Source organism: Flavobacterium sp. FlaQc-48 (assembly GCF_044007335.1).
Taxonomy (GTDB): Bacteria; Bacteroidota; Bacteroidia; order Flavobacteriales; family Flavobacteriaceae; genus Flavobacterium.
Genome location: NZ_JBIPCR010000016.1, coordinates 57,672 through 115,342, shown reverse-complemented (window position 1 = coordinate 115,342; position 57,671 = coordinate 57,672). Strand labels below are relative to the sequence as shown.

37 protein-coding genes and 1 pseudogene (1 of these 38 only partly in view) are annotated in these 57,671 nt (G+C 36.9%); 16 read left to right on the top strand and 22 right to left on the bottom strand.

Features of this window, described 5'->3' with window-relative positions:
* The first annotated feature begins 309 nt into the window (after positions 1–309).
* The 7 genes from ACHRWY_RS21455 (at position 310) to nagB (ending at position 14,013) form a co-directional block, all read left to right on the top strand.
* Positions 310–1,689, top strand: a complete 1,380-nt coding sequence (locus ACHRWY_RS21455) for a sulfatase (RefSeq protein ID WP_395357417.1) — start codon at positions 310–312, stop codon at positions 1,687–1,689.
* Positions 1,690–1,719: 30 nt separating this feature from the next.
* Complete coding sequence (locus ACHRWY_RS21450; RefSeq protein WP_395357415.1) at positions 1,720–2,475, top strand: DUF6250 domain-containing protein; 756 nt, start codon at positions 1,720–1,722, stop codon at positions 2,473–2,475.
* Positions 2,476–2,562: 87 nt separating this feature from the next.
* Positions 2,563–5,241 (top strand): DUF4962 domain-containing protein, encoded by a 2,679-nt coding sequence (locus ACHRWY_RS21445; protein ID WP_395357413.1) that lies wholly within the window; start codon positions 2,563–2,565, stop codon positions 5,239–5,241.
* A 271-nt stretch (positions 5,242–5,512) separates the two neighbouring features.
* A complete protein-coding gene (locus tag ACHRWY_RS21440; protein WP_395357411.1) occupies positions 5,513–9,556 on the top strand; it encodes a two-component regulator propeller domain-containing protein in 4,044 nt (1,347 codons plus the stop codon).
* 228 nt (positions 9,557–9,784) lie between these two features.
* On the top strand, positions 9,785–10,915 hold the full coding sequence (locus ACHRWY_RS21435; RefSeq protein WP_395357410.1) for a DUF4861 family protein: 1,131 nt from the start codon (positions 9,785–9,787) through the stop codon (positions 10,913–10,915).
* Between the two features lie 149 nt (positions 10,916–11,064).
* Complete coding sequence (locus ACHRWY_RS21430; protein ID WP_395357409.1) at positions 11,065–11,859, top strand: gluconate 5-dehydrogenase; 795 nt, start codon at positions 11,065–11,067, stop codon at positions 11,857–11,859.
* Between the two features lie 225 nt (positions 11,860–12,084).
* Positions 12,085–14,013: a glucosamine-6-phosphate deaminase gene (nagB, locus tag ACHRWY_RS21425; protein ID WP_395357407.1), complete on the top strand. Its 1,929-nt coding sequence runs from the start codon at positions 12,085–12,087 to the stop codon at positions 14,011–14,013.
* Positions 14,014–14,162: 149 nt separating this feature from the next.
* Here nagB and ACHRWY_RS21420 read toward each other — a convergent pair whose 3' ends face one another.
* The 13 genes and pseudogenes from ACHRWY_RS21420 to ACHRWY_RS21360 form a co-directional block, all read right to left on the bottom strand.
* Entirely contained in the window at positions 14,163–14,855 is a 693-nt protein-coding gene (locus ACHRWY_RS21420) for a lysostaphin resistance A-like protein (RefSeq protein ID WP_395357406.1), read from the bottom strand.
* A 79-nt stretch (positions 14,856–14,934) separates the two neighbouring features.
* Positions 14,935–15,525, bottom strand: coding sequence for a Crp/Fnr family transcriptional regulator (locus tag ACHRWY_RS21415; protein ID WP_395357404.1), 591 nt, complete (start codon positions 15,523–15,525; stop codon positions 14,935–14,937).
* Positions 15,526–15,695: 170 nt separating this feature from the next.
* Entirely contained in the window at positions 15,696–16,286 is a 591-nt protein-coding gene (locus tag ACHRWY_RS21410; protein ID WP_395357402.1) for a nucleosidase, read from the bottom strand.
* Positions 16,287–16,449: 163 nt separating this feature from the next.
* Positions 16,450–24,717: a T9SS type A sorting domain-containing protein gene (locus ACHRWY_RS21405; RefSeq protein ID WP_395357401.1), complete on the bottom strand. Its 8,268-nt coding sequence runs from the start codon at positions 24,715–24,717 to the stop codon at positions 16,450–16,452.
* 34 nt (positions 24,718–24,751) lie between these two features.
* Positions 24,752–31,729, bottom strand: coding sequence for a leucine-rich repeat domain-containing protein (locus ACHRWY_RS21400; protein ID WP_395357399.1), 6,978 nt, complete (start codon positions 31,727–31,729; stop codon positions 24,752–24,754).
* A gap of 288 nt (positions 31,730–32,017) precedes the next feature.
* The gene (locus ACHRWY_RS21395; protein WP_395357397.1) at positions 32,018–33,841 is read right to left on the bottom strand and encodes an alkaline phosphatase; all 1,824 of its coding nucleotides are present in this window, start codon (positions 33,839–33,841) and stop codon (positions 32,018–32,020) included.
* Positions 33,842–34,151: 310 nt separating this feature from the next.
* On the bottom strand, positions 34,152–35,687 hold the full coding sequence (locus ACHRWY_RS21390; protein WP_395357396.1) for a RagB/SusD family nutrient uptake outer membrane protein: 1,536 nt from the start codon (positions 35,685–35,687) through the stop codon (positions 34,152–34,154).
* Between the two features lie 19 nt (positions 35,688–35,706).
* A complete protein-coding gene (locus ACHRWY_RS21385; protein WP_395357395.1) occupies positions 35,707–39,096 on the bottom strand; it encodes a SusC/RagA family TonB-linked outer membrane protein in 3,390 nt (1,129 codons plus the stop codon).
* 302 nt (positions 39,097–39,398) lie between these two features.
* Positions 39,399–40,319 (bottom strand): FecR family protein, encoded by a 921-nt coding sequence (locus ACHRWY_RS21380; RefSeq protein ID WP_395357393.1) that lies wholly within the window; start codon positions 40,317–40,319, stop codon positions 39,399–39,401.
* A gap of 110 nt (positions 40,320–40,429) precedes the next feature.
* Positions 40,430–40,990, bottom strand: coding sequence for an RNA polymerase sigma-70 factor (locus ACHRWY_RS21375; RefSeq protein ID WP_395357392.1), 561 nt, complete (start codon positions 40,988–40,990; stop codon positions 40,430–40,432).
* Between the two features lie 258 nt (positions 40,991–41,248).
* A complete protein-coding gene (locus ACHRWY_RS21370; protein WP_395357391.1) occupies positions 41,249–41,503 on the bottom strand; it encodes a hypothetical protein in 255 nt (84 codons plus the stop codon).
* Positions 41,504–41,785: 282 nt separating this feature from the next.
* Positions 41,786–42,387 (bottom strand): annotated as a pseudogene (locus ACHRWY_RS21365) (DUF6766 family protein).
* Positions 42,388–42,507: 120 nt separating this feature from the next.
* Positions 42,508–42,693, bottom strand: coding sequence for a hypothetical protein (locus tag ACHRWY_RS21360; RefSeq protein ID WP_395357389.1), 186 nt, complete (start codon positions 42,691–42,693; stop codon positions 42,508–42,510).
* A gap of 265 nt (positions 42,694–42,958) precedes the next feature.
* Here ACHRWY_RS21360 and ACHRWY_RS21355 point away from each other — a divergent pair, with 265 nt between their 5' ends.
* From ACHRWY_RS21355 to ACHRWY_RS21345, 3 genes are all read left to right on the top strand, one after another.
* Positions 42,959–44,050 carry a glycoside hydrolase family 130 protein gene (locus tag ACHRWY_RS21355; protein WP_395357388.1) on the top strand — a complete coding sequence of 364 codons (1,092 nt, stop codon included), beginning with the start codon at positions 42,959–42,961 and terminating at the stop codon, positions 44,048–44,050.
* Between the two features lie 212 nt (positions 44,051–44,262).
* Positions 44,263–46,404 (top strand): catalase, encoded by a 2,142-nt coding sequence (locus ACHRWY_RS21350; protein ID WP_395357386.1) that lies wholly within the window; start codon positions 44,263–44,265, stop codon positions 46,402–46,404.
* Between the two features lie 18 nt (positions 46,405–46,422).
* On the top strand, positions 46,423–46,989 hold the full coding sequence (locus tag ACHRWY_RS21345) for a ferritin-like domain-containing protein (protein ID WP_395357384.1): 567 nt from the start codon (positions 46,423–46,425) through the stop codon (positions 46,987–46,989).
* Between the two features lie 528 nt (positions 46,990–47,517).
* On the opposite strand, the gene ACHRWY_RS21340 is transcribed toward ACHRWY_RS21345, so the two are convergent.
* Both ACHRWY_RS21340 and ACHRWY_RS21335 read right to left on the bottom strand, forming a co-directional pair.
* Complete coding sequence (locus tag ACHRWY_RS21340) at positions 47,518–47,757, bottom strand: hypothetical protein (RefSeq protein ID WP_395357383.1); 240 nt, start codon at positions 47,755–47,757, stop codon at positions 47,518–47,520.
* A gap of 351 nt (positions 47,758–48,108) precedes the next feature.
* Positions 48,109–48,540 carry a response regulator gene (locus ACHRWY_RS21335; protein WP_395357381.1) on the bottom strand — a complete coding sequence of 144 codons (432 nt, stop codon included), beginning with the start codon at positions 48,538–48,540 and terminating at the stop codon, positions 48,109–48,111.
* Positions 48,541–48,884: 344 nt separating this feature from the next.
* Between ACHRWY_RS21335 and ACHRWY_RS21330 the strand changes: the two genes are divergently transcribed.
* From ACHRWY_RS21330 to ligD, 5 genes are all read left to right on the top strand, one after another.
* A complete protein-coding gene (locus ACHRWY_RS21330) occupies positions 48,885–49,295 on the top strand; it encodes a hypothetical protein (protein ID WP_395357379.1) in 411 nt (136 codons plus the stop codon).
* A 52-nt stretch (positions 49,296–49,347) separates the two neighbouring features.
* Entirely contained in the window at positions 49,348–49,578 is a 231-nt protein-coding gene (locus tag ACHRWY_RS21325; RefSeq protein WP_395357378.1) for a hypothetical protein, read from the top strand.
* A gap of 88 nt (positions 49,579–49,666) precedes the next feature.
* Positions 49,667–50,149, top strand: coding sequence for a hypothetical protein (locus tag ACHRWY_RS21320; RefSeq protein WP_395357376.1), 483 nt, complete (start codon positions 49,667–49,669; stop codon positions 50,147–50,149).
* Entirely contained in the window at positions 50,136–51,035 is a 900-nt protein-coding gene (locus tag ACHRWY_RS21315; protein WP_395357375.1) for a DNA polymerase ligase N-terminal domain-containing protein, read from the top strand. Before ACHRWY_RS21320 ends, ACHRWY_RS21315 begins: the two co-directional genes overlap by 14 nt.
* Position 51,036: 1 nt before the next feature.
* A complete protein-coding gene (gene ligD / locus ACHRWY_RS21310) occupies positions 51,037–52,626 on the top strand; it encodes a DNA ligase D (protein WP_395357374.1) in 1,590 nt (529 codons plus the stop codon).
* Here the strand turns inward: ligD and ACHRWY_RS21305 are convergent.
* The 7 genes from ACHRWY_RS21305 to ACHRWY_RS21275 all read right to left on the bottom strand — a co-directional run bounded on the left by ACHRWY_RS21305 (position 52,623) and on the right by ACHRWY_RS21275 (position 57,335).
* On the bottom strand, positions 52,623–53,393 hold the full coding sequence (locus ACHRWY_RS21305) for a Ku protein (protein ID WP_395357372.1): 771 nt from the start codon (positions 53,391–53,393) through the stop codon (positions 52,623–52,625). The two genes, ligD and ACHRWY_RS21305, sit on opposite strands and share 4 nt — an antisense overlap.
* A gap of 91 nt (positions 53,394–53,484) precedes the next feature.
* Positions 53,485–54,558, bottom strand: coding sequence for an NAD(P)H-dependent flavin oxidoreductase (locus tag ACHRWY_RS21300; protein ID WP_395357371.1), 1,074 nt, complete (start codon positions 54,556–54,558; stop codon positions 53,485–53,487).
* A gap of 18 nt (positions 54,559–54,576) precedes the next feature.
* Positions 54,577–54,954 carry a nuclear transport factor 2 family protein gene (locus tag ACHRWY_RS21295; RefSeq protein WP_395357370.1) on the bottom strand — a complete coding sequence of 126 codons (378 nt, stop codon included), beginning with the start codon at positions 54,952–54,954 and terminating at the stop codon, positions 54,577–54,579.
* A gap of 73 nt (positions 54,955–55,027) precedes the next feature.
* The gene (locus tag ACHRWY_RS21290) at positions 55,028–55,762 is read right to left on the bottom strand and encodes an SDR family NAD(P)-dependent oxidoreductase (protein ID WP_395357368.1); all 735 of its coding nucleotides are present in this window, start codon (positions 55,760–55,762) and stop codon (positions 55,028–55,030) included.
* A 5-nt stretch (positions 55,763–55,767) separates the two neighbouring features.
* On the bottom strand, positions 55,768–55,986 hold the full coding sequence (locus ACHRWY_RS21285; RefSeq protein WP_395357366.1) for a 4-oxalocrotonate tautomerase family protein: 219 nt from the start codon (positions 55,984–55,986) through the stop codon (positions 55,768–55,770).
* 4 nt (positions 55,987–55,990) lie between these two features.
* Complete coding sequence (locus ACHRWY_RS21280) at positions 55,991–56,545, bottom strand: YceI family protein (RefSeq protein WP_395357364.1); 555 nt, start codon at positions 56,543–56,545, stop codon at positions 55,991–55,993.
* 217 nt (positions 56,546–56,762) lie between these two features.
* A complete protein-coding gene (locus ACHRWY_RS21275; protein WP_395357362.1) occupies positions 56,763–57,335 on the bottom strand; it encodes a Crp/Fnr family transcriptional regulator in 573 nt (190 codons plus the stop codon).
* A 173-nt stretch (positions 57,336–57,508) separates the two neighbouring features.
* Here ACHRWY_RS21275 and ACHRWY_RS21270 point away from each other — a divergent pair, with 173 nt between their 5' ends.
* On the top strand, positions 57,509–57,671 hold the 5' portion of the coding sequence (locus ACHRWY_RS21270) for a DoxX family protein (RefSeq protein ID WP_395357360.1). The gene runs 227 nt beyond the window's last position; 163 of the gene's 390 nt are visible here — the first part of the coding sequence; the start codon lies at positions 57,509–57,511; the stop codon falls past the right edge of the window.

Genomic DNA, 57,671 nt, shown 5'->3' with positions numbered 1-57,671 from the left:
AAAGGGCTTTAGCCAACTATTAATAGTTTGGCTAAAGCCTTTTTCTATTTAAATATAAATTCCCCTAGCTGAAGCTATGGGCTATTCAAAAAAACTTCAGCGCCCTTCGCGTAAAACTTTGCGGACTTTGCGGTTAAATTCATCACAAATTATAAATCTTTTTAATCTGCCAACCCCATTATTAAAGGTTTTAGATAAATTTAATATCATTTTACACAAATTCAAAACCTTATTAGAGCATTGATTACTAAATTCGTTTTGCATTTAAGAGTGTACAAAACAAAAGATAATCGATTAAAACAGGCAAATATGATGTTTCAAAAAAACATATTGTTTATATGGCTTTTGGTGGTATTGAATATCCCTTTTTTTGGTAATGCCCAAACCACTACCCGTCCCAATATCCTGATCATCATGACCGATCAGCAAACGGCCGACGCCATGAGTATTGCCGGTAACAAAGATTTGCACACTCCGGCAATGGATAAACTGGCACAAAACGGAGTTCGTTTTACCAGGGCCTATTGTGCCCAGCCATTATGTTCACCGTCACGCTCTGCCATAATGAGCGGAAAAATGCCTTTCGGAAATGGTTTTATTGGAAATGCTCCCGAAAAAGACGGTCAATGGCCCGATGATCTTTTGATGATGGGAAAAATTTTCCAAAACGGAGGTTACAAGACCGGTTATGTAGGCAAATGGCATTTACCCGTTCCTACTACTAAGAAAAGTCAGCATGGTTTTGAATATATCGAAAACACCAATTTTCAGGATTATAACGATGCCGCAACTCCTTCTTTCTGCGCCCGTTTTATTAAAGAAAATAAAAATACCCCTTTTTTACTTGTTGCCTCCTTTTTGAACCCACATGATATTTGCGAATGGGCTCGCGATGAAGATCTAAAAATGGACATCTTAGAAAAAGCACCTCCGGCAGATCAATGTCCTGCCTTACCTGCCAACTGGAAAATTCCGGACTACGAACCAAAAATTGTTCGCGATCAGCAAAAAGTAAGTTTCAGAACCTATCCAACTGTCAACTGGACTCCCGATCAATGGCGTCAATACCGTTGGGCTTATAATCGTTTAGTCGAAAAAGTAGACGGTTATATCGAAATGGTCTTGGCTTCATTAAAAAAGTATGGCATCGAAAAAAATACTATTATTGTCTTCACAGCCGATCACGGCGATGGTTATGCAGGTCACAGTTGGAACCAAAAACAAATTCTATACGAAGAATCCGCTAAAATACCTTTTATCATTTCGAAAATAGGCGAATGGAAACCTCGTACAGATGATATGCTGGTTTGTAACGGTACAGATATAATCCCCACAATTTGCGGATTTACCGGAGTGCCAAAACCGGCTTACCTGAAAGGAATAGACATTAGTAAAAAAATAGAAAATCCAAACCAAAAATTACGCGATACTTTGGTAATCGAAACCGATTTTGCCGATAACGAAGAACTTTTAAACATTAGCGGACGCGCCGTAATTACTAAGGATTATAAATATATTGTTTACAACAAAGGTGATTTAAAAGAACAGCTTTTTAATTTAAGCACAGATCCGGGAGAAATTACCAATCTGGCAGTAAATAAATCGTATAAAAAAGAACTAATTGCCATGCGCCGTTATTTAAAACAATGGTGCAAGACAAATGGAGATCAATTTACAGCAGGATTTTGAAAAAAAACAATCTAATCACACTTAGTAAAAATGAATTGTAAACTTCCCTTTATTTTATTGATAACCGTCATTTTTTCTATGACAGCTCTTTATTCGCAAAATAGTAAGCCAACAGATTCAGTAAGAAAGAATCAGTTGAAAACTATTCAAAAGAGGAAGGCAACTACTAAGTTAATTTTCAAATCCGATTTTTCTAAACCATTAGAATCTAAAGACTGGGTTACTGAAATAGATTCTGTACAAGGTCATAAATCAAGTGTTTACACGAATAAAAATGCACTGGTACTGGATACCTGGGGCGGAGTTACCGTGTGGTTAAACAAAAAACTCAGTGGAAACATACAAATAGAATACGACCGTATCGTAAAAATGGGAAAAGGCAATAACGACCGCATTTCAGATTTAAATCAATTTTGGATGGCATCGGATCCTAAAAATGATAATCTTTTTACCCGATCTGGCGAATTTTCAGAGTATGATGATTTGAACTTGTATTATGTTGGTATGGGAGGAAATTCAAATACGACTACCCGTTTTAGAAAATATCTTAAACCTGCCTCAAAGCCATTAATTAAAGAATATACCGATCGAAAACATTTACTGGAGTCCGAAAAAGTATATCATATCAAAATAGTTGTAAAGGATGGTACTTCAGGATTTTGGGTCAATGGAGAATGTTATTTCGAGTATGCAGATCCTGCTCCGTTAACATCCGGTTATTTTGGTTTTAGAAGTACACAATCCCGACAGGAAATAAAAAACCTGCGTATATATGAACTTAATTAAGAGATAGAAAATCAGCAGAATTATTGAAATTACGCTGCTGGTAAGCAAAATAAAAACACATCACAATACTTATTTATACTTATATAAATGAAAAAAACATATACCATACTATTATCATTCCTGGCGCTTTCTGTTTTTAGTCAGCAACAGCCGGCAATGATAAAACTGACAGCAGAAAAACTACATTCCAGAGTACGGGAATGGCCGTATCCGGTAAACGGAATTACAGTTCCAACCAACGCTCCTGCCCTGCTTTGGCCCGCAACGAATGGCAAAGAAATGGTGAAACCAATGGAAAGCGGAAGCGAGGTACCCGAAGATCCAAACATTGGTAATGTACGCTATAAAATCATGCTGGCCAGTGATAAAAATCTCAGTCAGGACCTAATCGTAAGTACTGAACAGCGTTGGGCCGTTTATCCGTTGCATCAGGCATTAAAACCCGGAAAATGGTACTGGAAATACGGTTACGCCTTAAGAGGAAGCACTAATTGGACATGGTCGTCTGTTTACGATTTTGTGGTGGATGCCCAATATGCCAATGAGAAAGTTTCCCCGCCAGTAAGCGAAGTCTTAAAACGCAACGAAGGATCACATCCGCTTTTATGGGATATGAACCGTATTGGCGAGAATTTTTATAAAAACAATCTGGAAAATCCTGAAGCCAAAAAGTTTATCGCTTACGCGGAAAAGCTAATGCTGGCGCCTCTCCCAACTGAGAAACCACAAAGGGTAATTGATACCACAGGGAAAAATAAATTAGAAAAAAAGATCATTATAGAAAGAATGTATCACGGTTTTGGCGATGCTGTTGGTACTCCGGTGCGCAATTTATGCATCGCTTATCAATTGACCAAAGATGAACGTTTTATTCTCGATGCCAAACGCAGGGCCTTAAATATCGCCAAAATGAATCCTGACGGATTGGCAACTGGTGACGATTTTACAAGTGGTGCTGTTTTAGAAGCCCTGGGCTGGTTTTATGATGCAGGATATCAATTTTTAACGCCTCAGGAAAAAGAACTTTTCAAAAATATCATTACCATCAGGGCAAAACGCGTTTACAATCATTTGCCTAATCGTTTTGAATTGCATGTAAGCGACAATCACGTTTGGCAAATTACATTGCGTAATCTCGCCATTGCAACCGTTGCCGTGATTAATGATGTCCCTGAAGCCAAAGAATGGCTTACGTATATGTACGAAGTCTGGTCAGCACGTTTTCCGGTTCTGGGCACCACAGATGGCGGCTGGCACGAAGGAAACGGTTATTTCAGAGTCAATTTTAAATCGATTATTTACTTATCCCAAATGTTTGGTGATTTTAGCGGTGTCGATTATTTTAAATTACCGTGGATGGAAAACCTTCCGTATTATATGATGTATACCCATCCAAACGGTGCTGCAAGTACTGCCATTGGCGACATGTGGGAAAACATTCCGTATATCGTAAAAGGCGAAGCCTGGTTTGCAGATGCTCTCACTTATAAAATGAATAATCCGTACTTAAACTGGTATGTCGACGGAATAAAAAGAGATTATCCGGACTATTATCACGGTACAGATGATTTCTTATTCTTTAGATTATTAAACTATAAACCCAATAGAAATTCACCTGTCACCTCGCCTGCTGACTTGCCTAAAACCCGCAAATTTGCTGATGTGGGTGTAGTGGCCATGCACGAAGATTTGGCGCATGGCGATAAAACCCTGAGCAGTTATTTATTCAGCAGTCCGTTTGGGTCTTCGGGACATGGGCACGCTTCGCAGAATGCGTTTACTATCAATTTTAAAGGGAAAGTAATTTTTGGCGGAACAGGTTATTACAGCAATTTCAGCGACAAACACAATCTTTTATATTACAGATCTTCAAAAGCGTATAATACCATTTTAGCCGACAGCCTGAACCAAAAATTGGGAGAAGAAGGTTACGGATGGATTCCGAGAGCCATTTCAGGAAAACACATTCAGTATGCTTTGGGAGATGCCAGTAACGCTTACGGTGAGATTAAAAGTGAATTTTGGCTAGACCGATTCAAGCAAATCAATGTTGTACCAGGCAAAGCCAATGGTTACGGAGAATCCGGTATTAATTTATACCGCAGACACATGCTGCAATTAGAAGGCGGATATATTGTTTTATACGATGAGTTAGAAGCCAAAAGTCCTGTAAAATGGACGACACAATTTCATTGTCCGTATTACACGATCGAGGGAGAAAATTCGGCGAAAGCCAAACAACAAAACTTTATTGTAAAAACAGATTTAGGGAATGTAAATGCGAGCGTTTTTGCTAATAGCCCATTACAAATGTCCGTACACAACAAGTTTTACGAAGCTGCAGTGAACTGGAACAAAGTCACGAACGACGAAGGTCAGATCAAAGAATTTAAAGATCAATGGCATGCCGGAATTACTTCAGAACCCAAACAAAAATTCAGGTTTCTAACCATTATACAAGTCAAAGACGGAAAACTGGAAATCATTAAAACGATCTCAAACAATAACGGTTTATCTCATTTACAAATGGGAGACTGGGAGATTCTGGCGCAGTTAGATGGCGAAAAACCTGCTGCACTACAAGTTTCAGGAAAAGCAGTAAAATCATTATTCAACTACGGAAGTCTGCCTGTTCAATTGGAAGGAAAAGCCTATTCGCCTAAAATAGCAGGAAGCTCTGTATTACTAGAATTAGAAGGAAAAAAACTGAATCAACAAGAAGCTGTAGACGAATTGCCGGATGTAGCTAAATATGATAAAAATTAAACAAATAAGATGTTTGCTTTTTCTTTAAATTAGAGGTGATTTTCTATTATTTGAAGAAAAAAACATATAATCGTAGAAAAAATTAAACACATAGAAACAATAGATTAGTACAAACAATAAAAGAATACTTAAAAGAAATACATTTCTTTCACATAGTGGGCTATGTGTATTTTAAATAAGTAAAACGTCCTTTTTTAGTTACCAAAACGCTATGATTCTATGTGTTTAAAAAAAAGCAGTAAGCATATAAATAAATTATAATACCACATTCATGAAGAAAACGATTGCTATAATTGCGTTTTTCTACCTTATTCTTTCCGGTGCAAAGAGTCATGCGCAGGTTCAGGACCGCTATTTTCGTACTATTTCGGTCGATAAAGGCCTGTCTCAAAGTTCGGTTTTTGCGATTCAGCAGGATACGCTGGGGTTTATCTGGATTGGAACTCAGGACGGATTAAATCGCTATGATAGTAAAGGTTTTAAAGTATATCGTCCCGTAAAAAATATTAAAACAAGTTTACAATCCTATTACATTAGAAGCTTGTTTACTGATCATAAAGGACAGTTATGGGTGGGCGGCAATCAGGGTATTAGCGTTTACAATTACAATACGGACAGCTTTACCAATTATCAGCTTCCACGCAGTATTGGAGAATGGTACATCTCGTCGATTACAGAAGACCATCAGCATAAAATCTGGGCAACCTCAATTACAGGTGAAGTTTTTGTTTTAGCTCCTGAAGCCCAAAATTTTACCACAATTAAGTTCAATGCATCTTCTCATGAAATTAAAAAAACTGCCTATATCGGGGTTTGGCAAAAACAAATTCTTTTAGGTACAGATGTTGGTCTTTTTAAACTAAAACCTAATACACATCAACTCGTTAAAATAGATTTAAACGGAAAAAACCCTTATATCAACGATGTTCATATTGATGGAAAAAAATTATGGGTCGCTACCGAAGGCGAAGGTGTAATACGATACAATGCTGAAAACGGACAGACCACTTCCCTGCTTCACAGCGCAGGAACCAATAGTATTGCCGATAATAATATTAGATGTGTTGGAAAAGATACCGAAGGCAATATTTGGCTGGGAACATTCAGAGGCCTGACTATTTTTAATCCCAACAATAATTCTTTTACCAATTATTACCATCAAATCTCTCAGCCTTATACAATTAGTCAAAACTCAGTTCGTTGCTTTTTTAAAGACAAACAAAACGGAATCTGGTTAGGAACCTATTATGGCGGTTTGAATTATTATCATAAAAATGATATCAAATTCAATCTGTTAAGTCAAAACTCAGGAAAACCGTCTTTAAATGATGAAGTTATCGGTGTTATCAAACAAGATGCAAAAGGGAATTTCTGGATTGGAAGCAATGACAAAGGCTTAAATTACTGGAATAAAAATGCCAATACGATTACTTATTATTCCAACAGCGAAAACAATGCAAACAGTTTAAGCTCGAACAATATTAAAGCCATTGCATTTGATGATAACGGCAATGTCCTGATTGGCACGCACAACGGCGGACTGAATTTACTGAATCCTAACAGCGGTTCTGTACAGCGATTTCGTCATGACGAGAATAATCCCAACACGATTGCCGGAGATTTGGTTTATAGCCTTTTAAAAGATTCTAAAGGCCGAATTTGGGTGGGCACAAGATCAGGATTAGATCAGTTTCATCCTGAAACCAAAACGTTTACACACATTCATCTGGATAAAGCCGGAAAACGCCCCACATCAGACGATATTACGTTTCTTTTTGAAGACAGCAAACACCGTATCTGGATTGGAACCACAAATGGCGTAACACTTTTTTATCCTGATACGGTTTTATTTGGAAACATCGGACACGGAAAACTAAGCGATGATATTGTAAATTGTATTACCGAAGACCAAAAACACAGAATCTGGATTGGTACCAGAGAAGGGTTGCGTTTGTATGATGAAAGCCAGGAATCCTTTATTAGTTTTAATGCCCGAAAAGATTTTGTTAAAGAAACCATTTACGGAATCATTCCGGATGATGATGGAAACCTCTGGATTTCGACCAACAGCGGTTTAATCAAATTCAATCCCGACAAAGGTTCTGTTCAGACTTTTGACGAAAGCGATGGTTTGCAGAACAAACAATTCAACGATTATGCTTTTTGCAAGGCAAAAGATGGAATGTTACTTTTTGGAGGCATAAAAGGGATTTCGTATTTCTATCCTTCCAAAATAAAACAGCAGGCACTTCCTTTAAAACTAAGTTTTACAGGTTTAGAAGTTCTTAATAAAAATGTTGCTGTAAATGACGAAACAGATATTCTCGAAGAACATATTGATCAGGCAAATGAGTTAGAAATTGGACCGGAGTACAAACAATTCAGTATCTTTTTTAATACGTTCAATTACATCTCTTCAAACAGAACGTACTATTATTATAAGCTTGAAGGAATAGATAAAGACTGGCAGCGTACAGATGAGCTAAAAGTAAGTTATAGTAATTTGCCGGCGGGAAAATATAATTTTCAGATTAAGGCGATTGGTCCTAATGGTGAAACAAGTGCCATTAGAAGCATACAAATTACCATGCTGCCGCCCTGGTACAAAACGCTTTGGTTTTCTTTCTTATTACTGGCAATTGTCAGCGGTGCTATTTATATTGGTTTTGAAATTATAAAAGGACGAATAAAAGCCGTTCAGCAGCTAAAATTAGAACGAATTGATAAAGAAAGAGTCAATTATATCAATCAGGTAAAAATGGATTTCTTTACTAATGTATCACATGAATTAAGAACACCTTTAACCTTGATTTTAGCACCTTTAGAAGAATTATTAAAAATGCCTTTTGCTGATAAAATTTCTAAAAAGAAACACGAATTAATGTTTATCAACGCAAAACGACTTTACAATTTAGTGGATCAGCTTTTTGAGTTTAGAAAAACCGAAATGGGCACACGACAGCTTAAAGTAGGCAAAAGCGATATCGTGAATTTTACACAGGAAATTTTCGAATCCTTCAAACCCCTTTCAGAAAAAAATAACATTCAGTACAGTTATCATACTGAAGAGCCACAGCTCGTATTTTATTTTGATAAAGATGCCATGGAGAAGATTTTATTTAATCTCTTATCTAATGCTTTTAAATACACCAAAGCGGGTCAGAGCATTCATATGGAATTAGTGAAAAAAAATGACACCGTACAAATACAAGTTACCGACACGGGAGTTGGAATCAGCGAAAAAGATTTGTCGAAAGTTTTTGACCGTTTTTATCAGGTAAACAATCGCGAAATGAATTTGGGTTCCGGCGTAGGACTGGCTTTTACAAAACGTTTGGTCGAATTGCATCATGGGGAAATTACGGCCGAAAGCGTTATGCAAAAAGGAAGTACCTTTACAGTAACGATCCCAACATCAGATCAGGTTTATAGCAATGATCAGCAAGTAGAAGAGTCTGCTTATGACTTATCAATTATATCCGATAATGAGCTTGAAACAGACGATTCGCTATTGCCGGAGGAAAATGAAATTACTGAAAGAGATCAGCCCATCAAACTTTTGATTGTAGACGACAACAAAGAGATCCTGGATTATCTGCAGGATTATTTCAGTAAAATATACGACGTTACGGTAGCTTATGATGGACAGATGGCATTAGATCTTTTAGAAATTCAGCCGTTTGATCTTATTATCAGCGATGTGATGATGCCGGAATTGGATGGTTTACACTTTTGCAAAAAAGTGAAGCAAAATATTAATACCTCACACATTCCGTTGATGCTTTTAACAGCCAGAAATGAAACCAGCCAGCAGATAAAAGGACTTGAAATGGGTGCTGACGATTATGTTACAAAACCATTTTCGACACCATTATTGGCCGCAAAAATCACGAATTTGCTGCGTTCCCGTAAAAGATTAAAAGAATATTATTCGGTTGGTAAAGAAATGGTTCCGGAGAATATTGCTTTTAATACACTTGATGAAGAATTTCTAAAACAAGCCATTCAGATTGTCGAAGATCATCTGGCTGATTCTGAATTTTCGGTAGACCAATTCAGCAAAGAAATCGGAATGAGCCGCTCCAACCTTTACTTGAAGTTAAAGGCCATAACAGGCGAATCTGCAATGGATTTCATTAAAAGAATCCGATTTAAAAAGGCAGTTGAATTAATGCAGAGTAAACGCTACACGATTGCACAGATTACATACATGTGTGGTTTTAACTCGCCATCGTATTTCTCTACTGCATTCAAACAACATTACGGCTGTATGCCAAGTGAATATCTGGCAAAATTAGAAGATCCAAAAGAATAAGCGAAACAACACAACAAACTATTATACAATGAAAAAACTACTTTCTGTCTTCATGAAAACCAACTAAAAAACGGCCTTTAAAAAGGTCAAAATCCATAACGAATTCTTATTTCTGAAATTACAATCCCGTCTAAGCGGTAAATACGTTTAGATTGGAAGGGCTCAACCTATGTCTTTTCTGAACGGATTTCCTAAAAAAACACATTAAAATATCAATTATTAAATAGTATGAAACTAATAAAACTCTCCTTTTTACTGGCTTTGATGCTGCCAGTAACTATCCTTGCACAGACAAAAGCAACAATTACCATTCAGAATAATTCGGCGTTAGACCGAAAAGAAAATATTGTAGAAATAAAATGGTCTTCGCTCCTTTCCTCTTATCCGCAAATAGATACTGCGAATTTTGTTGTCATTAGTCCAAATACAAAAAAACAAGTTCCTTTTCAGTTAGAACATAAAGGAAATAAAGCGATTCAGAATTTATTGGTTCAATTGGATATCAAAGCAAAATCAACTGTTACTCTTTCGATTCAAAAAGGAAAACCGGAACCCCTTACAGCCAAAACTTACGCTCGTTATGTACCGGAACGAATGGACGATTTTGCGTGGGAAAATGATAAGATTGCTTTTCGCGCTTACGGAAAAGCATTGGAGAAAACAGAAGGAGATGCATACGGATTCGATGTCTGGGTAAAAAGTACCTCTAAACTTGTCTTAAACGACCGTTACAAGCGAAACGATTATCATATTGATCATGGCGACGGATTAGATTATTATCATGTAGGTTATACTTTAGGCGCAGGAAATATGGCTCCCTATATAAACGATACGATTCGTTATTCCGGAAATTACCATCGCTGGAAAGTTTTAGACAATGGCCCTTTGCGTTCCAGTTTTCAATTAAGTTATGATACCTGGAACACTGGCAGCATAAAAGTTACAGCTGTAAAAACTATTTCATTAGATGCCGGTTCTCAACTCAACAGAATTGAAAATGCTTATAGTTTTGACGATAAAAATCCAATGCCTGTTGTAGTTGGAATTATCAGACGAGATAAAGCAGGAGTTATTTCCCTAAACGAACAACAAGGCATTCTGGGCTATTGGGAACCTGCTTTTGAGAAAGAAGGAACTACTGCTGTGGGTGTAATATTAAGTACACCGGCAAAAAAAATGTGGGTGGATAAAGATCAATTACTGGCCAAAACAGAAGTTAAAAACAACGAACCTGTTATCTATTATACCGGAGCGGCGTGGGATAAAGCAGGAAAATTTACCAACCCAAAACAATGGATGGATTACTTAGATCATTTTAATCAGGAAATTCAAAATCCTTTGATTGTGAGTGTAAAATAAAACACTGAGAATCATTTTTAACACATAAAAACATTAGCTGTTGTAAATTCAAAAATACAGCCGCTACTAAAATACCTAACAGGTTTTAAAAACCTGTTAGGATAAAACAATATTAAACCAAGATTACTAATAACCAAAAACTTAAAAAAATGTCAATTAACTTATTTGATTTAACGGGAAAAACAGCGCTTATAACAGGTGGAGTTCACGGTCTGGGAATGGCTATGGCCAAAGGACTGGGACATGCGGGTGCAAAAATTGTGGTAAACGACCATTCTTCGCAAGAAGCCGTTGATAATGCCATAGCCGAATACAAAACTGAAGGAATCGAAGCTTATGGCTATCTGTTTGATGTAACCGATGAAACCGCCGTAATTGCTGCCATCGACAAAATAGAAGCCGAAGTTGGCCCAATCGATATTTTGATTAACAATGCCGGAATCATCAAAAGAACACCCATTATCGAAATGGAGGTTGCTGATTTTGAAGCTGTAATAAAAGTAGATTTAACAGGTCCTTTTATCGTTTCAAAAAATGTGGCAAAAGGAATGATTGAACGCGGAGGCGGAAAAATCATCAACATGTGCTCGATGATGAGCGAACTAGGCAGAGATTCTGTAAGTGCCTACGCATCAGCAAAAGGCGGACTCAAAATGCTGACCAAAAGCATGGCTACGGAATGGGCGAAATTCAATATTCAGACTAACGGAATTGGTCCGGGATATTTTGCAACAAGCCAAACTGCTCCTATTCGCGTAAACGGACATCCATTTAATGAATTTATTATAGGCAGAACTCCGGCAGGACGCTGGGGAAATCCTGAGGATCTTCAGGGTGCAGCCATATTTTTAAGCTCAAAAGCAAGTGATTTCGTAAACGGACATATTGTATATGTTGACGGAGGAATTTTGGCTACGATAGGAAAACCGTCTAACGAAGAATAGTATTCTAACTCATTGTGGTCTATTCTTAAACCCATAGGAACATAGCTTTTACAAACTGAAAATAGGCGTTTCACTTATTTAAAATACACATAAGTGAGCTATGTGAAAGAAACTTGTTTCTTTTTAAATTCCTTTTTTAGCATTCGTATTCTATGTTTCTATGTGTTGAATATACACTCAACGCAGGTTGATATAAACTTCAAAAAAGATTAAAATTAAATTAAAATGATAAAAAGTACCCTAGATAAAGCAACAGGATTCGAAAAACGTTTTGAAAATATCAATACAGTGGTTTTCGAAAATTCAACTGAAGCTTCTAAAGCGGTTGCCAGAGAAATAGCAGCGCTTATCCAATCCAGACAAAAAGAAAACAAATCTTGTATTTTAGGCTTGGCAACAGGTTCTTCTCCAAAAGGATTATATGCTGAACTCGTTCGTCTGCATAAAGAAGAAGGTTTAAGTTTTAAGAATGTAATCACCTTCAACTTAGACGAGTATTATCCAATGGAACCGGATTCTGTCAATAGTTACGTCCGTTTCATGAAAGAATTATTACTGGATCAGGTTGATATTTTACCCGAAAACTATCATATTCCCGACGGAACTTTGTCCAAAGAAGAAATCGCCAATTATTGTCACGATTATGAAGCCAAAATCGAGGCTTTGGGCGGAATTGATTTGCAGATTTTAGGAATTGGCGGCAACGGACATATTGGTTTTAATGAATCAGGTTCGCTTCAAAATTCAAAAACAAGATTAGTTGCCCTGGATCATATTACGAGAGTGGCCGCAAGCGGTGATTTTTCAGGTTTGAGCAATACGCCAAGAACGGCCATTACGCTTGGAGTAAAAAAAATTATGGAAGCCAGACAGGTTATTTTAATGGCCTGGGGAGAAGGAAAATCGAATATCATAAAAAAATCGGTTGAAGGAGAAGTTACGAATCAAATTCCGGCTTCGTTTTTACAGGAACATAACAATGCAGTTTTTGTTTTGGATAAAGAAGCTTCTTCAAAACTAACGAGAATCAACAGACCGTGGCTGGTCGAGAAAATTGTATGGACCGATAAACTAATCCGAAAAGCCGTTTTAGGATTGGCATTAGACTTAAAAAAGCCAATTTTAATGTTGACCGATGCTGATTATATCGAAAACGGAATGAGCGATTTACTGGCAGATTCCGGTCCGGCATACGACATTAACATTAAAATATTCAATAAACTTCAAAATACCATTACGGGCTGGCCGGGCGGAAAACCAAATGCAGATGATACCAATCGTCCTGAAAGAGCAGAACCGGCGAGAAAACGTGTATTGATTTTTAGTCCGCATCCTGATGATGATATCATTAGTATGGGAGGCACTTTTATGCGTTTGCAGGAACAGGGACATGAAGTTCATGTGGCGTACCAAACTTCAGGAAATATCGCTGTTGCGGATGATGAAGCGCTTCGTTTTGCGAGTTTTGTAATTGACTATAATGATAAATTCAGGATAAAAAGCCCTGAAGCCGAGAGCATTTATAAAAAAGCAGTCACCTTTTTAAAGAACAAAAAAGCAAGCGAAATTGATATCCCTGAGGTTCGTTATTTAAAAGGATTAATCAGAAAAGGAGAAGCCCGTGCTACAAGTCATTTTGTGGGTTTGCCGGATGAGCAGATTCATTTTATGGAATTGCCTTTTTATGAAACCGGAGCAATTGAGAAAAAACCTTTAGGTCAGGAAGACATTAAGCTGACAATGGATCTGATCGAAAAAATAAAACCGCATCAAATATATGCAGCAGGAGATCTGGCCGATCCGCACGGAACGCATAAGGTATGTCTGGATGCTGTTTTTGAAGCCGTTAAAGCACTAAAACCTCAACTATTTATGAACGACTGCTGGCTTTGGTTATATCGCGGTGCATGGCAGGAATGGGGAATTGACGAAGTTGAAATGGCGGTGCCTATGAGCCCGGATCAGGTTTTGGCAAAGCGTCACGGAATCTTCAAACATCAATCGCAAAAAGACGGCGTTGTCTTTCAGGGAACGGATGCCAGGGAATTTTGGCAAAGAGCCGAAGACAGAAACAGTGAAACAGCTGAACTGTACAATCAGTTAGGTTTATCTCGTTATGCTGCTATGGAAGCTTTTGTGAGATGGGAGTTTTAAACTTTGTATCACTATTTCAAAAACGGGGGAATCTTAATAATAAGATTCCCCCGTTTATTTTTGTGCTCCTGAAAAGAACAAAAAAATGTGCAAAATCCGGAACATTTGCACATTTTTTTAGGCTAAAATTTTAGAGAACAACCTTATGCTTAGCTTTGCATACCTGCTTTAGCTTTGAATTTTCGGTCGTAAACGATTACAAATCCAATCCATATTACCAAAAGAGCGAAAATTACCAGCAGTTCTTTTTCATGGACTCCTTTTACAAAAAAATTATTTAAGGAGTGAACACCTGCAACAGCGATAAGTGAGCTGGTTTTAGAATATATTTTACCGATTCCCCAGCTTCCAAAGAAAATAATTCCCAGAAAAATTAAATTCCCTGTTGACATTTCGATATTAAGATGCCATAAGAACCAAAGCAGCGCAATAATTAAAGTAGCATAAAATGTTGGCAGTCCTTTTAACTGTTGCTGTAAAAAACCTCTCCAGCCAATTTCTTCCAAAAGTCCATACACTAAAACCGTAAAGGCAAACACTATTGGGAACTTACCATATACAAGATAGTATACCGTTGTAATGGAAAGTGCCGGAAGCAACCAAAAAATAACAAAAGGCAGGACAATAGTACTATATATTCCTTTTAAGGAAAGCGGGTTTTGAAGTGAAAATAATTTTATCGCCACAAGTGCGCCCAAAGCGGGACCAACACCACGCAGTAAAATGGCTATATATTCATGACCAACATTAGCCAGTAAATCTGTCTTAACTGCTACAAATCTACACGTGATAGCAATGATATAAAAAACGGCAATAGCCAAATAATTAATGTTACGTTTCATAAGATAATTTGTTTGTTTGATTAGGCTGAGACAAACTTACTAAGTGGAAACAATACTAAAATTGACTTTGGGTAAGAAATCACTTTTCGGTAATTCTTTTTCGAATGCGGCTTAAACTTTCCGCTGTAAGTCCTAAATAAGAAGCAATGATTTTTAAGGGCGTCCGCTGAAAAATTTCGGGCCTTGACGCTATCAATTTTAAATAACGATCCTGAGGTGTAAGTGTTAACAGATCGATTTGTTGCTGTTGCTTTTGTACATATAACATTTCCGAAACCGCTTTACCAACTCTTAAACCCGCTTCTGAACGGCTATAAAGTTCTGTCAGGGCCGTATGAGAAATCGACCATAAAGTAAGGTCCTCTAAAGCTTCAACTTTAATAACAGAAGGCTTTCGATTAAGAAAAGAAAGATAGTCACTTATAAAAGATTTTTCGTAAAGCAAATTGATACAGATGTCCCTGCTCCCATCCCAGACAAATAATCCGGCAGAACCTTTGATGATTATGTTAAGAAACTTTTCGACCTGATCGTATTCTTTTATGATCTCTGATTTCTTAAATTCCCGCACTTCGATCTTTCTGGAAAATGCATCCCAGATATTGGTATCTGAAGCATAATACGAATCAAAAATCTTTTTTACATCTTCGGGGGAAGGATTCTGAGGCATAATAAAAGGAAATATCGATTTTACAAAAACCAAATTACAAAACTAATTTCAGTAAAAAGTCCTGTATCTGATTTTAAATCTATCACTTTTTAGAAAAAATCAAAATGGGTTCCTTTTTTAATTTGGGCATCCGGTGGATTTTTTTCATTTTAAGACCCTGATTGTCGTAATTAACTCTTGTTCAGTTTTAAAATACTTCCATAAGCAACTGCGGCTTTATGAACCTGAACAGTCCAGTCTTCGGCGGCATTATCATCGGCACCGTCAGAGATGTATTTTAAACATAAAAACGGAATATTCTCTTTCATGGCAATCATAGCTAAGGCGTAAGATTCCATATCGACTACATTGTAAATCGTTTCAGCATGTTTCATTTCAAAATTATCTCCGGTACCGCAAATACCCAACGGCAAACCATCCATTTCTAAACCATATTCAAGAACCGGCGGCAGGCCTGATAAAGGAGTTTCATACAATGCAAAACCTAATCCTCTGACATCCATATCTCTTTGAACAAATTTAGTACAGCACACCACATCGCCTTTCTTAAAATGTGTACTTCCTGCCGAACCCAGATTTACTATTACTGAAGGCTTTTGTACTTGTATCGCTTTCGTTAATTCATAGGCCGCATTGACTTTGCCAATTCCTGTTATCAGGGCATTGTGGTCTTTAAAAACTTCGGCTGCCTCAGAAGCTAAGGCAAATGTAAAAAGTACATCTTTTATGGGATAGGTGTGTTTTTCGTTTATTTCCAGCATACATTTAATCTGTTTTTTGAGGTGCAAATATCGGATATTTTAATATTGCTGCTTACGATTAAATCTTATCATTATTTTTTGATCCAAAACAGCTCTTTTTATTTGCTGTAAAATAAGTTATAAAAAAGAAGAGATGCCTCAATTGACATCTCTTCTTCTAAATCTATTTAATTAAAAACTTGGCTTTGTAACTCTTATCTGCATTGTGCAGTACTAAGAAGTAAACTCCGGAAGCTCTTAAATGTGTTTTTATTTCCTTACTAAAATCATTGTTGATTTCCAGTTTATGCTGTTTGTACACTGCTTTACCATTGGCATCAAAAATAATTAAGTCAAAAGTACCTTCATCATCTGACAAGGTTAACGTAAAGTTTCCATCATTAGGGACCGGGGAAATAAAGAACCCTTTTTGATCCGAAACCGGGAAATCAACTCCTAATGTAGCTTCGACTTTTACTTCTAATGCTGTTGTTTTACTGCATGATCCGGGAGTCAAATACTGTAGAGAAAGTGTTTGTGTACCTTTTTCTGTCCATTTGATTGTTACGGTGTTGTTGCTCTGACCGATAATTTCTCCTCCGATAACATTCCAGGTATAAGTCTGCATTGATTGTGTTGCAGTATAGATTACTGTCGTGTTATCATTTGTAATCAAAACATCACCTGTAATAGCGGCACTATTATTTAATTCAGTCTCAACATTCGCAGACACTACTCCTTTTCCTTGTAAACCACTTGATTTTTTAGCCAGTTTTGTTAAATCAATACCGAATGAATGATCTCCGGCAAATTTTTCAATGTTTCCAATTTCAAACTCTTTATCTGAAACTTTAGTCAAAGTAATGTTTTCGTTAGAAACCGCTATTCCGCCTGATTTAACGATAATATCATTTTTGCTCAGTGCCGAAGCTATAATTTCATCAGCAAACTGAACTTTTATAATATCGGTTTCAGAACAATCATTATTGGCTGCATTTAACGGAGTAACCGTACAGCCAAGGTCTACAATATCAATATATACCTCAACCTTACTGGCATCACTCGCATTTCCAAATTCATCAAACACTACAGCTTCAAAAGTATTTTTACCAATATATCCTTTTATCGGAATTAAAACTTCTTTTGCTGTTTCCTGACTTTGTTTGCTAACCAACGTTTTTCCTGTTGGTGTTACGGCGTACAATTCTACGGTTTGTTTGTTTCCGTTTGTTGTTAAGCCGATAGATAAATCGTTACCGGAAGTAATATTATCTGCAGCTGAAATTCCTCTGTCCGGCGTGATATGCAGGTTTGAAGGTGCGGCAGGTTTTCCGAACTTCACTTCCCACATGGTACTTGAATTTCCGGTTCCGAAGTTCCCCGAAAGGTCTTTAAAATTCGATTGATCTACTACGATTTTATATCCGCCTTCTGCTTGTGTATATTCGCCCAAGCCTGAAATTAAATAATGTAAATCATCTTGTTTAACCACATTTAAATTTGCATTTAAATTTACACTTCCTTTATAAAGCGTAATCCAGTTTTTCTCTAAACTATTTACAGGTTTGTTTAAAGTTAGTAAAACATCTGTCACGTTTTGACTGTGTACTGCTCCCTGATATTTTGGAGTCAATGCAGTAACTTCGGGAATACTGATATCTACTTTCCATTTTTTTGTCTGAACAAGTAATCCAAAAGTATTGTCTTCTGCTTTTACAGCTGGTAAATCAACCGCCAGCTCATACGGACCGTTTTCTTTGTTGTATTCGTTCAATCCAACGATTGTATATTTCAGATTATCATCAGTCACAATAGAAATATTTTCCAGGGGTTTTCCGTTAAGAGTCAGCTTGTCTTTGGTAAACTGAACAGGTTTTACGGGTTTATTAAATAGTATTTCAATACTATTAACCGCTTGTGCTTCGATTTGATCTGTTTTAAACTGAACGATTCCCAGTTCACCGATTATCTGAATCCATGAAACGCTTTTCCCTTCATTGCCTTCATTGCCTTCTAAATCTTTAATTCCGGCACACTGAACCGTTAATTCATAATAACCGGATGCCAATGACAATGTTTTGATGTTTAAAACATAAGTCGAGTCGTTTACTTTACCCATAAAACTATCACTGAACGGAATTTTAGTTCCCTGATGCATTAAGGTAATATTCTGCGATGTAAATGTATTTGGGTTGATCGCTTTATTAAAGTTCACCTGAACAGATTCTACCGGTTTTGTAGTTGTTGATGGTAAATTTTCAAAAGAAGCTACTTTTGGTACATTGGTATTGATAGCCGTGTAATACAAAGTATATCGTTCTAAACCTGAAATTTTATCCAGGAAATGAAGTTTGTTTTCGTACTTAGGTTCAAGTCCGTCTTTTAAAGTTACAAATGTCTGCCAGAAATTCTGAATTGGCAGTTCCAGATTATCACTAATTCTGACTACCCTTTCCAGTTTGTATTTATCTGATCCGGGATCAGCAACATTACCATAATTCCAACCGGTTTTAGAAGAATTCATGGTTAAAGTTGTTGTAAGCTGAGTTGGAGAAATAGCATTAGAAACGGTTCCTGTTGCAACTTTAGACACTTCATCATTTCCTCCGTCTGAATAATAAATAGCATCCGGAGTATCATTGGCATCTGCAATATCATTTACTAAGAAATCATTTATGTTGTCTTGTCCCGCCTGATAAGCTTTTACACTTTTGATCAATTCATGAACGTAAGAGGCCTTGATCAGGCTTAGATTTTTGTTTCCGTAACTGCTTAAATGTTTTATTTTAAGATCATACTCCACAAAATGACCTAATAATGTACTGGTGAACCACCACTGACCCAATGCAGCTTTCTGCGGTTCTATATTTCCGAAATCTACATTTAGTAAGCCCAATTGTTTTGGCTCATTATTGAAATTGCTTCCCACAATTTCAAAGTCGATCAACAGACCTTTCTTGTTTTCGATAATTTCCGGCTGTACTGATTCTACCTGAACATTTTTAGCAATTCCGTACCCTTCATTTTTGATTAATAAAGCCATTTCTGCCGGAACAATTGGTTCTATTTTATCTGTTAGCGGGTCATCTCCTAAAATATCACGCTGCATGAAATAATGCATGACCAAATCCGGGCTGGGATTTACTTCTAATGTTACGGGATATAATTGTACGGTAACCCTGTCTCCTGTATTTGGATCTACATACGATAAGGTTCCTCCAAAAGAATAAGACTTTGCAACTGTAGGTGCTGCCTCTTTTGTCGGAATAAAAATCACGGTTCCCGATTTGCTGTCATTTGGCGCTACAAGTCCTGTTCCGCTAAGGAAAGCATCTTTGTTGATCTGGAATAAATGAGTCTTATCATTTCCGGCTTCATCTTTAATCACTAAATCTAAATTAAGATCTTTGATGGTATTAGAATCACTACCGTTATTCATGGTTAAAGTACCTTCGAACGCTTCTCTCGTCATGGTTATTTTTTGAGAGAATTTAACTGTTACAGTTGCACAAACAGAGCTGGCTTGCGATTTCTCTGCAATATATTTGTCAAGTTCTTCCAGAGAGGCTTCCATCATTTTTGATGCATCAGCATAACCTTTTGATTTTGCATATTTTTCAACCAGTGCAACTGTGGCTGCATATTGGTTTAGCCTGGTTTTATCTACAATATCAGGATAAGTTGCGTTTGGAGCAAATACTCCTGCATGCCACGCATCGACCGTATTGTTCCATCTTGTGGCAAAGGCAGCAATTTCTTCTGTAGTTATTCCTTTTCCTGCAACTAAACTATTTAAAATCGTAATATCACTTTGAGATAACTTAGACTGTTTTTCTATGATCGGTATCACATAATCTGAAAAAGTCCCATATCCGTCTGCTTCAGGATTAATAGTACCAAACAATTCTGCCAGTGAATCCTGATAAGCATTCAGGGATTTTTCATATTCCTTCATGTTATTGTACATTTCATCCAAAACGGAATTTTCGCCTGCTTTTTTGCCACTTCCTGCCCCTTTACCATAACAAGCCTCATAGCCTTCGGTTATGGCTTTGTAACACTTCATAACAGACTTTACTGTTTTATAACATTTGTATATCGCTACCGGAATGGCCAATCCTGCCGTTTCTGCAGCAGCTCCTATAGCCGTTACACATGAAACCACACTTTTGATTGTCATACCGCATGTCCAGATTCCTTTTACCACTTTTAAGAAACAGGGATCACAAAAATTAGGTAGTCCTGTTACAATATTTCCAATAGCATTCCCTATAGGAATTAATCCTCCAAAACCACCTCCGTTAAAATTAGGGGTTCCTCCCGTAACCGGAGTACTTGGTGTTGAGCAGGTCAAAACATAGTACGGTTTAAAAGCTGCCAAATCTTGTGCTGTTTCACAAATATAGGTTCCTTTTGTTATGAGGTTATAAGAACAATTTGAACCTCCATTGGCGCTTTTTCCACTAGAAACTGATCTGGTAATCAATATGGGAACAATAATAGTAGATTTAGCGTTTAAGACATCCAGTTTGTCAATCATAAGCTTAAACTTATAATCCTGCTGGTTGTCTACATTGAAGGTTACATTCGATAATGCAATCAGGCCATGATTGGTAACAGTTGCATAACTCATTCTGCTTTCTCCTGCATTTAAGTTTAAAACAGGATCATCAATATCGATTACAATTACGGGTTTAGGTACGTTTGTTTCAAATTTAACAACCAAATCAGACTGGTATTCATCTGCAATTTCTGTAGGTTTCACCACCCATTCGTAACTCACAGCCTGATAGGAAATAAATACCCTCTGAGAGGTCACTTTTCCCGGATCTACCAATAAATTATTTTGATACGATGCATGTTTATCTGCCGTTACGGTTACCGTATAATAACCTTCCGGGATTTGCGGCGTACTGAATAAACCATTTTCATCTGTAAGTCCTTCTGCTAAAATAGCACCTGAAAAAGGATGGCGAACAACAACTTTCGCACCTTTTAAATGTGGTGCCCGTTCTGTGTTAAACGTATATTCATCGACTACGTCAATTCGTAATGAGCCCGTTGCTTCTGAAACGGTTTCTATTTTAAAAGGAATGGCTATTCCGCCCCCGTTTTCAGGGTTAAGTGCTAAACTTCCCGAAAGTGGCACATTTAATTGCTGTTTGTCTGTAGGTGCTAATTCTAATATAATTTTTACCGATTCATTTGGGGCAATTTTATCAATAACTGTGGCGCTTTTTAACTTCATCCATTCCAGGTTTGGAATATCTACTTTTACTTTCTCTGCCTCTATCGCTCCAGTGTTAGCAATTGTTACCTCATAAAAACGAGAAGTTCCTTTGATCATCGTGGTGTTGATGCTTACCGGATTAGCCAGTAATTTCGGAGTTTGCGCTTTAGCATGATAATAGGCTAAAATAGGCAGTTTTGCTCCTTCATTAGAAACCACATTAAAATTGATCTGATAGTATTTTTGTTCTGCAGAAGGGGTTTCGGTATAGATCGTATAGCTCAAAACTCCATCTTGTCCTGCAGCTAATGTTAAAGGATCGCTTTGAATTGTAAACCCGGCATCTGCAGGCAATTCGATCGTTATATTGGTTAAAGGAGTTTTGCTGTTGTTTTTTAATTTAAATTCTCCTTTGTATGGCACTTTGGTTACCACTTCCCATTTTAAATAATCCGAAGGTTTGTTTGTCCATTCAAAACCAACAATATCAAACTCCGCCTGAACTGCATTTTTTGTCCCCGGATAACCTGCACTCACCGTATAATGTCCGCTTTCGGCCTGCAAAGGTTCAAAATCATAGGCAAAATTTCCTGAAGCATTTGTTTTTACTTTAAATGCACGGGTAAAACTTCCGTCAGAAATGGTGATTTCAACTTCTTTATTTACAGCTGGCGCATTATTGGCCATTTTAGCCGATCCTGTAATCGCAACCCATTCGCCTGATTTGTAAATGGCTTTAGAAACTGTGCTTATGGCCGTGTAACTGGAATATAATTTTATTGCCGAATAAGCTTCATTATTGTTATATGATAATTCATTTATTTTTTGGTCTGCATTTACAACCGCAATTAAGTAATAATCGCCTGCCTGCTGCGGCAGTTTAATTGATTTTAGCAGATCCAGTTTTTTTCCTGAATCAATATCAGTATCAATTTGTGATGTAAATACGAGAATAGCATTTTTGGTCGATTTATCTTTAGATAGATAATATTCAATTTTTGCCCCTTTTGCTAAAACTGCAAATCCCTGATTTGTTATAGAAGCGGTTACTTCGATCGTGTCTTCTCCATTGGCTTCGGCAGTTGCCTTTACTGACGTAACTACAGCATCAGGTTTGTTTTGATCTGTCACTAAGATCCAGATAAAACCAGAACTGAAATTATCTGCTTCTGCCTGAATACGTACCGTTTGGTCTCCGGCTTTATTGGCATCAATGATCGTATTAATTTCTACCTCTACACTTTCCTGTCCCGCCGGAATTGAAACTTGTGCCGGAATTGAAACAATTGTTGGAGAATCTGACGATAATTTCACCAAAATGGCAACAGAAGTATCCACTGTATTTCTTGAAATTGTAATTTTTGCTGCTTTTTGAACTCCTGCTTTAACTGTGGCGGGACTAGCTTTTACAAGTAATGCAGGTCCGTTACTGTCAAGAATTGTAATATCTTTACCCGCTTTACTTCCATCTCCGGCAGGAATTGTACAATTGCAAGATGACAGATAAACATCAGCTGTTACGTTGACTATTTTAGTACCATCAACAATTCCATTGTTTACAGCTCCAATATTAAATTTCTTGGAATTCACATTGGCTGGAAAGTCAATAATATCCGGAAGAATCAACGAGTTGGCAACGCTTGCTTTTAAACGGACTGCTGTACTGACATCCGATTTATCTAATCGTTTAATTGTAGCATAAGTAGCATACACACCATCACCTTTTGAGATGGTCTGAGGCGCAATCTCCAATTCAAATGCAGGAACATTGGAACTTTTTAATGTAATATCTGTATTGGCAGCCTGAAAACCTTCGGTCCTCAGCGTTAATTTTCCAATTACCGTTTGTTCCGGAACTTTATTGTTTTTTACTGTTACTGTAAATGAAGCGGTTTTACTTCCTGCAGGAAGTGTTACTTCTGCAGGAACTGTCCAGCGCGAATTCTGATCTGCTGTAATCGTAAATTTGGTATCTTTTGATTTGGTTAAGTCCGTTTCTAAAGTAACTGTAATGGTTTCGCCATCTGTAGCTGTCACTTTAGAAGGTGTTAAAATAATAGTCGAAAACTCATTGTCGATAATTTCAATGTTATCTGAAACAGCAGGATAATCATTTCCTGAAATCGAAATCGATACTGTTCTGTTTCCGTCACTAACTGAATTGTCAATTGGTTTAATATAAAAAACTACCGATGACTGGTCTTTCAATATTTTTACATTTGCATCAAATTGAAGCTGCGAAATTAGAGAAGCTGTTAATTCAAAAGCTTTATCACTGCTTCTGTCACCACTTTGGGTTAAGGTTGCCCTGATAACTTCTGTGGCATTTTCATCGATGCTTTTTTTGTCTAAGGTTAAGTACAAACGTTTTTCAAGTAAAATGGAGTTTGCTGCAGTTACTTTATTATTGTTTTTTAAAGCATCCGGTTCTTTTACCGCAGTATTGGCAATAATGTTAATTTTTACTTTTACATTGCCTTCAATTCCAAAAACCTTAGGCAGATTAAAGGCGGCACTTCGGCTTATTGATTTCTGTTTGTCTAAATCTTCATTATACGAAACGGTTCCCAGATTGTATTCTAATCCCGTCTGATCCGAAACGATGCTTACCTGCTCAATCCATCCGCCCGAAGCAATTCGGCCTCCAATATTGTCAACACCCCATGAAACATTAATTTTTCCTTCCGGAGTAATTTTAGATTCGGCTGCTGTAATTCCGGAAATAGTTAAATCAGGATATTGTGCTGTGGCAATCGTTAATTTTCCATTAACATGACCGGAACCAATATCAACTGCATTTTTTGAACTCAATACTACACCCGATAAGTCTAAATTGTGTGTTTGTCCCGAAGTATAATTTAACGGAATTTCAACGGGAATTTCTAATAAACTACCACTGTTACCTTTAAAAGAAGTGCTGGTGAGCGAAAGAATAATAAAGTGATAATTTCGCGGATTATTCTTTTCGATATTGACATAAATCGCATGATCGCCTTTACGGCTTTCTATAATTTTACTGTCTTTTTCACTAACAATTAATCCCTGCGGAACGGTGATCGTAAATTCTGCCCCCACAACCTCATCGGCATTAGCCAAATCAATCAGGATCGACGACTTTTCGCCCGGTCCGGCTGATGCATTTACTACTTTTAAACTATTTTGTGCCTGTATGAATGTTCCTAAAAATAGGAAGATAAAGACCAAAAAAGGTTTTATTTTCATTGTTTTCAATTTGTTCGCTATCATTATGGTGAGTTTATTGTATTAACATTTTTCCTTTAAAAACTGCAGGTTTTGCCCCATTCTGTACTTCAATGGTATAGAAGTAGATTCCCGAAGCAAGATCTTTTCGCTGAAAAGTAAATTCATGATTTCCTGCTGAAGTATCAAGATCTGATTGTGTGTAAACAGTTCTTCCTGCCGTATCAAAAATTTTCAATGTTGCTTTTCCTGCACTTTCAGATAAATGATACTGAATTACCGTTTTATCCGTAAATGGATTTGGATAATTTAACAGCGCAATGGCAGTGTTTGTTTCAATATCATCAAGCCCTAAGCTTCCTTTTGAAAGGGCATAAGTCAATTCGTGTGCATCTGCATTCGAAATCATCGCCGAAACAATCTTCGTTTGAGGCGACACTTTTGCAATGGCTTGTTTTCCTGAAAGTGATTGATTCATAGCAAAACCGGCAATACTTATTTCGCCGTCACGTTCTGCAACTGAAACAGTATAACCAATAGGAGAAAGAAGTTCTTTTATTTCTGCTTTGTTACCGTCTTTTAAACGAATGTCAAATGCTGCTGTCGAAGCCAATTGATTGTCGATGTAAAGTATATGGTCTTCTATACTTAAAACAACCTCTTCATTACCTGCTAAAGCCTGTCGTTTTGTACTGGCAGAATTCTCTAGTGTTCCCGCCTGAATTTTATTAATCAGTAAAATAATATCCAGTACATTTAGGTTTTTATCCTTATTGATATCGGCTGCGCCATAATTAAAGAATTTTGGTTTCTGGCTTAAAGTGTAATTCAAAGAAGACTGAATATCCAGAATATTGACAATGCCGTCTAAATTTGAATCTCCTTCTCTGTAAGTTATGGTATAAGTGAGTACACTATTTCTTGCCGATCCTGCGATTTGTCTCAATTCCAATGTCTGATTGTTTGGAACATTCCATTCGCTTAAAATGTTAGTCAGTTTAATGCCGTCTTCAGGAACTGTCACCATTTGAAAATAGTCTTTCATTGTCATATTATACGACTGAGTGGCATTAAAAACCGAATTGGTATGATCGTAATGATTTATTTTTTGGTCTTTTAAAACCGTATTTAGATTTAAAGGCAATTCGCCCAGATTAATTTTCTGGCGATCAATTTTAAACGTCACTGCCGGTAAAAATGCAGCTTCAATTCCTTTTAGTTCATTTTCTGAAAGATCAGCCGTTTTTAGTTTGGTTACTTTTGATAAAGATTCCGGAATTGCACCCGTTAGTTTATTTTTGGCCAGATTCAGGTTTTGTAATTCCGTAAATTTTCCAATTTCAGCACTAATATTTCCGGTTAGGCTATTGTCAGGAAGATTGATCGAAACAACATGTCCGTCATTTGTTGTAACACCTTTCCATTTCTTTTCATGAAGATTGTTTGAAGAAGTATCCCAGACTTCTTTCCATCCTGTACCTCCCGCATTTTGGAAAAAGGCTACCAAAGCATCATATTCTTCAGCAATTAAGGGTGTTTCAGAGCCATCAGCAATTCCTTTAAACTGTAAATAAGTTCCTTGCGAAGTTCCGTTTTTCTGCCAAATTGCAATTTTAGCGCCGGTTGGAATACTTGCTACAGAAATATTCGGGAATGTAATCGTATTTCCTGCAACTGTTGCTTCAGAAATTTTGAAATTATTGGCCTGTAATTCAAACTGGTATTGCCCGCTATAATCCTGTTGTGTTTCGTTGTATGTTGTAATAGCAGGAAGATCCACCACTATTTCATCCCCTTTTAAATAAAGATATTCGTTCTTTACGATAACCTGCCCTCTCAGGTTTACATAGACTTTGGCTAAATCATACGTAAAAGGTTTTTCTAAAGCCTCGAAACCATTATTCGAAAGGTCAATTTGTTCTATATTTTCAAAATCATTCAAATGCCCCGGAATGGTTCCTTTGAATGTATTGCCTGCCACAGATACTTTTTTCAATCCTGAAATTCCGGATAAAACAGGTAACGTTCCCTGAAATTTATTGGATTGTAAAGTAAGGGTTTTCAGCTTGGTCAGTCTTCCTAAATCAGACGGAATTGATCCTTCAATCGCATTCAACTGCAGGTTTAAAGTCTCTAAATAAGCCAAATCAGATAACTCGGCCGGAAGTGTTCCGGATAAATTATTTCCGGATAAACTCAGCGAAACTACGTGTCCGTCTTTTGTTCCTACTCCGTACCAGCTTACTTCATGAAGTTTATTTTGTGAAATATCCCATTTTTGTGTCCATTGTGCTCCGTTTGTACTGGCGTAGAATTTTTTCAGAATTTCAAATTCTTCGTCGGTTAATGGTTTTCCAAAAACAACCTGAGTATAATTAATTGAAGTTCCCTGTGCAGTTCCGTCGTTTTGTACAATTCTAATTTGATCTGTTAGTTTAATACCAAATAAAGCAATATCCTTAAAGATCAGTTTTCCTTCACTATTAGAATAATTTGACGCTTTGTTTACCCCATTAATAAAAAGGGTAAAATGGTTCTTGTTATTAATCACACCGCCATTGGCATTAAAAAGGAACGTTGATAAAGTTGGTAAATTTATAACCAATTCATTAGCCCCCACTTCGATGGTTGGAATTGTAATGGTTTGATTAGAAAAATCAACCGTTTTTAAAAGCGGTAAATGCGTTAGGGCTTCATCTGCATCGTCAATCGTATTACTATTTAAATACAAAGTTTTTAAAGCCTGCAATTTGCTCCATGAAGAAGGAACACTACCTTTTAATTTAGTATATCGTAAGTCTAAAGATTCTAAGGATTCAAGTCCCGAAATAATTCCTAAATCGGTTGTGCTTAAATTTTTCGAATAACTTCCTCCATATAAAGAAAGGTTTTTTAAGTATTTTAAATGGGCAAAAGAGGCCGGAATTGTTCCTGAAACATTCGAATTATTGTTCAGGTTTAATCCTGTAATGTGGCCGTTTTGAATACTAACTCCGTACCAGGCACCTTCATGCAGGTTGTTTTCGGCAGTTACCCATTTATTGCTCCAGTTTGTACCATTCATGGCGTTATAAAAATCAACTAAAGCCTGGTATTCTGCATCCGGTATTTTAGGCTGGTCTACTTTTACATTGGTAAAGTAAATCCTGGAATCGTAAGAAGTTGAATTAGCACTCTCGTAATCCTGATATAAATACAGTTCATCTCCCGTTTTTAAGGTCGAAAGGTAATCTGCCGGGATTGTTATCGTTCCGTCTCCTGCAACCCTTAAATTATTTCCTACCTGATTTCCTTTTACATACAATCGAAATGGCCTTTGTGCAGAGAAGTCATTTGTTGCTTTATTGTAAAGTACTACATTGGGCAGATTGCTAACCTTTACATCATTCCCTTCGTATAGAAAATTAGGAATACTTAGGGTTTGCGAGGTCAGTTCTAAACTAACCTGACTGGACAATAATCCCTGTATAGTCGAAACTTTATTCCCCGAAAGATTTAAAGTCTGTAAAGCGGTATTTTTTTCTAAATCTTTAATCAGTATTTCGATCTGGTTCGAAGAAAGATTCAAAGTCACTAATTTACTAAGATCCCCTGTTGAAGCGGGAATTGCTTTTATCTGGTTAGAAGCAACGTTAACGGTCACTAAACTTTCCATTCCGCCAAAATCCTCAGGCAAAGCAGTAAGCGCATTGTTGTTCAAATACAAGGTGTTTAGTTTTTTTAACTTATTCCACGATGCAGGAAGGTCTCCTTTGATCCTGGTATATCTCAGATCTAAATACTCCAGAGATTCCAGTTCTGACAAAACACTTAGATCTGTTGTGCTTAAATCTTTATTGTAACCGCCACCGTAAAGTGAAAGGTTTTTTAGGTATTTTAAATCTTTTACAGATGCCGGAATAGCTCCTGAAACAGCATAGTTATTGTTTAGGTTTAGTCCGGTAATGTGGCCGTTCTCGATGCTTACCCCGTACCACGCCCCTTCATGCAGGTTGTTTGTCGTAACATCCCATTTATTGTTCCAGTTTGTTCCGTTCATTACCGTATAAAAATCAACTAATGCCTGATATTCTTCATCTGGTATTTTAGGCTGATCTACTTTTACATTAACAAAATTAACTGTTGAATAGTAAGTAACACTTCCTGTTGAGGAATCGTATTGCTGATACAAATAGAACTGATCTCCGGTTTTGATGGAAGCCAGTGAAGATGCCGGGATAATCACACTCCCATCTGCTGCTGCTGTGATATTACTTCCAATCTGGTTGCCTCCCACATAAATACCAAATGGTCTTCGGGCCGAAAAGTCATTCTTGGTTCTGTTGTAATACACCGTATTAGGCAAGGTTTGGATTTTTACATCAGCACCTGTATAAACCAATCCTTCAACATTTATGCTTTGATAATGCAACGCCAGGTTAACCTGACTGTTCAGTAATCCTGCAATGTCTGCGATACTATTGTTTGCCAGATTTAAGGTTCTCAAAGCCGCAATATTCTCCAGTTCTTTTATCAGAACAGTAATTTTATTATCGGATAAATTCAGTGTTACGAGATTGGTAAGATTGCCCGTCGATACGGGAATTGCTTTTATTTGGTTATTCGGCGCTTCAAAAGTGACCAGGCTTTCTAACGCCCCCATATCTTCCGGTAAAGCAGTCAGGGCATTGTATCCTATATAAACTGTTTTCAGCTTTTTTAGTTTGCTCCACGATGCAGGGATATCACCTTTAATTTTGGTATATCGTAAATCTAAAGATTCTAAAGATTCCAGTTCTGCAATAACATTTAAATTGGTTGTACTTAAATCTTTGTTATAACCTCCGCCATAAAGCGAAAGGTTTTTAAGGTATTTTAAATTGGAGACCGATGCCGGAATCGCGCCGGAAACATAATAATTGTTATTTAAATTAAGGCCTGTAATATGTCCGTTTTCAATGCTTACACCATACCAGGCTCCTTCATGGAGATTATTTGTGGCAACATTCCACTTATTATTCCAGTTAATTCCTCCCATTGCATTGTAGAAATCAACCAAAGCCTGATATTCTTCTTCCGGTATTTTAGGCTGGTCTACTTTTACATTTACAAAATTGACTTTTGAATAATACGAAACACTTCCTGTTGAGGAATCGTACTGCTGATACAAATAAAACTGATCTCCGGTTTTGATGGAAGCGAGATATGAGGCCGGAATGGTTATACTGCCATCTGCTTCTGCGGTAACGTTATTTCCTGTCTGGTTTCCTCCCACGTAAACTCCAAATGGTCTTCTGGCCGAAAAATCATTTTTTGTCCTGTTGTAATAAACCGTATTGGGCAAATTCTGCACTTTTACATCAGCGCCTGTATACACAAGTCCTTCGATATTCATGTTTTGATAATACAGCTGTAAATTAACAGAACTGCTAAGCAAGGCCGCAATATTTGATATGTTGTTGTTCGAAAGATTTAAATTCTTTAAGGTGGTAATATTCTCTAATTCTTTTATTAAAACCTCAACCTGATTGTCTGAAAGGTTTAGCGTCTCCAAATTTGCCAGATTGCCTATCGACGCCGGAATGGTCTTGATCTGGTTATAAGGAGCGTCTAACGTAACCAGGCTTTCCATTTCACCTAATTCTTCCGGTAATCCCGTAATGGAGTTATTATACAAACTAATTGTTTTTAGCTTTTTTAATTTGCTCCATGAAGACGGAATGGCACTTGCTATTCTGCAATATCTCATATCCAGCGTTTCTAAAGATTGTAATTCTGATAAAACGTTTAAGTCTGTTGTACTTAGGTTTTTAGAATAACTTCCTGCATAAAGCGAAAGATTTCGCAAGTATTTTAAATTCCCGAAAGAAGCCGGAATAGCACCCGAAACGCTGCTGGTATTATTAAGATTTAATCCTGTTACATGTCCGTTTTCGATACTTAAACCAGTCCAGGCACCTTCATTCAGATTGTTTTCGTTAATATCCCATTTGTTGTTCCAGTTGCTTCCGCCCATTGCATTATAAAAATCGACTAATGCCTGATATTCGATATTAGAAACAGCAGGCTGGTTTACTTTTACGCTGGTAAAATAAATACGGCTGTAATATGATACACTTCCGGTTGAGGAATCATATTGCTGATATAAGTATATTTCGTCACCATTTTTTAAAGTTGACAAGTAAGCCGAAGGAATTGTTAAACTGCCGTCTGCAGCCATGGTTACATTTGTACCTGCCTCAGTGCCCCGAACGTATACAGAGAATTGCCTTTTGGCAGAAAAATCATTTTTAGTTCGGTTGTAAGTAACCATATTAGGCAGGTTGTCTATTTTTAAATCGGTTCCTTTGTAGGTTAGATTTTCAATATTCACTGCCTGATAATACAAGCTTAGATTTACCACACCCGGCAATAAACCCACAATACTTGAAATTTTATTGTAGTTTAAATTTAACGTTCTGAGTGCTGTTAAGTTTTCTAGTTCTTTTATCAAAACCGGTATCTGATTTTCAGAAAGTTCTGCCGTTACTAAACTTTCAAGCTGACCAAATTCAGGTGATAATCCTGTAATGGCATTATTGCTTAAATTAAGGGTCTTAAGCTTTTTCAGTTTACCCCACGATGCCGGAATAATCCCTTTTAACTTGCAGTATCTCAGGTCTAATGACTCCAGAGCTTCTAATTCTGAAAAAATGCCCAGATCAGTCGTGCTTAAGTCTTTTGCATAACTGCCGCCATAAATAGAAAGGGTTTTAAGAAATTTCAGGTTTCCAAAAGAAGCCGGAATCGCACCTGTAATGTTACTCGTATTATTGAGGTTAATAGCGGTAACGTGGCCGTTTTCGACCGTTACCCCATACCAGGCCACTTCATGCAGATTGTTTTCTTTAGTATTCCATTTATTCGTCCAGTTAGATTCTCCCGTTGCTTTGTAAAAATCAACCAAAGCCTGATACTCCAAATCCGGAACAGGAATGTTAACGTTAGTATTGACTGCAAATAAAGAAAGACTGCTAAAAAGAAATAGCATTCCAATAAGTAGTTTTTTATTCATATCGTAATGTTTAATTGCCAGTATTTTAAGAAGATACCTTTTGTTAAAAAATTGCATTAAAAGTAGGAAAAGCATTTCTTTTTTTATGTTAAATAATTATCACTAAAACATAAACAATTAAAAACCAAATGATTAAAAACTAAAATTACCTGAATACAGGTAATTTTAAATCCTAATAAATACGAATTTGAAAATACCGTTTTTTTTTGAAAAAATGGGTAATGGAATGTCTACTAAAATCAAAAAGCCCTTGCGTTAACAAGGGCTTTTAATGGAAAAAGAGGAGGATTACTTTACAGAAAGCACTTCCAGTATTTTAGTATAAATTGCCGTATTTTGATATACACCCGTAAAATTCTGAGCGCCTGGCCCATAAGCAAAAACCGGAACCGGAACTGCGGTATGGTCGTTGGTACTAAAACTTCCGTGTACATAACCTTTTTCTATACTTCCGTCAATTAAGGAAAGTCCGCCTGTTTCATGATCTGCCGTAACGATTAATAATGTTTCCGGATTTTGGTCTACAAATTCCATTGCCTGCCCTACCAATTTGTCAAAATCAAGCATCTCGCGAACTACATACTCTACGTTATTCTGATGCCCGCCGTAATCGATTTGTGCCCCTTCGGCCATGATAAAAAACGGATTTTTTGTTTTAGCAAAAGTCGATGTTGTTTTGGCTAAGGATTTGGCCAAGAAATCTCCTCTTCCGTTTTTCATAGAAACTACCGCAGCATCCTCTAAAACTATAAATTTGGAATTTTTGATCGTATCAAGTGTATTGAATTTATCTGAAAAAGTATATCCCTTTTGAGTCAATAGTCGAGATAAATCCTTACCATCTTTTCTGGATGTAAATTCTTTTGTTCCTCCGCCAATTAAAATATCAGACGGATTGGATAGAAAATCTTCAGCTATTGGTTCACTGTAACCTCTTTCGGGCTGGTGCGCATAAAAACAGGCCGGTGTGGCATCTGTAATATTTCCTGCTGAAATAATTCCTGTTTTATAGCCTTTCTTCGCTAATTGTTGCGTGATTAATTCCAGTGGTTTTCCCGCTTCATCCACACTAATAAAACGGTTATTGGTTTTATGTCCCGTTGCCATTGCCGTTGCTCCGGCAGCAGAATCTGTAATGTAACTATCGGAAGATTTGGTTATAGAAAATCCCTGAGTTGGAATATTAAACAAACTCAATTGTCCTTTATTGGCCGTGTAGCCTGAATAGATCTGCGTCAAACCCATTCCGTCACCAATTAAAAGAATAACATTTTTCGGTTTCTTTTTGGCGAAAGCCGAACTATTTTTAGGAACATATGCCTGATGAAACTCGGTATTTTGGTAAAATGTAGATTTGATGTTGTTGATGAAATGTGTCAGTTCCGGAACATTATCCGTACCAATAAAATCTACTTTTAAGTTCATCAGCGTCATCCAGGTATTTACATTATCCTGTGTGGCCCAGAATCTGATTTTTTTATGCTGATCGTGTACTTTTTTGATAATTCCCTGAACCTTTTCTGAATCGGCCTGCGTCATTACACCTTTACCGTTCCAAAGGGTAATTTCTTTTAAATCTTCGCTGATCATTTCAACACGCGACAATTGATCGGGCGTATAGTTTTCGTTCAGTCTTCCGTCAAAATAAATAAATTCAGGATAGTCTTTCCAGTTTGCTGGAGAAGGCCGGTTTCCTGAAATCACCACTTTTAGGTTTTTGTTCGAAACTAAATCGGGATAGGTTTTGATTTCTTGGGCAATTAATTTTAAAGTCGCATCGGCTTCTGTTTTGATATCGATCATTAGAATCAATGGTTTGCCGCCTGGATATGCTTTACCCCCCAGACTTTTTAATTTTACCGAAAGTGGATCCAGATATTGGCTTTTAAGCGTATTCTGCTGATTAATTTCTTTAGAAGTATGCGCCACAAAGAGTTCATTATTCACTAAAAAAACATCGGCTTCGATAACGCCGGTTTCATTGGAATAGGCTTCGTAAAAAGGAAGTTTACTGGCATAATCATTATGAGAATGAATGTTGGATGAACTGTATTCCTGCGCTTGTGCAAACAGGAAAAACTGAACGCAAAAAAGGGTGATTATTTTTTTCATTGGAAAAATTGGGTTTGTTTATTGTAAATTATCTCATTTTTGTCATTTCGACGAAGGAGAAATCGCACGCGGGACTCGAAAAAGATTATGACATTCTATGAGGAATTTCTAGTGTGATTTCTCGTTCCTCGAAATGACAACATTGGGGTTACTTTCTTACTATTTCTTTAAAAGCAAACCAGTCTTTTCCTAAAAAAAGACTGGCCTGTTTTTATATCTAAAATTCATTTGTTTTTTTCATACAACTGCAAACTCCGACAAGCTTGCAGTGTAGAAAAAACAAAACAAACAAACTGAAACTACAAACTCACTACCAGCCTTTATTTTGCGTAAGCGCTCCTTTGCTCACTGCAATTTCGTCTGGTGGTATTGGCCATACATGGTGAATGGCAGGGTTAAAATTACGGGCAGGATAAATCACGGTTCCGTTATAATGGTGCAAAGGTTTTGCATAAGTTGCCTGAGCATCGCCCCAGCGTACTAAATCAAAATGACGGTCTGTCCATTCTCCGGCCAGCTCACAACGTCTTTCTCTTTTTAAATCGGCTAAAGTTGCTCCTGCAAGATCTCCAAGACCTGCACGATGACGGATCATATTGATTTCGGTATCAGCACTCAGGCCTTTCATTAATTTGGCTTCTGCCAGCATTAAAATAACATCGGCATAACGTAAAAGCGGTACGTTTAATGCTGTCGAAGGTTTATCTCCATTAGCGTTTACATAACGAATGTCGATTCCGCCAGACGTTGTTTTGGCATAACCAAACGGCTCCATGTATTTATTGAACTGATATCCGGTTCTGTTACTGGAACTTACTATATATTTTCCTTCATTAAAAGTTACCAATTCACCAAAATACATGAACTTGTCTCCTTTTTGTAAAATAGTAGCGCTGCGTCTTTTATCTGCCGGATCATAAGCATCGAACAATTCTTTGGTAGGATAAAAATTTCCCCAGCCGTTGTAAGCTCCCCAACCTTTATCTTCGAGGCAAACTCCCGGAAAAATAGAACCCAAAGAGGTGTTTTCGGCACTTGACGTTACAGACCAAATGTATTCTGAAGACCAGTTGTTTTTAATTTTAAATACATCTTCAAAATTATCCAGCAATTTATGTTTTCCGCTGTTTACAATCATATTCGCGTATTTGATCGCATTGTCCCAGTCTTTGGCATATAAATAGGTACGAACTAAATATCCCCAGGCCGCTGTTTTGTGTGCACGTCCGTAATTGTCCGGAGTTAGTTCGTTGAAATACGGCAATAAATCTGCTGCTTTCACTAAATCTGCTGCAATGTAAGCGTAGTTTTCGGCTACGTTTTTGGCTCTTGGCACGTATACATTTGCAGGGTTTTCACGATCCTGAATCGGAATTCCGGCACGGTCATCTCCGTAATGGTAAGCCAGTTCTAAATGCATTACGGCATGGTTGAAATACGCCTCTCCCAACATCATATTTTTTGTTTTATCGTCTAAGGCAATCTTCGGAATATTACGAATTACATCGTTACAACGTTTCATTACTTCGTAGTGAATTCTCCAGATATCTTTGGTATCCGATTCTGCCCCGTCTACAATAAAGTTTTTGATACGCTCTGCATTTTGTCTTGGTTTGGTCCCGATATCATCACTTGCATTGTTTAGCCAGAAAAACCCACGACCATACATATTATCATCAGAATATAAAGCATAAATGGCGTTTACTCCTGCTTTTGCATCTGCCGGAGTTTTCCAGAAATTTCCGCTCGAAGGTGCTCCTTGCGGAACCAGATCAAGTTCGCTTTCGCAAGCTGTTGTGCCTAATAAAAGCACAAAACTCAATACTAAAAGACTTAAATTTTTCATTTTATTTGTTTTATATTTTTTAAAAAGTTGCATTTACGCCTGTCATATAAATACGGGAAAGTGGATATTTTCCTAAGTCCATACCAAAGTTGTTCAATCCAACTTCAGGGTCCATTCCGGAATATTTGGTAATCGTGAAAAGGTTTTGACCTGAGATAAAGAACCTCAGTTTTGCTTTTCCGTTCATCCATTGCTCTTTTACCGTATACCCTATCGAAAGGTTTCTCAATCTTACGAAAGAAGCGTCTTCGATGTAAAAATCAGAGATTCGTCCAAAGTTGTTATTGTTGTCTGTCGATGAAAGTACCGGAATATTTGTGTTTGTATTGGTTGGCGACCATGCATTTTTAGAGTCAGCCAATAAATTATATCCAGGAAACGAAGCATTTACACCTGTATATTTTACAGCATTAAAAACACTGTTTCCAGCTGTTCCGCTCAAAAAGATATTCATATCAAAACCTTTGTACCTGAAGTTGGTATTTAAGCTGAAAGTGGTTTTAGGAAAAGGGTTTCCAAGTACTACTCTGTCACTGTTGTTGATGACACCGTCTCCGTTTACATCTTTAAATTTCATATCTCCCGCCACAGCATTTGGCTGATACACTACACCACTTGAATTGACATAGGCTTTTGCTTCGGCATTACTTTGAAACAATCCGTCTGTAGCATATCCGTAAAAAGCACCCACCGGACTTCCTACCTGATAAATATTCGCCAAAGGCAAACTACGAACCCTGCTTAAATTCAATGGTTCAAGAGAAGTTAAATCGTCTTTAATCGAAACAATTTTATTGCTTAAGAATGCTGCATTTGCCGTTATATCATATTTAAAATCCCCACGTGTTTTCTGATACGTTAAACTTGCCTCGATTCCTCTATTTTCGACATTTCCTGAGTTTACAATTCTTCCTAACGGAGTTCCTGAAACACCAGGAAGCTGATCGCGAACTAACATGTCTTTGTTGGTTTTTATATAAGCATCTACAGATCCTGTCAGGGCATTATTAAACATCGTGAAATCTAGTCCCACATTGGTTTGTTCTGAACTTTCCCATCTTAAATTAGGATTCGATAACTCACTTTCTGAATAGCCGTAGTTAATTACCGGACTTGAACCAATTAAAGCCTGAGTCTGGTTTAATGGTACACTAAACTGGTATGGTCCGAGGTTCCCTAAATTTCCAATTTGTCCCCAGCTTGCACGTAATTTTAAGTTGCTTACTATCGGGCTAATGCCTTTCATGAATTCTTCTTCAGAAACCAACCAGCCTGCAGAAACTGAAGGATAGACTTTCCAGCGGTTTTCAGAAGTCAGTTTTGAAGTTCCGTCACGACGAACAATTCCGGAAATCATATATTTTTGATTGTAATCGTAATTCAGCCTTCCGACATACGAAGAAATAATTTCTTCAGATAAGCCAGCAGCTATTTGCTGTACCAGTTTAGCATTCAATAAATAACGCTGCGATGGATCTTCGTTATCAAAACCTGTACCTTGTATGGTATAAAAATTTCTTTTGGTTTGTTGGTACGTATATCCGCCTAAAGCTTTAAAGTTATGCTTGCCTAATGATTTTTCGTAAGAAAGAGTCTGCTCACTTAACAAATCTGTTGTTGTTGAGTTTGTTAAGGTTAATCTGTTAAAATCGAATACTTTACCTGGTTCTGTAATTTTAACCGCAAAATCAGTTGCATTGTTTTGAATTCTTGTGTAACCCCAGTTTGATTTTAATTTTAATCCTGAAACAATTTCCCACTCAGCATAAGGATTGATCAAAATAGTCGAGACAGGATTTCTGTTGTCTAATCGCTTCAAATAAGCTACCGGATTGATTACGTCTCCGTAAGAACCAATGTATTTTTCAGGCACACCACCAAATTGTCCGGAACCATCTTCCCTGTAAATTGTTGCATTTGGCGGATAAAAAATAGCGGCTAAAATAGCGCCTGTATAACCACTGGTTGTGTTTGCTGCCTGACCATCTGTTAAGGAATACGACATATTTTCTCCTAAAGTAAAGTTGGGTGCCAGTTTAAAAGAGGAGTTGGCCCTTGCTGTATATCTTGTTCCGAAAGTATTCAATAAAATACCTTCGTTTTTTCTATAACTTCCTGATAAAAAGAAATTAGATTTCTCTGTTTTTCCGTTTACAGAAATAGACAAATCCTGAATTTCGCCTGTACGGAAAATTTCATCCATCCAGTTTGTTTTGGTCGTTCTTGCCGTTGGTTCAAAGGCAGGATCAAAAGCAGGAATTCTGGGCATTCCGGCGTTATCTCTGGCAGTGTTCATGGCATCTGCATATTCCGCAGCATTTAGAACATCCAGTTTTTTAGCCACACTCTGGAAACCTCCCTGGTAATTAACATTGACATTGATACGGTCTGAAACTCCTTTTTTAGACGTAATTAAAATTACACCTCCGGAAGCCCTAGCGCCATAAATGGCTGCTGAAGCCGCATCTTTTAGCACACTAATCGATGCAATATCATTTGGGTTTAAAGTATTTAAGGAACCGCTGTAGATAATTCCGTCTAAAACAATAAGGGGCGTTTCAGCATTCAAAGAACCAATACCACGAATGTTGATTGTTGGTTCCGCCGTTGGGTCTCCACCATTATTAATTACCGTAACACCGGCAACTGTACCCTGCAATAATTCGGCTGCACTATTGTAAGTTCTGCTGGAAGTTTCTTTCATAGAAACCGTTCCTACAGCTCCTAAAACTTCGTTCTTTTTTACTGAACCATATCCCATCACAACCACTTCCTGCAGCTGTTTCATATCGGCTAATAGTTTAACGCTGATGTTTTTATCGGACTGCGTTACTTTTACTTGCTGTGTCACGTATCCTACGTACGAAAAAACAAGGATCGCTTCAGATGAATTGATTTCTATCTTGAAAGTTCCGTCAAAATCTGTCGTAGCGGTGGCATCAGAATCTTTGTCTTTGATACCAACACCCGGCAATGGCATTCCGTCATCGCCTCCAAAAACAGTCCCTGAAATGCTTATTTTTCCCTGATTGGCATCGGCTACTTTCTGATTTTTTTTGATGACGATATTGTTGCTTACAATTTCATATTTCAGGAAAAAGTTGCTGCATATTTTATCTAATGCCTGTTCCAGGGTTACGTTATTCAGTTTCAGGCTAATTTTCTGATTGGTATTGACCTGATTGGTTTCGTACATAAAATGTACATCTGCTTGTTTTTCGATTTTCTGAAAAACATTTTTTATACTTTCATTTTCTACTTTTAAAGTTACTCGCTTGCCGATGTTAACGCTTCCTGCTTTTGCTATTAATCCGATAAAAAATAAAGCAGCAAAAAAGAGCGCTTTAGTCAGTACGGATTTTTTAATGCTCTGACAGTTTACAACATACCGCATTTGTTTTTGATTCATGATTGTGTTTTTTTTAATTGTTTTTGGATTATTTACAGGCTTCTACGTAGATATTTTATTAATTTGATTTTTAAGTACTTATGATTGATTGTTTGATTATTTTAACACATAGGGACATGGCTTTTCTTTGCCGGTAAAAGGCGTTTCACTTGTTGAAATTCACATAACTTTGTGGAATTTGTTTGCATATACATGTGGCAGATTACTTCGCTTTTTTATATCGCTATGATTATCAGACTTTTAATTTTTAATTCTCAATTTTTAATTCTTTTATTCTCTGTTAAAGATTTTTGACATTTATCTTACTGTATGATATAAGTGCCTGATTCGATTTTATAATTGGCATTGATGATATTACATACCAGAGCCACTACCTGATTTACAGGCAATTCTTTAAAATAGGCGCTGATTTTTAGATTGTTGAGATTTTTATTTTCAATCTGAATCGCCACATTGTAATTCCGGTTTATGGTCGCGATAACTTCGGGCAAAGGAGCATCTTCAAAAACAATTATATTTTTCCGCCATAGTGAAATAGAATTCATGGGAATATCTGTAAAAGCCTGAAGTTTATTGTTTTGTGATTTAAAAACTACTTTCTGCCCCGGTGTTACAAATACATTTTCTTCTGTAACGGTCGATTTTACATTTACTCTTCCGGTTAAGACGGAGACTTCTTGTGTGGCATGATCCGGATAGGCCTGAACATTAAAACTGGTTCCTAATACTTTGGTGTCCATTTTATCGGTATGAATAATAAAAGGATGTTCTTTGTCTTTGGCTACATCAAAAAATGCTTCTCCGCATAAATATACTTCTCGTGTTCTTCCTTTAAACGCGGTGGGATATTTTAACTGACTTCCTGCATTTAACCATATTTGTGTTCCGTCACTCAACGTTATTTTGGCATGTTCTCCTAATTTGGTTGTGTATTCTTTAGAAACGGTTTGCACAAATGACAGGTAAAAGAAAGTCGATACTCCCAATAAAAAGAATAGTGAAGCTGCTATTGCCCAATTGCTGTGAAAAAGAAAAATAACTTTATTGGATTGCTTAATTTGTCTGATTTCTCTTTTTAGTGCCGAACGATCGGATTCGATAATAATAGTATTGTCTATTATTGCTTCGGGATGATCATACCAGTTATTCCATAATTCTTCTCCTTTTGCAGAAGGTTGCCCTTCTAAAAAAAGTTGTATATCTTGATGTAATTTTTCAGGCATTATAATTTGTTTATCTCTTTAATAGTATGTCTCAGGAAAGTTAATTTTAGGTAGGCGGATAAGGTTACGCTTTTGTTAAGAAAAGAAATCTTCCCGTGCTGTAAAGTCTCCTAATAATTAAACTCGCCCAGATAGTTTCGCATAAATTTCAGGGCGTAGGCAATATGATACTTTACGGTTTCGTGCGACACATTAAGTTCTTCGGCTATCTCTTTGTTAGTATAATGTTTGATGCGACTCAGAATAAAAACTTCTTTGGCTTTTTTAGGAAGTAATAAAGTGGCTTTGTCTACTGCCTGTTGCAATTCCTGGTAATAAATAGAATCTTCGGTGGCATTGTTGCTGTTGTGATCATTACTGCTTCGGTCAGCGACTTCCTTTATATACTGATCTGTAATAGTATGGGATTTTATATAGTCTAAAGTCACATATCGCACAGAAGTATAGATATAGGCCGAAAATTTCTTTTGAATGACTAAAGTCTTTCGGCGTTCCCAAATGGTGGTGAAAACCTCCTGAACAATTTCTTCAGAAACAGGAACCGATTTCATTCGCGCATATACAAAGCGAACCAACAGATCCCGATACCGAAAATACAATTCATCAAATGCTTTGTCTTTGCCTTGTTTTAATAACTCGACAAGTTGTTCATCAGTAAACGCTTTATACATAATACAGCTTTTTTGTACTTTTTAGCGAAAGAACGATGATGGCTAAAGCTTCAATTCTGATTCTTTTTTTGCGATGTATCCTTAATTTTAAAAATGACATATACTACACTGTTTTGTTTTATAATATGTCTCCAAAATTAGAAATGTGGGTAGGTCGATAAGGTTACGTTTACATTAATAAAACAGCAGGATTATGAAACATTGTATTAACATTTAGCAGGCTCATGTTATCAGGATATTTGGAATATCATTTTCCGATTACAAAAATGACAGCTGGTCATCAGGAAATTGGCTACTTTTATTGCCAACCTCATCAAAGCCATCATGATCGTTATTGGGTTTCTTTTTATGTTTCGTGTTATTGGTCTTACCGGAGTGGCGCAAAGTATTTTGTCTGGTGCCGTATTGGGTTAAAACAGACTTAAAAGTTACAGATGGCAAACATCGTTCTGAAATTGTAATTAAAGTGGCCGAAATATTGCACGAAAATGGATTTACGGTCAAGTAAAACAAAAAGATAACTTGCTGATAATAATGAAATTATTTAAGTTAATATTATAATATAACCATTGCTGTAATGTCTAAATTTGTTGGTATCATTTATACCGGATAATTATGACTACTTCAAATCACAAAAACAATATATCAAGTGCGAGAACTTCAGAGAAAAAATCTCAGCTAAAAGTTTCATCGTCAAGAGGCAACGAAAAATCTACTATTGAAATAAAGAAAACAGTAAAAAAATAAGCACTAAAACAAAATGTATTAGTGCTTATTTTTTTTTTTGTAGTTGAGCTACTGACCGGTTTCTTTATGCGGTGCATCAACAGGCTTAGATTGTGATGAGCCCATTTGACGCAAAAAATTGAAAAGATAACAATAGCAAAAACCGAGAGAAATTCGCTTTGCCAGTTTTGAAAAGATTCAAACCAAAATCTTGAATCGCCTATATAGTCAGATGCTTTTTCTAACGGCATTCCCTTTAAGGACAATTGCTCGTTCTCGTCTTTTAAACTTCCGTAGAAATGAGCAACAAACGAAAGCAAAAACAACAACAGCAAAGCAATCGTTAAGGAATGTTTGTAGAGCGCTAAGATCAATCCTCCTTTTTTAACAGGCCAGGGCGCATCTTTTCTATTCGCCGAAGGTTCTCTGTCGACTTCCTCCTCTTTGTCAAAATCTTTAGATTCCGAAGAGCCTTTTTGCTGTAGAAAAATGGTTAGCACCACCAGAAGTCCCATTTGTAAAAACTCACTTTCCCAATTTTCAAAAGTAGATTCCAGAAAATGGCCTGTGGTAAAATAAGATGCCATGGTAATAGGCGAAATGCCATTTTCTACCAATTCTTTGTTATGCTCTTCAAATCCAAAAATAATTTGTCCTCCAAATGCACCCATAAATAACAAGAAGAAACAAATCGAAAGCCCGTTGTTGCGTATAAAAGTTTTCATAATTCATTTTCATTTTTAAATACATCATTTCTCAATGCAGTGCAGCTTATTTTATAGCATACCACTTTACTGTTTGTCTGCCAACGAAAGTTGTGATTCCATAAATTTTCCTGTCACAATAGTGCCTTCTTCATCTTCCCATTGGGTTAAGACATTCTCTATCAAATCGGGCTCAAAGCCTATAACTTTCATTACCTGATTGCCAAATTCCTGTTGCACTTTCTGCCCTTTCTTAAACATCGCTTTCATCATAATTATTTTTAAGGTGATTTTATTCTGTTCCTGATAACCACAATAAAATTAGGGTAAGCCTGATCCAAAAATTTTACATAATTATATTGCTTTCATTATATGATTAAAGCATTCAGGATCAGTAATATTGTTATGCTTTTCAGAAGTATTTATTATCGGCACCCGGTAATGAAAATTTTATAAGGCTGCTGGATTATTCTATAAAAAATCTCCAAAAAAAATAACGTCCTTTATAGTAATTTTCGTCATCTTAACCCTAGTAATTATGAGTGATATCGCCCGTAGATTTCCTGAAAACCCCCTTTTAATGCCAAAAGATTTAAAAGCCAGTACGACTGATTTACAAGTTATAAGCCTTTTAAATCCGGGCGTTTTTGTATTTGAACAAAAGACCTGGCTTTTGGTAAGGGTTGCCGAATCGATTACCCAAAAAGAAGGTGTTATTTTCTTTCCTGTAATTAATGCCTTGGGAAAAGTCGAAATTATAGAAATACCTTTAAATGATCCTGATCTTATTGCTACAGATCCAAGGGTTATAAACTACAAAGGCCTTGATTATCTTACGACCTTATCTCACCTGCGCTTGCTTTGCAGTGATGATGGAATACATTTTTATGAACCGGAAGATTCTTCCATTTTAATGGGTTCAGGAATATTAGAACAATTCGGGATCGAAGATTGCCGGGTTTCTAAAATAGAAAATACTTTTTATCTCACGTATACGGCAGTTTCAGAAAATGGTGTTGGTGTAGGATTACGTACCACAAAAGACTGGAAAAATTTTGAATCAAAAGGTATGATTTTACCTCCTCATAATAAAGATTGCGCCATTTTTGAAGAAAAGATTAACGGAAAATTTTACGCACTACACCGACCGTCCAGCCCGCAACTTGGAGGAAATTTTATTTGGCTTGCCGAATCACCTGACGGAATTCATTGGGGAAACCACAAATGCATTATCAAAACACGAATAGGATTATGGGACAGCGCACGGGTTGGTGCTGGTGCCGCACCAATTAAAACAGATCAGGGCTGGCTGGAAATATATCATGGAGCAAACGCGGAACATCAATATTGTCTGGGTGCTTTTTTGATGGATCCTGAAGACCCTTCAATAGTAATTGCCCGAACAGTAGCCCCTATCATGATGCCAAAGGAAAATTATGAACTTAGTGGCTTTTTTGGTTATGTTGTTTTTACAAACGGTCATGTGGTTGAAGGCGATAAACTTACCATTTATTATGGTGCGGCAGATGAATTTGTTTGTGGCGCACATTTTTCAATCAGCGAAATTTTACGGGCACTGCAGCCTTTAGACAACAAAAACGACACACTCGCCTTCCCTAAATTAAAATAACAAAAACCTAAACTGTAAACTATTGTATTACAACTACATGTTATACTGAAAATTGTGTAATGTAAGAATTGTAATCGTGTAAGCTAAATTATTGTAGTAGAGGTACATTTGAAATGCCTGAAAAATATAAGAGATCATCTTCATAACCGGAAGCTGATCTTATAGGAACTTTTGATTCAGGTTTTTATTTGTAACCCATAATACTGCACTTTATGAAAAATTTTCAAGATGAAAAGCAGAGAGATCTGTCTATCAACAAATCTGACGGCACCAATAAATTTCTAACCACAGATCAGGGTGTCAGAATTAATGACGATAACAATTCCTTAAAAGCGGGCGAAAGAGGCCCTTCGTTATTAGAGGATTTTATTTTAAGGGAAAAAATTACACATTTTGACCATGAAAGAATTCCGGAAAGAATTGTACACGCCAGAGGTTCCGGAGCACATGGTTTTTTTGAAGTAACCAATCCGATACCGGAATTAACCAAAGCTGGTTTTCTACAGGAAAAAGGGCTTAAAACCCCTGTCTTTACCCGATTTTCTACCGTAGCAGGTTCACGCGGTTCTACAGATTTAGCACGCGATGTTCGCGGATTTTCGGTTAAATTTTATACTCAGGAAGGAATTTACGATCTGGTAGGGAATAATGTCCCTGTATTTTTTATTCAGGATGCCTCCAAATTTCCTGATCTTATACATGCCGTAAAACCCGAACCCCATAATGAAATTCCGCAGGCCGCTTCGGCACACGATACTTTTTGGGATTTTATTTCCCTTATGCCGGAATCCATGCACATGATTATGTGGGTAATGTCTGATCGTGCTCTTCCAAGGAGTTTGCGCATGATGGAAGGTTTTGGTGTTCATACTTTCAGATTAATTAATGAAGCCGGGGATTCAACTTTTGTTAAATTTCACTGGAAACCTAAATTAGGAACACACGCGGTTGCCTGGGATGAAGCGCAAAAAATTTCAGGAAAAAATTCCGATTTTCACAGACAGGATCTTTGGGAAGCTATCGAAACGGGAAACTTTCCGGAATGGGAATTAGGCGTGCAAATCATACCGGCAGCAGATGAAAACAAATACGAATTTGATTTGCTGGATCCCACAAAACTGGTTCCGGAAGAACTTGTACCGGTAACTATTGTGGGAAGAATGGTATTGAACAGAAATCCTGATAATTTCTTTGCAGAAACAGAACAGATCGCTTTTCATCCCGGACATGTTGTGCCCGGAATTGATTTTTCGAACGATCCGCTATTGCAGGGACGTTTGTTTTCTTATACCGATACGCAGCTCTCAAGACTGGGAAGCCCTAATTTTCATGAAATCCCGATTAACCGAAGTGTCGCTCCGGTAAACAACAATCAGCGTGACGGACACATGCGTCAGGAAATCAATACAGGCCGTGTGAGTTACCACCCCAATTCGCTTGGTAGCGGATGTCCTTATCAGGCAAAAATCAGCGAAGGCGGATTCTCCAGTTTCAACGAAAGAATTGATGCACATAAAATAAGAGAAAGAAGTGAAAGTTTTTCAGATCATTTCGGACAGGCAAAATTATTCTTTAACAGTCAGACGCCTACAGAAAAAAGCCATATTGTTAAGGCATTGCGTTTTGAACTTGGTAAGGTTGAAACGACAGCCATCAGGCTAAGAATGCTGGGGCTTTTGTCTCAGGTTGACCAACAATTGGCCGAGAAAGTAGCTATCGGGCTTGGAGCGACAGTTCCGCCTGTTCTGGAAACTCCGCTTAATCATGGTGTTTCTCCTGAAAACGAAAATGGCAAACACGAACCAAAAACAGTGGAGCAATCCGTAAAATCGTCTGATGCATTAACGATGCTCAACAATCCGACCAACTCCCCTACTATTGCTTCACGAAAAGTAGCTATAATCTGTGCCGATGGTGTTTCTGAAGCTGCTGTAAAAAACATCAAAGGAGCATTATTACAAGAAGATGCAAAAGGCTTTATCATAGCGCCGCATTTAGGATCTGTAATTACGGATACCGATGGGGAAATTCATGCCGATTTCAGTTTCCTTACCGCATCATCCGTATTATTTGATGCTGTTTACATTCCGGACGGATTGGGCCTAAGCATCCTGACAGATAGTGATGATGTCAATGAATTTTTAAATGATGCCTACAAACACTGTAAAGTTATTGGTGCCGACGGAAGAGCCGAAGCGGTTTTGAGTGCAGCACCTTTTGCATCAAAACTAACAAATGATGACCAGGGACTTATCGTGACCAGTGAAATAGCAAGCGAAAGATTCGCCAAAGACTTTATCGCGGCCATGGGCAAACACAGATTCTGGGAACGCGAAACCAACTTATACAATTAACCTTTAAAATATAATCTTATGAAAAATTCAGAAAAACCAAACGATATAAAAACGGCTAATAACAACAAAGAAGCAATTGTTAAACCTGTTAATGGTGCCGCTTCAGCACTAAGGGAATTGTTTATTGACAGCCTTAAAGACATTTACTGGGCAGAAAATGCCTTAGTAAATGCTTTACCTAAAATGGTCGCCAATGCAACATCTGCAAGTTTGGCATCGGCTATTAAAGAACATCATGCCATAACAAAAAATCAGGTAACACGCCTGGAAAAGGTTTTTAAAATTGTGGGTGAAAAGGCCGAAGGAAAAAAATGTGAAGCCATGGCAGGACTCTTAAAAGAAGGAGACAGTATCCTGGAAGAAACAGAGCCGGGAGCTGTAAGAGACGCCGGAATCATTGCGGCTTCACAAAAAATCGAGCACTATGAAATTGCCACTTACGGAACGCTTGTGGCTTTTGCCAAAACACTTGGCGAAAATGATGCGGCAAAGTTATTAACCCAAACACTGGCCGAAGAAAAAGAAGCTGATTGTTTGCTAAATGATGTTGCATTAAACGCCGTAAACATTGTAGCGGCCGAATAAAGACATTTAATTCTTTTCATGTGTAAAAAAAAATCTGCAATACCTGCAGATTTTTTTTTGAATCGTTTTAGAATTACCTTACCCTGTTTCTTTCGTCTTCATTACCAGAATCTCTTTGTTTTGATTTTAAATTGGCGTTTCCGAATTTATAACTTAATTTACCCCAATAAATATTGCTTTTGACGGGTTTAAGGTAAAATCATTACTACTCTGAAAATAGCCATTATAACCCTCAACTGATTCGGTAAAATGAGTCTTAGATTTTACATTTTGATAGTTTACATTAAATGCTGTAAAACTATTCCAGTATGAAAATTTATTAAGATTATAATCGTCGAAAATCCAATTTGATCTGTGTCCGCATAATTTAAAGGCGTACTTCTGGTAGGTGGAACGTCTTTTCCCATAGGTGAAACCTAGCGAAAATTAGTAAGCAAATGGTTCAGTTAAAATAAGTTATTTTATATTCCAAATGTAAGATCTCATGATCAAAATTCCTTTCGATCGCGGGATCTTTTTTAATGCCATTTAGGTATTTCTCATAATATAAAACAATATTTCTTCTTCTAATTCTTTTGATAAATTCTCGCATTCTAATTGGTTCCTAAAATTTTTTTCATACTTTTTTTTATAGTTTTTAGCCTCTGTAATACTGGTACAGTAATCGTCACAAATGGTTTTAAACCGATCGTCTAACTGATACATCGATCTCATAGACTCAAAATACTCAGCAAATTTTACATTATATAATTCATCCGGTAGCGACATAGACATCAAGTTTAGAATAGTTTAATCGACCAATATTTTTAAATTCTGTTCCCTTTTGCATTTTGATTAAGCAGGCAAAATTTCAGAAAAACAACTGCAGCTTTTTTAGAAACGGATAAGAGATTGTCACTTTGAATATAACATCTAAATTAGGATGATATTGAATCTTATCCTGTTAAATAATTTGGTATTTACGTTTCATATTATAAAATGAAACCAAGTTGTAATATGAACATTATTTTAACTTTCAGTAAACCGGGAATAAATCATTCTTAAAAATCTAAAAGCAGTACCATCAAAAAACAAGACAAAAAAAAGATACCTTTATGAGGTATCTTTTTGATTTAATAGCTAAAGCGCTTTTTTTGATTTTTTCAGAGGCTTATACGCTAACCAATATTCTATAATGGTCCTGATTACTCCTTTAAATTTTGTATAGTCATAAGGCTTGATAAAATAGCTCTGCGTGGGTATAGAATACGGATCAATTATAAAGCTTTGTTCAAACAATGTGGTAAAAAAGAGATAGGGACAATTGAACATCATGTCTGCCTTATCCGGATTCGATTCTACTATTTTATAATTCATAACATTCAGTAACACAATATCCGAGAATACCAGAAAAGGCTTTATTTCATGCCTAAGGAGGTACTTCGCCGCTGTATCGGCCTCATTAAAGTAAATAATCTGATTCGCATAATTTAATTCCAAAAAAACTTCTATAAATAACTTGCGATCTTCCTGCTTATTTTCTATTACGATAATAGGTCCTTTTTTATTCATAATCAGTTTATTTTAAATTTATACGTTTTAGAATTTCAGATCTGTAATTGGAGTATTACTTTATAAAATCCTATACAAATATTTAAAAATTATTAAATAAAAAACTTACAAAATCATTCTTTGAGATTATATAATTTTCATTTCGGCACTTTATAAATAAATCAATGCACCGGGTTGCTGCTGTTTTTTTATTTTATTATTTATAACAAAATTTTTAATTCTCTGATAATTATATAATTAGAAAGTAAAATTCTATAATCGCATTGACCTCTTTTAAAAGTAATTTTGAATGAAAACCCTCATAAACTCAAAAGGAGTTAAATCTAACCACTTTAAAATTCTTTATGATGAACACTTTTAGCCAGCACCACAGTAAAAGCATTTATAATGACATTCAGGAAACTGAAGAAAATGAAAGCTACGTCAATCAATATCAGGAGGAACATGAAGAGCAAAATACTCAGGAAAATGAAGATGAAAATAATCTGGACCTGAATTTTTCTAATGCTCTGGAAAGGGACACTTTTGAAAATGAAGATCCTGAAGAAGAAGATCCTGACGATGATTTTGAGGAAGACCTGGATGAAAATGACCTGGATGATGATCTCATAGAAGATTACGACGAAAACGATCGTGAAATAGACAATTACACTCCGGATCAATTAAAAAATGAAAGTTCAGAGCAGGTTTTTGATATTGATCAGGATCTTGAAGAAGTAGATCCCGTAAATCATCCCCGGGAATTTGACTTTTAAGCTTGTTTAAAAAATCAATCCATTATTATTTAAATTTTAAAAATTAGAAATCATGTCTCTATTTAATCCAAAAACTAAGGAAAACACAGGATACGGTGTAAAAGAAGAAATTACACCAATTTCGCCCAACAAACTCATAATTGCCGCCAGCGGATCACTTATTGTGGGAGGCGTCCTTAAAATCGCAGGAAAACGCACAGCCGCTTCTTTAATTGGAAAACTGGCATTGCCTTTATTAGCATTAGGGTGTTATCGAAAATTCACCTCTTCTTCTGAAGTCTAAAGAAATAAGAAGTAATGATGTAAAAAATTGTTTTCCGGTATTTTTTTTCTGATCATCACATTTAAATCTATAAAAAAAGCACTTCACTATGGATTTTTATACTTTCATTCAGCTTTTAGTAGTTTCTATCACAGCAACCTCAGCAATGACAGCCTTTAGTTATGCAGCATCCAGAAAATTCAGGGAACTTTACAAAGAGCCTGTTTTACTGTCCTATATGCTCAAAATATTTAAAGTAAAACTGGCCAAACAATCCGAAACCACCTGGGGCTGGATATTGCATTACCTGATTGGTTTTCTCTTTGTGATTATTTACCATTGGCTCTGGACAAAGGATATTTTACCCTTGTCCTTTTTAAGTGCCTTATTATTGGGCGCAGTGAGCGGAATTATTGGTATTATAGGCTGGATGATCATTTTTAACATTAGCCATCATAAGCCTGATATCGATTTCAAAGGCTATTATATCCAGCTCTTTATTGCCCATGTCATTTTTGGAATCGTCGCCGCTGCGATTTACTTTATTTCTTTAACCATATTACTATTAGCAAAAACGTATGTCACTGTCTAAATACAATCAAAAAAGAGATTTTAAACAAACTCAGGAACCCAAAGGAAAAATGGGAAAATCTGAAAACGAGCTGATTTTTGTGGTACAGAAACATGCCGCATCGCATTTGCATTATGATTTCAGATTAGAGATGGATGGCGTCCTGAAAAGCTGGGCGGTACCCAAAGGGCCTTCAATGGATCCTGAACTAAAGCGTCTTGCCATGATGGTTGAAGATCATCCGTACAGTTATAAAGACTTTGAAGGAACTATTCCAACCGGAAATTACGGTGCAGGAAATGTGATTGTATGGGACAACGGAACTTATACATCCGATGAACCAACAGAAAACCCGGAGAAAAAATTACTGGACGATTTAAAAAAAGGGCATTTGAGTTTTATCTTAAAAGGAGATAAACTTAAAGGAGAATTTTCATTGGTAAAACTAAAGGGCAAACAGGAAAATGCCTGGCTTTTGATTAAGAAAAAGGATCAAGATGCAACCGAAACTGATATTTTGGGGCAAAACAAATCCGTGCTTTCCAGACGAACTTTGGAAGAACTGGAAGAAAAGTCCAAAAAAGTAATTCCAAATGAAACTACTAAACCAGCAATAAAAAGAAACGCTAAAACTTCACCAGCATCAGCATCGTTTATCAAACCCATGCTGGCTGACACGAAAGCCGATTCATTTGACGATTCAGATTGGGTTTTCGAAAATAAATACGATGGTTACCGTGCCATTGCAGTTATTAATCCTGATGATGTAGCTTTATTCAGCAGGAACAAAATCTCTTTTAATGTACCTTTTAAACCTATTGCAGACGAGTTACAAAAGATAGATCATGCTGCAGTTCTGGACGGTGAAATTGTAGTGGAGGACGAAAACGGAAAAGCCAGTTTTTGATTTGTTGAATTTAGACGGAAACGATACTACTAATTTGTCTTTGCTGGACAGAAAACAATTGCTGAGGATCCTGTTCAATAAATACGATTTTACCAATATTTTCTACTCGGAGCATATTTTGGAAAAAGGAATTAAACAATTTGAACTGGCCAGAAAAAATAAAGAGGAAGGTATCATCGCTAAAAAAGCAGACAGCTCGTATGTATCTGATAAACGAAGTAAAGACTGGCTTAAAATTAAAATTTCAAACGAAGAAGAGGCCATAATCATTGGGATTACCGAACCTAAAAAATCCCGAAAATATTTTGGCGCTTTATTACTGGGTCAGTATTATGGAAAAAGACTGCAATATATTGGCAAATGCGGGACTGGCTTTTCTGATGTTGCTTTAAAGGAACTTTATACGCAATTACAACCTTATTTTGTTACCGAATCTCCGCTTAGCGAAAAAATTACTTTGCGCGATGAAATTCAATGGATTAAGCCAAAATTGGTCTGCCAGGTAAAATTTTCAGAATGGACACAGGATAAAAACCTGAGACATCCTGTATATCTGGGTTTGCGAATTGACAAAAAGGCTGCTGAAGTTTTCGTACCCTCTACCCTTAAAAATACAATTGCATTAAAAGAAACACCTATGAAAACCCACACTACATCAAAAAATGAAAAGGAGAATGATTATGATTTGAAAATTGGCAAGACCACCTTACATCTTACTAATCAAAATAAAATATATTATCCCAAAGACGGCATTACCAAAGGGGATCTTATAAATTATTACAATGAAGCAGCCCCGCTTATTTTGCCTTATCTTAAAAATCGTCCGGAATCAATGAACCGCTTTCCAAACGGAATAGATGAGCCTGGTTTTTATCAAAAAGATGTAGATGTCGAAAAAGTTCCTTCCTGGCTTAAAACAAAAAAAATATTCTCAGAATCGACTAATGAAGATATTCATTACCTGATTTGCAACAATAGAGAAACACTGCTGTACATGGTCAATTTGGGGTGTATCGAAATGAATCCATGGAATTCTACGGTTCAGCATATCGAAAATCCGGATTGGCTGGTAATTGATATTGATCCCGATAAAGACGATTTTAAGGAAGTTGTTGAAACTGCATTAGTGGTTAAAGAAATTCTGGACGAACTGGAAACTGATTGTTGTTGTAAGACTTCAGGAGCTTCAGGACTGCACGTTTATATTCCGTTGGGCGCAAAATACGATTACGACTCCATAAAAATCCTTGCCGAATTACTGGCAACAGAAGTTCAATCCCGTTTACCGCAGACCACCTCACTGGAACGCAGCATTAAAAAACGAAATCATAAAATCTACATTGATTACCTGCAAAACCGCAGAGGCCAGACACTTGCTGCGCCTTATTCAGTAAGACCAAAACCTGGCGCAACAGTCTCCACACCTTTAGAATGGAGCGAAGTAAACGATAAACTCCATCCTTCTCAATTTACCATCAAAAATGTCCTGACCCGTTTTGAAAAGAAAGGCGATTTATGGGCGCCCGTTTTATCGAAAGGTGCCAATATCAGGAAAATTATCGGAAAGTTAGAAGAGAAACAAAATCACTAAGATGATTTTTTCTTTTCTAAACTCGCTTTCAGCATACTCATTAAGTCGTCGCTTTGTTTATGAACTACCTTTAATTTAGTCGGTTTTTGAACTTTTCCTTTGGCTTTCTTTTTAATAATATCTAAAAGCTTGGCCGTATATTCATCTTTAAAACTGCTGATATCAAATTTCTCTGTCAGCTGTTCGATTAGTTTATTCGCCATATCGATTTCTTTTGTTTTTACCTTAGACGCCGGCGGCAATTTTAATTCCTCTGTTTTCCGAATTTCCTGTTCAAACCGAATCCGGTTTAAAACAATTACATTTTTATAAGGTTTTAAAATTGCCAGACCTTCTTTATTACGCATTACAAAACGCGTTACGCCTACTTTTCCGGAAGCTTGCAACGAATCTCTCAGCAAGGCATACGCATTCATGGCACCTTTATCCGGTTCCAGGTAATACGGCTGTTCATAGTAGATGCTTTCAATTTCTTTTTCGAAAGCAAAACTCTCAATGTCAATCGTTTTGGTTTTTTCGGCATCCGCGGCTTCAAAATCAGAATCGTCCAGGATCACATATTTGTCATCGAGTTTATAGCCTTTTACAATATTAGAAAATGCTACCTCTTTACCTGTGCTTTCGTTGACACGTTTAAATTGGATATTGGCATGATCTTTCTCGTCCAGCATATCCATATCAAGGCTGCTTTCCTGTACTGCCGAAAATAACTTAACCGGAATATTAATTAAACCAAAACTAATAGACCCTGTCCATATTGCTCTCATAATAAATCATTTAAAGATTACTTAAAAGTAAACTATAAGGGCCATCTGAGCTTTATAAGATCCTGAGATTATGTTACAAAATAAGAATATTTTATCTGTAATAAAGAGGCGTTTCTTCAATCAGGGACTGCATTAATTCTTTGGCTTTAGTATGTTTGAGAATGGGGGAAATCTGTCCGCCCCAAAATAAAATCATGTCCCATTTTTCCTGATCGATAGCCGCTTTTCGCAAAGGTGCAATAAAAGTGGTTTGTAAAGGAAATGGCAGGATATTTTCTTCTTTTCCCAGAATCTCTGTTGCCAGACGGCTCGTCAGGCCACGTCCGAGCTTACCTGTAAAAGCACGGGACAAAGTTGTATATTTTGCTGCATCAGAAAATAGCATTTCCTTGTGAATGGGTAAAGCATTTGACTCGTCACAGACTAAAAATGCGGTACCCACCTGAGCAGCATCGGCACCCAGCGTAAGCGCTGCGGCAATACCTTTTCCCGTGGCAATTCCGCCTGCTGCGATAATGGGTGTTTTTACTTTTTCTTTCAGTAATTGCAATAAAACAAAAGTTCCGGTTAATGAAGATTCCGAATCTTTTAAAAATGAAGGCCGGTGTCCTCCCGCTTCAAACCCTGATGCGATAATCATATCTACACCTTTACTTTCCAGAAAAACAGCTTCGTCTAAAGTAGTTGCAGCGCCAACTGTAGCAATTCCCAATCTGCGGCATTGCTCCAGAACATCATCTGAGGGAACACCAAACATAAAGCTGAACACCTTTGGTTTTACGTCTAAAATAACTTGCAGCTGATTCTCAAATCTTGACTGAAAAGACGCTGGTTTTTCCGGTAACGGAATACCAACCTCATCAAAATAAGGTTTAAAAACAGCTCTGGCTTTATTAAATTGTACATCTGTTAAACCCGCTTCGGGAATATCATGATCTGATACCCAAAGGTTAATATTATACGGTTTATCGGTCGCCGCTTTTATTTGTTTGTCTACGTCAAAAATTTCCTGCGGACTCATTGCATATGCCCCGTAACCGCCTAATCCGCCCGCATTAGAAACTGCTGCGGTAAGTTCTACCGTTGATAAATTTCCCGCAAAAGGTCCTTGTAAAATTGGATATTGAATCCCTAATAGATCCTTAGCTTTTGTATTATACCACATTACTTCAAAAAATTAAAATTATTCGCTTATATCAGTTAACATTTTATTGACGATCAGCCAGGTTCCGTTAATCTTATGAAAAGATAAGAAATCCCTGTAATAAAAGTCATACATTTTAACATTTAATTCCGCGACAGCAATAGAATTAACAACTCGAATGCTCAAGATTTCTCCCTTAAAAGGTTTGCCAGAATCTTTAGGGCTTTGCCTGTTTTTTACACCATCAAGATATAAATCGATCGTTTTAAAATACTGCTGCCCTTTTACGTCTCCAAAAAGCAGCGATCCTTCATAAAATATACTCCCTAAAAGCATTTCATCTCCTTCATAAATACCTTTAAAATAATAGTTTTCTATTTGTTTTGTAATGGCTTTAACTTCCGTTTGATTTTCCATCTTTATAGTGTTTTGAGCTTTAAGTCCTGCTGTTACACAGGACATAAAAGCTAGTATTACAAGCGTTTTCAATTTAATTTAAATTATGTCCTGCTCCTTTACCGCCATCAACATTGATGATAGAACCGGTAATAAAAGTGCTTTTGGCAACCGTATAGACCATTTCGGCAACATCATCGATTTCGCCTACTTTGTTTAGCAAATGCAAACCGGCACTCTGATCCGCACTATCGCCATGCATAGGGGTACGAATTACGCCAGGAGCAACGGTATTAACGCGAATATTTTGTTTTCCAAACTCTGCTGCCAACTGAATTGTTAAGGCATGAATCGCACCTTTGCTCGCAATGGGTGCCGAAGCCGGCCATCCGCCCAAACCGTGATTGACAAGTGGGGTCCCGATATTGATGACAACACCATCCTGCTGTTTCAGCATTTGCGGAATTACAGATTGTGTCGTGAAATACGTTCCTTTTAGGTTCGTTTTTAAAAATGTATCTAAATACGCTTCATCTACTTCTAAGAAGGGTTTGCTGGCGAAGATTCCGGCATTATTGACTAATACATCAACAGAACCAAATTTTTCTAAAGCAATTTTTACCAATTGTTCGCCTGTTTTTTTATCGCTTACATCGCCGGCAAACATCGCCAGCTGATTTCCCGCGCCCAATTCATTAAAAGTATTTTCTAAAGAAGCAGGCGTAACTGAATTGATAACTACGTTATCTCCTCTGTCCAGAAAATATTTAGCAATACCTTTTCCTATTCCGGAGGCAGCTCCGGTAACTATTATCGTTTGTTTTTTCATGATTTTTATTTTTTATCGGCAGTAATGCCTTTTTCTCTTAATACGGACACCTGTTCTCCTGCGTAACCCCAATCGTCCAGTTCGACTTCCTGAATCACGACATGGGTCAAATGCGGATCTTTATTTAAGACTTCGGTAATCAGATTAGTGATTCTGCTAATTAATTCCTGTTTTTGCCCGCGTGTTACACCTTCGCGGGTCAATTCGATTTTTACGTAAGGCATGGTTTTAGTTTTTAGATTGTCCTGAAAATGATGTTTCGGCCGTGATATTAAAATCTAAATCAAAATCGTTGTAGATTAAAGTATCACCCAAATCTTTGAAGAAGTTTCCTGAGCGAAATTTGATATCGAATTTAGTACGATCAATTACCAGTTTTCCTGTAAGTGTAATGGCGTTTTTATGATGGGCTATTGCAGCTTCAAAACTAACAAGATGAGTAATATCTTTTATAGTCAGGTTTCCCTCCAGCCCGTAATTAGTATTTGATCGTTCTTTTACACTTAGAACATCAAATGTAGCCGTTGGGAATTTTTCGATAGCAAAAAAATCATCCGAAGCAAGATGTCCTGCAAACTGATCATTTGTAGCGGGATCTGTTACATCCAGTATTTTAATCGAAGCGGTATTGATAACAACACTTCCGCCAGTTATTTTTCCTTCCTTAAAGATAAAATAACCTTCTTTGATACCAATTGTACCATTATGAGCACCGGTCACTTTTCTGCCGGTCCAGTCGATTTGGCTTTTTGTGCCTACGATTTCAAAATTTATTGTTTCCATTTTTATCGTATTTAAAAGTACAATACAAAGGAACGGCGACTATCAAAATGGGTTACGTGATGTAGGTCACATTCTGATTTTGTGTCAGATTTACGAAGTTTTAACGGATTGTTTCATGCAGATTTTTCAGATTGAGCCTGTTTTATCAATTGCAAAATGATCTGCATTTATCTGCTAAAATCATTTTAAAATCTGTGTGAAACAAAATTATGTGACTTTATGAATTATAAAGACGGCTTAAGGTTTCTCTTGAAACACCTAAGTATGCAGCAATTAAATGCTTGGGCACCAGGTTGTATAATTGGGGATATAAGGCCAAAAGCTCTTCGTAACGTATTTTTACATTATTATTCATAAACGATAAAAGTCTTTTTTGTGAAGCAATGTAGCCTTTATTGGTTCTCCAGCGAAAGAAATGTTCTACCTCATGAAATTCTTTACAAAGCTTCTCACGATCGCTGTTAGACAGGCAAAGCACTTCGGCATCTGTAATACAATCAACGTTTATAGCTGCCGGAATGTGGTTGTAAAGTGCATTATAATCAGATGTCCACCAGGTAGGCATCGCAAACTGCAAAATATACATTCTGATTTCATCATTAATGTAAAAAGCTTTCAAACAGCCCGAAATAACAAAATACTCACAATCGACTTTGTCACCTGCGCTAATTACGGTTTGCCCTTTTTTAAAAGATAACTGTTTAAAATGCGAAAAGAAATAATCAAACTGTTCTGTTGTCAGTGAGGCTGTTTTGGTAATGTGTTCGTGTAAAAGTGCTTTGGCTTCCATTTTTAAATTTGAATATTTTAGGTTCAGGAGTCTTCTGTAAAGTTATAAAATCAAATGAACTTACAGATTGTCTATCTGAGATTTCAATTTGTCCGTTTCACCAAAATTTGAATATGAAACCAATCTTCATTGACGCAATTTTGTCCTGTTTAACAACTTAAAATTTTAAAATCATGAATGCAAAAACAACAAAAATTATGTACTGGACAGGAATTATTTTAACTTCTTTATGGTTTGGTGCCAGCGGTTTTTTTGAACTTACCACAAACAAACTCGTTTGGGAAATTACACAGCAATTGGGTTATCCCGCACATTTTATTTACATTCTTGGTGTAA

Bases quoted from the DNA above. Each gene is read 5' to 3' on its own strand.
- ACHRWY_RS21295 (WP_395357370.1), bottom strand. From the start codon at position 54,954: ATGGAAAATCAAACGGAAGTTAAAGCCATTACAAAACAAATAGAAAAC.
- ACHRWY_RS21315 (WP_395357375.1), top strand. From the start codon at position 50,136: ATGTCACTGTCTAAATACAATCAAAAAAGAGATTTTAAACAAACTCAG.
- ACHRWY_RS21355 (WP_395357388.1), top strand. From the start codon at position 42,959: ATGAGTGATATCGCCCGTAGATTTCCTGAAAACCCCCTTTTAATGCCA.
- ACHRWY_RS21455 (WP_395357417.1), top strand. From the start codon at position 310: ATGATGTTTCAAAAAAACATATTGTTTATATGGCTTTTGGTGGTATTG.
- ACHRWY_RS21360 (WP_395357389.1), bottom strand. From the start codon at position 42,693: ATGATGAAAGCGATGTTTAAGAAAGGGCAGAAAGTGCAACAGGAATTT.
- ACHRWY_RS21305 (WP_395357372.1), bottom strand. From the start codon at position 53,393: ATGAGAGCAATATGGACAGGGTCTATTAGTTTTGGTTTAATTAATATT.
- ACHRWY_RS21450 (WP_395357415.1), top strand. From the start codon at position 1,720: ATGAATTGTAAACTTCCCTTTATTTTATTGATAACCGTCATTTTTTCT.
- ACHRWY_RS21345 (WP_395357384.1), top strand. From the start codon at position 46,423: ATGAAAAATTCAGAAAAACCAAACGATATAAAAACGGCTAATAACAAC.
- ACHRWY_RS21385 (WP_395357395.1), bottom strand. From the start codon at position 39,096: ATGAATCAAAAACAAATGCGGTATGTTGTAAACTGTCAGAGCATTAAA.
- ACHRWY_RS21340 (WP_395357383.1), bottom strand. From the start codon at position 47,757: ATGTCGCTACCGGATGAATTATATAATGTAAAATTTGCTGAGTATTTT.
- ACHRWY_RS21335 (WP_395357381.1), bottom strand. From the start codon at position 48,540: ATGAATAAAAAAGGACCTATTATCGTAATAGAAAATAAGCAGGAAGAT.
- ACHRWY_RS21410 (WP_395357402.1), bottom strand. From the start codon at position 16,286: ATGCTGGAAATAAACGAAAAACACACCTATCCCATAAAAGATGTACTT.
- ACHRWY_RS21405 (WP_395357401.1), bottom strand. From the start codon at position 24,717: ATGAAAATAAAACCTTTTTTGGTCTTTATCTTCCTATTTTTAGGAACA.
- ACHRWY_RS21320 (WP_395357376.1), top strand. From the start codon at position 49,667: ATGGATTTTTATACTTTCATTCAGCTTTTAGTAGTTTCTATCACAGCA.
- ACHRWY_RS21330 (WP_395357379.1), top strand. From the start codon at position 48,885: ATGATGAACACTTTTAGCCAGCACCACAGTAAAAGCATTTATAATGAC.
- ACHRWY_RS21300 (WP_395357371.1), bottom strand. From the start codon at position 54,558: ATGTGGTATAATACAAAAGCTAAGGATCTATTAGGGATTCAATATCCA.
- ACHRWY_RS21430 (WP_395357409.1), top strand. From the start codon at position 11,065: ATGTCAATTAACTTATTTGATTTAACGGGAAAAACAGCGCTTATAACA.
- ACHRWY_RS21400 (WP_395357399.1), bottom strand. From the start codon at position 31,729: ATGAATAAAAAACTACTTATTGGAATGCTATTTCTTTTTAGCAGTCTT.
- ACHRWY_RS21375 (WP_395357392.1), bottom strand. From the start codon at position 40,990: ATGTATAAAGCGTTTACTGATGAACAACTTGTCGAGTTATTAAAACAA.
- ACHRWY_RS21420 (WP_395357406.1), bottom strand. From the start codon at position 14,855: ATGAAACGTAACATTAATTATTTGGCTATTGCCGTTTTTTATATCATT.
- ACHRWY_RS21285 (WP_395357366.1), bottom strand. From the start codon at position 55,986: ATGCCTTACGTAAAAATCGAATTGACCCGCGAAGGTGTAACACGCGGG.
- ACHRWY_RS21415 (WP_395357404.1), bottom strand. From the start codon at position 15,525: ATGCCTCAGAATCCTTCCCCCGAAGATGTAAAAAAGATTTTTGATTCG.
- ACHRWY_RS21395 (WP_395357397.1), bottom strand. From the start codon at position 33,841: ATGAAAAAAATAATCACCCTTTTTTGCGTTCAGTTTTTCCTGTTTGCA.
- ACHRWY_RS21290 (WP_395357368.1), bottom strand. From the start codon at position 55,762: ATGAAAAAACAAACGATAATAGTTACCGGAGCTGCCTCCGGAATAGGA.
- ACHRWY_RS21390 (WP_395357396.1), bottom strand. From the start codon at position 35,687: ATGAAAAATTTAAGTCTTTTAGTATTGAGTTTTGTGCTTTTATTAGGC.
- ACHRWY_RS21380 (WP_395357393.1), bottom strand. From the start codon at position 40,319: ATGCCTGAAAAATTACATCAAGATATACAACTTTTTTTAGAAGGGCAA.
- ACHRWY_RS21325 (WP_395357378.1), top strand. From the start codon at position 49,348: ATGTCTCTATTTAATCCAAAAACTAAGGAAAACACAGGATACGGTGTA.
- nagB (WP_395357407.1), top strand. From the start codon at position 12,085: ATGATAAAAAGTACCCTAGATAAAGCAACAGGATTCGAAAAACGTTTT.
- ACHRWY_RS21350 (WP_395357386.1), top strand. From the start codon at position 44,263: ATGAAAAATTTTCAAGATGAAAAGCAGAGAGATCTGTCTATCAACAAA.
- ACHRWY_RS21445 (WP_395357413.1), top strand. From the start codon at position 2,563: ATGAAAAAAACATATACCATACTATTATCATTCCTGGCGCTTTCTGTT.
- ACHRWY_RS21440 (WP_395357411.1), top strand. From the start codon at position 5,513: ATGAAGAAAACGATTGCTATAATTGCGTTTTTCTACCTTATTCTTTCC.
- ACHRWY_RS21280 (WP_395357364.1), bottom strand. From the start codon at position 56,545: ATGGAAACAATAAATTTTGAAATCGTAGGCACAAAAAGCCAAATCGAC.
- ACHRWY_RS21275 (WP_395357362.1), bottom strand. From the start codon at position 57,335: ATGGAAGCCAAAGCACTTTTACACGAACACATTACCAAAACAGCCTCA.
- ACHRWY_RS21435 (WP_395357410.1), top strand. From the start codon at position 9,785: ATGAAACTAATAAAACTCTCCTTTTTACTGGCTTTGATGCTGCCAGTA.